We start from the raw sequence: 57,671 nt of genomic DNA on the forward strand, positions 1-57,671 counted from the left end.
AGGGCTTCGGGAAGCTTTCTTGTGCCGTTTGGAAGTTTACCGGACAGCAATATAAATGAAAGAACTCCGCAACCAGCTGGTTGCGGAGTCTTTTTTTAAAAATTGCTTGTCTCACGACAAACAATCTTCACTAACCTTAAATCTAATACCATGAAAAACGCTGCAAAATTACAGGTTCGGGACGAAGTTTGCAAACATATCCAATAAAAAAATTATTTTATTAAGTATGTTTTATTTTTTTGTGAGCTAATTAAAGGATTATTCATTCAAAAAAGCAACTTCAAATAGCAACTTTCACAAATAGAAAATAGTTGTTTATTTATTTTCTGCATAATCGCGTTTACTCATTCAACAATCCATGTATAAAAATTCACTAACCTTTTTGTACAAAATCCATTAGTGCTATGAAGAGCAAAACTATTAACTCCAATTCGGTTTAAGAAACGCTCTTTCATGAGTTTCTTAAACCGCACACTCATCCTTTCGGCCTTGATCTAAAACCGAAGTATAATTGTTTCACGCAAATTATAGGTTAGAATAACGTGAGCTGTTTTACATCCTGCTTTTCTTCCCTCTCAAACTCCATATTGATGGAAGGTTTGGTGTCGTAGAAAGCATACGCAGCAATGCCAGCTAAAAGGTTAACGATGAAATTAGAGATACTTCTATGGCGTGTGTGAACTATCTGTGCAACGTTCTTCAACATATCATTGATAGTCTCTATGATACTTCTCTTGCGAAGCATGATTTTATCATGCACATCCATTAATCTGTTCTTCATATTAGTCCGTATTCCTGTTACGATGTGCACACCTCTATCAAAGAGTGAAGCAAAAAGTGATTGAGAAATATAACCTTTATCAGCATATAATTTCCCAAATAAATCCTTCGTTAAATCGTTGAATATTTTTGGGCTACGGTCGTCTACATTGGCTCGGGTTAGAGCAAAATTGAGTAGTTCACCTCGTTCATTACACAAAAGATGAAGTTTGAATCCATAGTACCATCCCATAGTACTTTTTCCTTTTTGAGCGTACCCTTTGAATACGCGATTACGGGATTGTCTCTTATTTTCACACACTGGAATACGTGTGGAATCGATAAAGGTTATCCCTGTACATTCTCCCATTAATCCCAGTTTGAGAAAGAGCAATAAGGGTATTGCAACACGAGGTATACGCTCAACAAAGCGTGTATAAGAGAGCAGATCGGGAAACTCTTTTTTTAGTTCTCGGCAAACATAAAAGAGATAGAAATGTTTGAAATTCCGAAATGTATTGCTGTGAAACAAAATAAGAATTGTGATCATTTCAGCATCACTCATTCTCCCTTTTCTCTTGCGATGTTTTGGACTATCGGTAGAGGGATTTGAGAGAGAAAGAGAGGTTTTGTTCAATTCTGAATGATATTCTTTGCAGAAATCATCTGCAATACAATAGATTTCCGTAACTTTGCTGACAAGTTTCATGAGGATTGTTATTTTGTTATATGATTGAAAATCAACAGTAAATATACAAAAAACAATCCTCTTTTTAGGCTTTTATTGAAACTTTTTTGAGGAAAAAGAAGAACTGCTTATCCCGAATTGGGGTTAATAACTTTGAAGGATTTTTTTTGAAAGACTTTTTTAGAAAATTATCTCTTTTTGTGGAAATATATAGTGAAGAATATCGTAAATAGGGGGAATTTCTTAATTATACATCTTGGATGCACTGGTACATTAGTGTATGATTGTCAGTAAATATTTCCTCATTTTGAACTTATGTCTGTCTCCATGTCTCATAGTTGAAACGACTTATTATATCAGTGGGTTTTGTGCTTCGCATAGATTGTTTTAAATTTGCATACTAACAAAAGAACAAAAAGCTTATTGAGTCAATGTTTTATCGGATTTTTATCTCTATTTCTCTGTTCCTGATGCTATGCTTTTCGTCTTTGTCGGCACAGAAAGTACTGAAAGACTTGAAATTATTGCTAAAACAGAAGAACGCTTCTGAGTTGCTTAATCAGGTGCGTAAGTTGGAGAAAGATTCTGTGGCTTGCACTTATCCAAAATTGTATGATTATGGTATGCAAGCTAATATAAACTTGAATGAAGCCCTTAATGAAAAGGCTTATCTTAAGCAACCCTATGATACTGTGCAATTTTTTCGTACGGTTTATGGTATCTATGATTATGCACTCAAGTGCGATTCTGTCGAGCATCGTTTATTAGCGAAGGGGAAGGGGCGTATCATGTTCCAAAAATCTCATGGAGAACTTCTTCATCATTATTATCGTAATCTATCCGTGGGAGGCCGTTACTTTTATAGTAAAAAAAATTACAGAGAAGCAGTCAATCTACTAAAAATGGCTGTGGATATTCCAAATACTGCTTTATGGGGAAGTGATAAATCTATACTGAAAACTTATGAATATGTGCAGACGGCAGCAGTTCTTGTGCGTGCGGCCTATCTACGGAATGAATATAGAAAGGCTATAGACTATACGCCAATAGCATTGCAAGACACAAGTAAGATGAGAGCCAGTATTCTGAAGACAGCAGCTGAAGCTTATGCAGCTATCGGAGATTCGGCCGTATATCTTCAATATGTACGCGAAGGATTAAAGGCTTTCCCAAATGATGCTTTTTTCTTTACGGAGTTGTCCGATTATTACACCGGGCATGGTGATTATGAATCCTCACTGAACCTTTCCGATTCTTTGTTGCAGAATGTGAATCCGAAAAATGTTTATTTTTTGGCTGCGAAGGGTTTAGCTTTGATGAACCTAGGAAAGAATCGTGAAGCTATTGAATATTCTCAACAAATCCTTTTGCAAGATTCTACTATCATTGATGCTAATTATTACATAGGTGCAGCTTATTGTAATTTGGCTGCGCAAGTGGATTTTCCAACTACAATCACAAGTCATGCGTATAAGGAGGCACTGAAAAAACGTCGTAATTATTATCTTATGGCTCGGCCATATTTGGAATTGTACCGTGAGCAAGCACCAAACCGACTACACCTTTGGGGGCCATTGTTGTATCGCCTATATATGTCGTTGAATCAAGGTGATAAATTTGAAGAAATACAACGGTTGCTCAATCATAAATGAAGAAAAGAATGAATCCATTTTATACTTTATATGGCACTCCTCATGAAACTTTTCCTTTCAATCGCATTACGTTGAAGGATATTGAAGAGGCGATTTTTGAAGGAATGCGTCAAGAAAACGAAGAGATAAAAGTTATTGTAGAGAACCCTGAGCTCCCAACTTTTGAAAATACGATAGAGGCAATGGATAAGACAGGCCATTTGCTTGCTGATGCAATGACTGTAATGTTCAATCTTGCTAGTGCTGAGACCAACGAAGAATTGGATCAACTCACGCAGCGTATGGCTCCACTGTTGTCAGAGCACATAAATAATATAAACTTGAACGTAGAACTCTTTAGCCGCGTCAAAGCCGTTTATAATAATGCGCCGGACAGTTTAACATCAGAGCAGCGCATGTTGCTGGAAAAAACATACGAAGGCTTTGAGCGAAATGGTGCAAATTTGAATGATGCAGATAAAGCAAAGTTGCGCATTCTTACATCTGAACTTTCACAGCTAACAATCACTTTTTCTCAAAATCATCTCAAAGCAACAAATGCCTACGAATTGTTTGTTGATAGCGAAGAAAAGCTAAGCGGCCTGCCTGAAAGTCAGCTGGTACAAGCCGCCGAAGCAGCAAAAGAAAAAGGTAAAACAGGATGGCTCTTCACTTTGAAGTTTCCAAGTTATGGACCATTTATGAAATATGCGGACAATCGTGAACTTCGCCGTCAGTTGTATTTGGCCTATAATAGTCAGTGTACTCTGCAAGATAAAAATAACAATTTTGATGTGGTTCGCCAAATTGTGAATCTACGCCGCCAAATTGCACAGTTGTTAGGTTTTCCTACTTATGCTGCTTATGCTCTAAAGCGTCGTATGGCAGAAACTACAGAGAATGTATATGACTTACTAAATAAGCTTATAGATGCATATTTGGAGCCGGCAAAGCAAGAAGTGAAAATTGTTGAAGCGCGTGCAAAAGTAGATGGAATTGAAGATTTTCAGCCTTGGGATTTCAGCTATTATAGCCATAAGCTCTATGTAGAACAATACGAACTTGATCCAGAAGTGCTACGCCCTTATTTTGAATTGTCTGCTGTCAAACGTGGCGTTTTTGATTTAGCCAGCCGTCTATATGGAATTTCATTTAAGAAGAACGCAGAGATTCCCGTTTATCATCCAGATGTGGATGCCTATGAGGTCTTTGATAAAGATGGTAGTTTCCTGGCAGTTCTTTATATCGATTTCTTTCCTCGATCAGGTAAGCAAAGTGGTGCATGGATGACATCTTATAAAGAGCAGTGTGCTGATACGCATCCTCATGTAAGTATTGTGATGAATTTTAGTAAACCTACGGCCGATAAACCAGCTCTCTTGACACTCGGGGAAGTAGAGACTTTTCTTCACGAATTTGGTCATTCGCTCCATGGCATCTTTGCTCAGACTTGTTATCAGTCTTTGAGCGGTACAAATGTTTATTTAGATTTTGTAGAATTGCCTTCTCAGTTTATGGAGAACTATAGCACTGAAAAAGAATTTCTTCAAACCTTTGCCCAACATTATATTACAGGTGAGACAATTCCTGATTGTTATATAGAAAAGCTACAGAAAAGTCGTACGTTTCAGGCTGCTTATGCTTGTATTCGACAGGTAAGTTTTGGGCTCTTAGATATGGCTTACTATACAATGCGGGATTCTTTCGATGCAGATATTCGGGATTTTGAACGAAAGACTTGGGAGTGCGTTCAGTTGCTGCCAATAATTCCAGAAGCTTGTATGAGTGTACAATTTGGGCATATCATGTCGGGAGGATATGCTGCGGGATATTACAGTTATAAGTGGGCTGAAGTCTTGGATGCTGATGCATTTTCTCTTTTCAAAGAGAATGGAATCTTTGATTCTACAACAGCCCAAAGTTTCCGTGATAATATTTTGTCGAAGGGTGGAACAGAACCTCCCATGCAATTGTATCTTCGATTTAGGGGTCGCAAGCCAACAATTAATGCGTTAATGCAACGCGATGGTATCTTAAAGTGAAATTTTGTTTAATACGGGTAACAATATAATTATCAGTTATAAATGACTGCAGAAGAAAAACAAACTGACTTAGATAAACGCTATTTACGCATGGCGCGTATTTGGGCGGAAAATTCTTATTGTAAGCGTCGCCAGGTAGGTGCTCTTATTGTTAAAGATAAGATGATAATTAGCGATGGTTATAATGGTACGCCCTCAGGTTTTGAGAATGTATGTGAAGATGAGAATAATGTAACTAAATCCTATGTTCTTCATGCAGAAGCAAATGCTCTCACAAAAATTGCTCGATCTGGTAATAATTCAGATGGAGCTACAATGTATGTAACAGATGAACCTTGTATCGAATGTGCTAAACTTATCATTCAATCAGGTATATGCCGTGTCATTTATGCGCGCGATTATCGCTTGCATGACGGGGTAGAACTTTTAAAAAGGGCAGGTATTGTTGTAAAACATTTGTTTTTAGAAAGCAATGACTAAGAATCAGACACGTTTTGTCCCGCTGCTTGTTTCAGTGGGCGTTATAGTAGGAATACTTATTGGTAGTTTTTTTGCTTCACATTTCTCTGGTCGAAAATTGAGCATTATAAATACCTCTACAAATAAGATAAATGATTTGTTTCATCTTATTGATGATGAATATGTAGACTCGGTTAGTATTCCAGATTTGGTAGAGAAATCTATGCCTGAAATACTCAAGCAACTTGATCCACACTCTACATATATCAGTGCAAAAGATGTGGAAGCTAGTATGCAAGACCTTAAGGGTAGTTTTTCAGGAATTGGAGTACAATTCACGGTCTATAAAGATACAGTTCGTGTTATAAAGGTAGTCAAGGGAGGACCTTCAGAAGGCGTTGGGCTTAGAGCTGGTGATCGTATAGTAAATATTGATGGTAAAGCCTATGTAGGCGATACTATTACGGCAGATGCGACTCGAAATAGACTAAAAGGGCAAAAAGGTTCTCAGGTTCGCTTAGGTGTTCTTCGCCCAGGGCAAAAGCAAATGCTTAGCTATGTTGTGACGCGTGGTGATGTTCCTGTGAAAAGTATAACAGCTGCTTATAAGGTTAGTGAAAGTGTTGGCTACATTCGTATCAATAGTTTTGGCGATAATACATATTCAGAGTTTCTTTCTGCTTTAGCACAACTCAATACTCAAGGTTTCCGAGGTTTAATACTTGATTTGCGAGGAAATCTTGGCGGATATATGCAGCCTGCAGTACAGATTGCCAATGAATTCTTACCAAAGAATCGTCTTATTGTTTACACACAAGGACGCAAGAGTCCTCGTGAAGATTTTAGAAGTGATGGCCGCGGTAGTTATCAGAATCTGCCATTGGTGGTACTTGTCGATGAGACCAGTGCTTCTGCAAGTGAAATCCTAAGTGGTGCTTTGCAGGATAATGATCGTGCAATGATTGTTGGTCGCCGTACCTTCGGAAAAGGATTAGTACAAGTGCCTATAGAATTCCAAGATGGCAGTATGCTACGCCTCACTAAAGCTCGTTATTACACGCCTTCTGGACGTTGTGTGCAAAAACCGTATAAGCTTGGAGATGAGGAAGATTATGAGGCTGACTTATTGTTGCGCGAGAAGCATGGAGAATATTATAATCCAGATAGTATTAAGACTAGTGGACAGAAATATAAGACGGTACACGGTCGCTTTGTCTATGGTGGTGGTGGTATTATTCCTGATGTTTTCATCCCTGCCGATACGCTCAATATGACAAGTTATTTTCGTGAGGCCTATCTTAACGGTCTGATGTATCAGTTTGCCTATGTATTTACGGATAATAGACGTGAGCAACTCAGTAGTATTTCAGGGCTTGATAATATGATAACTTTCTTGAAGAGAAGTTCATTAGTGGAGGACTTTGCTACCTATGCCGAGAAAAATGGGGTACGACGTCGCCCGCGTATGTTGATACAATCGCGAACATTGTTTGAACGTTACCTCATATCGAATATCCTAGCAGATGCTATTGATGATGAAGCTGCCATTATGTATACAAATCGTAGCGATGCGGCTGTTCAAACAGCAGTGAAACTTATTCACGAAGGAAAAGCTTTTCCTGTTCCAGCAACGGCTTATGTCCAATTCTCTATGAATCGTACTTTCTTTCATATGAGAACTGATCGTAATGTGGCACTTGTGTCCTGTTTCTTGCGTACTACTTCTTTTTTTCCTTTAGCTCAATGGTACGAACCGAAAAAGATGCACAACGGGATCTTATACGTCGTCTAAAAAAGTCCTTTGATGCTACTCAGCTTGCATTTTATAGTGAACAGCTCGCACAAAGTCTTTTTGAGAATTCTCATTATCAGACCGCAAGAAATGTGGCTTTATTTGCTTCTTTGCCTGATGAGCCAGATACTACTGCGATATTAGCTCATGCACTTAATGATGATAAAAAAGTTTGGCTCCCTGCAGTTATTGATGAAGAGTACATGGAAATGCGCAGATATCTTGGAGTAGAATCTTTAGTAGAAGGAGCATTTCATATTTTAGAACCGATGGGTGAGTTGCTTGCAGACTATTCGGAGCTCGATTTGATACTTGTGCCGGGAATGGCTTTTGATTTATCTTGTCATCGCTTGGGGAGAGGACGAGGCTACTATGATTGCTTTTTACACAGGTGTTCTCACAAGACATGGCGTATAGGTTATTGTTTCCCCTTTCAAATGTTAGATAAGGTTTCTGTAGAGCCCCACGATGAACAAGTTAATGAATGTATTTCTTTATGAAAGTCGTATTTATACAAGTTGGTAGAACCATTGATAAACACCTTATTGCGCTTGCTGCTGACTATACTGAGCGTATCACTCATTATCTTCCCTTTGAAGTGCAAACTGTACCCGATTTGAAGAATAATAAAGCTTTGAGTTTTGAGCAGCAAAAGATAGCAGAAGGTATAGGACTCCAGCAATTATTGAAAGCAGGAGATCATGTTGTCTTGTTGGACGAAGGTGGAAAGGAGTTTTCCTCTATTGAATTTGCCAATCATATTCAGCGTCGTCTCAATGGCGGTGGGCGCCGCTTAGTTTTTATTATAGGAGGTCCTTATGGCTTTAGTCAAGATATTTATGGTTTGGCGCAAGAAAAAATTTCTCTTTCTCGGATGACATTTAGTCATCAAATGGTACGCCTTTTCTTTATCGAACAGCTTTATCGTGCGATGACCATTCTTAATGGTGAGCCTTATCATCATTCTTAATGAATCGTTTTATCTGTTTTCTTGTAAATAAGATATTTAAAGTGTCTGGAAGTGATAAACTTTTCATAATTGGGCATTCTTTTTGTGTATGCTAGAGGAAAATAAAATATAAAAATGGCATTTATTGATTATTACAAAATTATGGGGATTCCACGCGATACTCCTCAAAAGGATATTCGCTTGGCTTTTAAAAAACGCGCAAAGCAGTTTCATCCCGATTTACATCCAGACGATCCAAAGGCAAAAGCTAAATTTCAAGCCTTAAATGAGGCTTATGATGTACTAAATGACCCAGAGAAGCGTCGAAAGTACGATCAATATGGTGAGCACTGGAGAGATGCAGATACTTTTAATCAAGCAGGCGGTTTTCATGCAGGTACTAATGGCAGCGATGGCTTCGAAGGATTTGATTTTAGTCAGTTTTCTGGGGGAGGAGGCTTTTCGTCATTCTTTGAAAACTTGTTTGGAGGAGGTTCTAACTCTTTCCGACGTCCGCGCCATGAAGCTACAATGAACGTCACAGTTACAATTGATTTATATACAGCCTTACTGGGTGGCTCGATAATCTTGCGTACTGCTAACGGTTCTAGTTTAAAACTTAAAGTAAAACCTGAAACACAAAATGGTTCGAAAGTAAGGTTGCGTGGTAAGGGATATGATCGTGGAGATGGATCTTTTGGTGATATGATTGTTACCTATAACATTCAGCTACCTACAGGTCTGACTGAAAAACAGCGTGAACTACTACGTGAAATGCAGAAGGAAGGAGCATAGATTTTCTAATGATGTTTTTAGAAAGGTGGAGTTTGTTAAGCATTATGATTTCCAAACTTCACCTTATCTTTTATCCTTTTTTCTTGCTTTATTTGAAAGTGAATGAGCATGCGTGGAAACTTTTATGTTAGTTGGTACAGGAAAAATCTCTTTATAGTGTCTAAAAATATCCTTATAGTGTTTACGAATATTCTTATTGTGCCAGCCGATATCTTTATTCTATTCTAAAATATCCTTATTATATTTTAGAATAGATTATGAGCTTGATAGTTAGGCGTTTGTGTGGTCTAAGATTCTTGTATCTTATGCTTAAAAAACAAAAAGGAAAGGAAGAACTTCTTAAACTATATTTTGGTTTAAGAAATCCTTCCTCCCCATTTATTATTGCTGTACTAAAAATCTAGTAGACTAAGCGCACATTGTCAACCCAAAGAGTGTTGCCAACTGTACCTGTATAGGCTCCACCATTACTTGAGTCAAATTTTACAATAAGGTGTGTAGGAGTATCATCACTTGTTCCCCATTCAATTTCTTTGATAGGCACCATCTTACCTTTTGAGTTCTTCATGTAAAATTGAGAATTCAGCCCCATGTAACTTTTGTAAAATGGTTGTGTTGTAATATTTCCATAATGGATAGTAAACTCTTGGTTGTTCACCCAGTTGGTTGTTTGTGTGAAGTAGTGAACCATTGTGCCAATACGTTTTGCATAGACATTGCCTTTTGCATCTTCCCAACGCTTCTGCAAATAAACAACACAATCTGCCAGGTCTCGACCAGCAATAGTCTTGGCTCCCCCGAAGCCCGTTTGGCGAATGCGATCACCCGGCATTAATTTAGTGGCATAATCAAACATGATAGCCTTAGGTCTATGAGAGTATCTAATGCCACAGTTCAAATATTTCATAGGATTAGACGAACTGGTAATGGGTTCCATCATTTGTCCTAAGTAAATACTTCCTGCCGCCAAGACTTTAATGTTTACGATGCCGAGAACCTTTACTTGTTCGAGATGAGTATAAAGTTTTGCACAATAACCATGTCCTGGACGTACTTGCTTAAATACGCTTACATTAGTCTTGTAGATACCGCTGACATGTGCCATAACGTTTGAAGTTGCCCAAGGAGAGCCACCTGTGCCTAAGTATGGTGTGCGGCCATTAATCACAGATGTAGGACCAATGGCATAAACCTGTCTTGTTTGCCCTCCAATAATGCTACTTTCTTCAATATTGCGAGTGATCCATTGGTCAAAGTTTCCGAAATTGATGTACTGTACATTGTTTTTGCTGTCCTGTATTAGTTCATTTTTAGGTAAGAATTCTGTGCGTAGAGGCAGAGCTTGAGCTGTTATCCCTGTGAGAAGAGCCAAGGTTGCGAGTGAATTTCTGATAGTCATATCTAATATATATATAATGTTCTGCAAAGTTACGGGAAAAGCATGGGAGAGCAAAGTAATCGTATCCTAAAACCTTTCAAATGAGTGAATCATGTGTATATTGCAAGCTCTACTTTGTTTTTTCTTGTACGCAGCAGTCTGAGGCAATTCATGCAGAAATCTTTTAGCCCCATTGTTGTTAGATTGTAGCACTGAATGAGATTTGATAAAATTTGCATTATAAAAAGATGAAAGTTTGTTTATGTCTTCAAAAACATTCTTAATTTTGTAAGCGTAATGTGAACCAAATATGAAAATCATGAGTAAACTACTCTTGCCCACCTTTTGTGGTATGGCACTATTCGCTTCTGTAGCGAATGCTGCCGGAACAGATATCCCTGTATCCAATATGCCCATATCTGTTTTCGCAGATAGTATGTTGCATTCTAGTGCGGAGGGACATAGTCTCAGCGAAGTAAAAGAAACGCTCAAATTGGGTGCTAAAGCTTCTGCTTCTGAGAACAAATCAAAGTTTATGGCAGCATTCGATCCCAGTTTTAAGTTTGGAGGTTATGTTGTAGGCAAAGCCACAGTGACGGATCAATCCGACAAGACGCACACTGGTTTTGACTTGCGTCTCATTCGTCTCTATATGAACGGTTATGCTTTTAAGGATTTCTTCTATCGCATACAGTTGGAAGCAAGTGGACAGCCTAAACAGGATAATGGTCCGCGTGTACTCGATGCTTTCGTTGAGTGGCAGCATTGGAAGGAGCTCCGAGTAAAACTGGGCCAGTTCAAGCGCGGCTTTACATTTGAGAATCCAATGAGCCCTTGGGAGATAGGGTGGGGAGTATTCTCACAGTTGTCTAATAAATTGGCTGGAATCTCTATCGATCGTAATGGCGCACATAAGTCAGGTGGCCGTGATGTAGGTTTGCAGATACAAGGTGATTTGTTGGCAGCAAAAGATGGTCGTCATTGGTTTCATTATCAAGTGGGACTCTTTAATGGGCAAGGAATAAACCATTCTGATAAGGATAATTTCAAAGATATCATCGGAGGCCTTTGGGTAAATCCTTGCAAGAATCTGCGTATTGGTTGGTTTGGTTGGAGTGGTAAATATACCAACGAGAATTATAAGGCAACTGATCCTCTTAGTCTGAAAAGAGTGAAGCGAGTACGATGGTCTGCGGGTATAGACTATGAACATGACTGGGTTGTGCGTGGCGAATACGGCCATTCTGTTGGTGGTGTAGTAACTAATCGCCTGGCTTCTGAACGTGCCGATTCGTGGTATGCTACTGTTGGTGCCCCCGTTACGAAGAATCTTAAACTTTACTGTCGTTGGGATTGCTATAGGGAAGCAAAGCAATGGAATAATCTAGTTGCTAATTATGGCCTTGCAGCTAATTGGCGATTAGCAAAGAATTTTATGCTCCAGCTCAACTATTATCTGACAAATAATCGAACCATTCGAGATAAGTATTATAATACGGCCGAGCTACAAGTTTACGCTCGTTTCTAGAGATGTAATAAGACAGAGCAACCTTTTACTTCTGTGGAAGTATGGCTGCTCTGTTCTTTTATCAGTACTTTCAGTAGAAACAATAAGAGATTTATTTGTTCCTTTGGTTTTATTACTGTTGATTTTATTTTAGTGTGATAATGCGTTGTGTGGCTTCTCCTATGGCTTTATGAAGCTCATCAAGTTCTTTAATCTTTTTCATATATTCCAACACCTTTGGGAGATCGCCACTCTTGTATATTTCTGCCAATTCTTTATGTGCAGTTTCGAGTTCTGCCTCTATAAGAGCCATTTTATAGTCATTGAGAAGTTGTGGGATACGATCGGCTAGATGGTCAGTATCTTCCCCATATTGTATGCGATTATTGGTGCAGAGTTCATTCTTGTCTGTTGAGAGTTCTGCTGCAAGCATACTTATGGATTCTTCAGGATTGTTAAGAAAAAAAGGGAGCGAATGCCAATTTTTTTCAGAAACATGAAGTTCGGCTTCTGAAAGGATGTGCTGATAAAGTTGATTTTGCATTTTCAAACTATCATTCTTCAAATCTTCACAGATATAGCTTGTCACGCTATACTGAACACCTTCAGATTCAAAAAGAGGTTGTTCACCATGTCGGATAATATCCCTGATGAGCAGACGTTCCATTTGAGCCACTTTATTGCGCGATTGTATTTGTAGATCTTCTTTGCGCTGTTTCTCCTGTTCTTGAAGTTCCCGCTCGCGTTGACGTTCATCTTTTTCTTGAACCTGGGTTGTTGTTTCTCTGCGCATTTTGGCTACTTCAGACAGAATCATCTCTTCGCTAACGTGTATCATTTGCGCGCATTCTCGCGAATACATCTGGCGAATAATACCTTCAGGAATCAGACTGATACTGTGGATAATTTCAGAAATAAAGTTTGCGCGCTTTATTGGATCGTTTCCAACATCTTTCATCAGAAGATCTGTCTTAAAGCGGATAAAGTCTACTTGGTTTTCTTTTATGTATCCCTGAAATTTGGATGCACCATATTTTTGTGCGAAGCTATCAGGATCCTCTCCTTCTGGAAGCAAAAGTACTTTTATGTTCAATCCCTCAGAAAGGAGCATATCAATGCCTCGCAAACTTGCATGAATACCTGCATTGTCTCCATCATAGAGTACAGTGATGTTATTTGTGAAGCGATGGAGCAAACGGATTTGTCCTTCTGTGAGTGAAGTACCACTAGATGCAACTACGTTCTCTACACCGCTTTGGTGCATAGAGATAACATCCATATAGCCCTCTACAAGAAAACAACTGTTTTCTTGGACAATAGCTCTTTTAGCTTCATAAAGTCCATAAAGTTCGTGAGATTTACTATAGATCTCCGATTCAGGTGAGTTTACGTATTTCCCTACATTCTTGTTCTGTGTGAGAATACGTCCACCGAAGGCAACAACTTTTCCCGAAATGCTGTGGACAGGATAAATGACACGTCCATGATACCTGTCCAAGACTTTTCCATCATCTGTTTTGAAGCAAAGTCCCGTCTTGATGAGTAATTCAGAATTAAAACCTTTAGAGATAGCCGCTTGGTAAAGGGAGTCTTTGTCCACAAGTGAATACCCTAAATGGAACTTTCGGATGATATCATCACGAAGACCGCGTTGGCGGAAATAAGCCAATCCGATTGCAAGACCATCGGCCGATTCATGTAGATTATTTTCAAAATAGTTGCGTGCCCACTCATTGATGATAAAAAGACTTTCTCGCTCGGTCTGTGCTTGACGGTCCTTTTCGGTCATCTCTTTTTCGCGGATCTCTATACCGTATTTCTTTCCTAACCATTTGATAGCTTCGGGATAGGTGAGTTGTTCCATTTCCATCAAAAAATGGAGAGCATTTCCACCTTTGCCACAGCCATAACATTTACAGATTTGTTTTGCAGGAGAAACAACGAATGAAGGCGTTTTCTCGTTATGGAAGGGGCAAAGGCCTTTGTAGTTAACTCCAGCTTTATGGAGTGTTACAAATTCTTTAACAACATCAACAATATCTGTTGCGTCTAGAACTTTTTGTATCGTGCTTTGATCAATCATGATAAATGTCCTGTGTGGCTGGAGTTGGAGGAGAAATATAAAATACTGATTCTCTGCTGTGTAGTTCCTCTATGCAAAAGAGATCGTGGAACTAACGTTAGAAAGAATAGTCTATACCGACAGAAAGGAATTCATTAAATTGGAAATAACTTCCACTATCTTTTCTCCGAACGTTGTCATCGAAGCGTGGATAGAGAAAAAGCTTGGTGGAAAGGAATCGGTTGATTCTTAGATATATAGTGTTCTCCCATTCTATTTGCGCGTACTTATAATTAGTGTAGTAGAAGAGACGACTATCCCAGGTGACATTTTTCCAAGGAGTCCATTTTGCCGTTATCGTTATGTTCGAACCATAATCAAAGCGTGTGTGATGATTTGGCTTTACCCCAAAGGAAGGGGCTAGTCCCATTCGACTTACATACTTGAAGTCACAAGCAAAAGGAGATAGATTGGCGTTCACGTTAAAGCGATTATTTTTTGTATGAAGAGAATATTTCATACCCAACGTGAATAGACCTTCAAAAGGTGACATAAAGTCGGAACGCACTCTTTTTTCGTTTTTCTTATAGCTGCGATAGAATTGCGTCCAACTTTGAAGCATGGCTGAATAATACCAATGTTTTGACGCTTTAATACCCAATTCGTTGGTGAGGCGGAGAAGGTCAGTATTGGTCTTATATCGATGTTCAGTATCAGAATTTGAACTCTGAAGCCCAAACTTCATTTCTAGATAATTGTTGAATGTGATTTTCTGTTTATTATCGAAATTGGCTTGTACGTTCAACGTCGTTAAGAACGAATGATTACTTTCTCCGCCTTTATACCAATTGTCGGAGACGTAGTTCTGCATCAACTGGAATGAAACATTTGCACGAAAAGTCCAAAAGGAGGGACGATGTACTACGATGTCTAAATTCTGAAGATTAAATTCTTCGTTTGTTTTTTCCTCTACCTGTTTGGACAGTTGTACATTGGGCTTTATAATTTGCTCATAGGAACTTGGAGTTGAGCTTCTTATAGTATCGTTTAGATTCTGAATAAGCCATGGCCTTTGAGCATACACAGAGATTAAAGCCTTACTTTCCAGTATGGCTCGATAATCATCCTCTGGCGTAGATAGAGAAAAGAGTTCTTTGACAGCTTTCTCATAGAAAGTTGGGCTGGCAAATAAGCGGAAATAGTAGGGATTTGACAATGTATCAGCCTCTTCATATTTCCAGTCGTTGTAGAGCGTTTTCAGCTGTTGTAGAGAATCAGAATAGATTTTGCCAATACGTTCAATTTTTTGCTTCTCCGTGCGCACTGGAGCTTGAGCTGCACTATAAAAGGGGAACCAAGCAAAAAGGAGGACGCCGAGTATAAGTCTATTCATATTCATCAGTCTTGTATACATTATTTGCAAAGTTAGTGATAACTTTTGCAATGCGGCAAATTTGTTATATTTCTATTCTTATTTTCTATTCCTTTTGTGGAAAGTGAATCATTGAACAGTGAAATCCCTTGTTTCCTTTTCATCTGGGGCTTTTGTGTGTTTCTAATCTAGAGCTCTCAACCTGAAGATTGTGTAAAAATAGGAGATTTCTTTTTCTTGAATTTTTGAGGCTTTAGTTTTATATTGTTTGTTGATATATATGTTTCTCAATCTAGCGAAGTGTTTTGTGAATTTTGCTCGTAAGAGTTATTAATATTTTCTGCAAAGTGCTTTGTTTACTGAAAACTCACTTCTTTTCTGAAGAAAGAAGACAAGATATGTGTGATGATTGCGTAAAATAGGTACAGTTATAAGTTAGAATATAGTCTTTCCAAATATCTTTATTGTATTTTTTAGTTCTCCTTTGGAACCTCTAAATTTTCTTATTGTAGTGGTACTTTACATCTATACTCTTTTCATTCCTTGATGGTTGAGTTTAATTTGATACGATTCATGGAAGAATAAATTTTGAAATTTATTTATAATATTCTTTTATCTTCTCGTATGAAATATCTAAAGTTTTACACAAGTTCTTGCATGTCTTTTTTGCTCTTTCTAAAAGTGAGCTTTCTTTTTCTTAGAAACAATTTATCCGCAATATCTGGGATGTAGATATTACGGATAAAAAGTTTGGTTCTCATATTTTGAGGTAGGTGTTCAATTAGAATTCAATGCTGAACCGCACGGAAATTTGTCTGCCCGTGAGATAATTGGGTACGGCATATTGTGTGTTGGTAATATCTGTTACCCAATAGTAAGAATTTACGTTGTCGATACCTAAGAGGTTGAAACAATCTATACCTATCCAAATGTTTTTGAAGAGATGCCGTCGTGCCGTTTCTATTCCAGCTTCTTGTTGTCGTTGCCAGCGGAGAGGCATACGATAGGAGAGTCCAAGGTCTACACGTTTATATGCAGGTGAACGGAAGGTTTGAAAATTCCGACCTGTGTGAGGAGGACCAAAGGGAAGCCCCCCAGCAAAAGCCATCTTTAGTGTAGCACGCCAACGCGTACTTCCTGGGAAATAGTCAGTGAAGAAAGCTGAGAAATTGTAGCGTTGATCAGTAGGCCGAGGCAGCCATTGTCCGTCTACTTTCTCTTGTGTTTTCATGAGAGAAAAAGTCAGCCAACTATCAGTTCCAGGAACGAATTCTCCAAAAAGTTTAAAATCTAATCCTGCTGCATATCCAGATGCGATATTGCGACCATAGTAGACTACACGAACATTATTGATGCTGTAAGGATTGAGATTAGTGAGCGCCTTATAGTAAGTTTCAGCCGTAAATCGGAAAGGACGATCCATCATTCTGAACGCGTAGTCTGCTCCCAACACAAAATGGATGGATCGTTGAGCTTTGATGTTGCGATTCATTCTTACTGTAGCAATACCGTTTGTCAGAGTTGTATCGCGAAGTTCCTTGAAGAAAGGTGCTTGATAGTAGAGCCCCGTGGCAAAGCGCAAGGTCCAATGGTCGTTTGAAGCAGGGAGAAAGCCGATACTTGCGCGTGGCGATATGAGAGACTCTTTGTTCCAGTCCCAATAGTTGAAGCGCACTCCATAAGTGAAATTGAAAAGCCCGGCTTTTGTGTTGAATCGCCAAGAGTCTTGCGCGAAAGCTTCAAATCTATTTGTATGAATCTCGTTTACAGATTTCAGACTGTAGATGAGGCGCAGAGCCTTTTCGTCGTAGGGGAGGCTATAACCCATAGAGTCACGCATTTCCCATTCGCGACTATTTTCTTTAATACGTTCGTTCAGCCAGTTTAACCCCACTTGTAAGGTGTGACTATTCAATGTGTTGCCAGCCTTAGCTGTCTTTGTGCGGAAGCGAAGCCCAACATTGTAAACATTTGCTTTAAGTCGGTTTCGAGCATGTTCCATGTATGTTCCTACTCCCAACTGTTCTTGTGAAGTTGCTTCTTGTAACCAGTATTCTCCTTGAATATCGTAGTTCTCATGTTCCAAGGTTGAGAAAGTAGACATTTGAAGTGCAAGGAATGCCTCGGGGGAGAGGTGGCGCGTAATGGTGGCCGCACCAAAGAACGTACGGAAACGGTCCTTTTCTTTACCATCAAAATAGACAGTAAAGGTTTTAGGATCATTTAATGTACCAAAAGATGTCTCACGATTCTTGGGGTAGAAATTGTAACTGTTATCGGAGATATTTCCCAGTAAATCAATAGTCCACTTTCGCGAGGGACGCCAAGAAAAGGCACCTTGATAATCTAAGAAGTTTGGCTGATATTCACCTTGCGTGTCCATAGATCCCAAAAGGTGGCGAGTGGTTTTGTAGCGAACAGAAGTCATGAAGTCCATGTGTTTATTTCCCCAACCAAAATATGCTCCAGCTCCTAAAAGTGAAGTATTGATTTTTGCTTCAAACTTCTCGGGATGCTTGTAGGTGATGTCAAGAACAGATGACATCTTATCACCATAGCGTGCTTCAAAACCTCCGCTACTAAAAGCTATGCGCTCCACCATATCTGGATTAATAATCGATAATCCCTCCTGTTGTCCAGATCGTACGAGTAGGGGACGATAAATTTCTATGCCATTCAAATAAACGACATTCTCGTCAAAAGAACCGCCTCTCACATTGTATTGCGAAGAGAGTTCGCTGTGAGTAGAAACTCCTGCTTGCGACTGTATGAGTTCCTCTACACCATTTCCTGTTGTTGAAGGAGTATTCTTTAGAGCTTCTGTCGAAATACGCTGCTCGGTAGTAGCTTCACGTTTTTGTCCTAACACGGTTGCACCTCCGAGTTCGTAATCCACACTATTGTGAAGGACGATATCCAGACGTACAGAGTCTCCTGGATTACGCAAGAGACGACGGCGACTTCCGTAGCCTATTTGTGAATATATAACTTCTATGGAATCAGCACTTTCACAGTATATTGTGTAGAATCCCTTTAAGTCTGTCATGGTTAGAATTGGTAAATCTTTAATTCTAACATTGGCCATCTCAACAGGACTCCCACTCTCGTCCTTTACTGTACCAAAAATTTTTGTGCGACGGGCAAAGGAGGGGAGAGCTATTAGGCAAAGGAATAAAGCAATTATGAATCTTCTCATATGTCTAATAAACGCTCTCTTCTTTGTGTATATTGTTTTCTACTTGAAATTTTTATATTTTAGGATTAGTTATTTCAGTATTTGCGTGATTCCTTGTTCTCTGTGGCAGAGGTGTACTTCAACACCGAACCTCTTATGGAGATGTTCTGCAACGTGCTGTGCAGAGTAGACACTACGATGTTGTCCACCCGTGCAACCGAAGCAGATCATAAGATGAGTAAAATTACGCTCAATATATCGATTTACATGAAAGTCGATCAGTTCATATACGTGTTCTAAAAAAGCTAGGATTTCTCCGTCCTCTTCAAGGAACTGTATTACGGGGGCATCCAATCCTGTGAGTTGTTTGTAACGTTCATAGCGACCAGGATTGTGTGTAGATCTACAATCAAAATAATAGCCACCACCATTTCCACTATCATCAACTGGTAGACCTTTTTTATAGCTAAAGCTCCACACACTTACGACAAGTCTGCTTTGAGAAACTTTTGTCTCCTCATGAAGTTTGCTATATACTGGTAAATCTGTTAAGCGATACAAGGTTTTATTGAGGTGCTTATATTTTTTTGCTGTACCATTCTCGATTAACGTGCGCAGATTCTTGAGAGCTAGAGGAATACTTTGTAGGAAATGTTGCTTATGTTCAAAAAGTCCGCGCAGCCCATATGCTCCAAGCACCTGTAGTTGGCGGAAAAGAATGAATTGTGGGAGTTGTTCCGAGTAGCCTTTGGCGATTTCAGGAGCAATGTGTTGTAATTCTTCAAGATATGTTTTAATGATATTTTTGCGAAGTTCTGCTCCATATTTTGCCGAGGCTTGCCAAAGAAAAGACGAAATATCATATTGTAGTGGACCAGCCTTACCTCCTTGAAAATCGATAAAGTAAGGCTGACCTTCTTTGAGCATCACATTGCGCGCTTGGAAATCACGATATAGGAAAAAATGTGGAGAATCGCAGCAAAGGTCTCTAGCAAACTGTTCTAAGTCGTGTTGTAATAAGACTTCATCAAAATCGATGTCTGTGGTTTTTAGAAAGCAGTATTTGAAATAGTTTAAGTCAAACATTATTGTCTCTACATCAAAGTGAGTAGGAGCAATGAGTTGAGTATAATCTAAGCCTTCATTCCCTCTGATTTGGAAGTGAGGAAGTATTTTGATAGTTCTTTTAATTAGTTCTACTTCTTCTTGATTGTAGTTGCCATTGGCCTCTCGTCCTTGCTGTAAAGCTGAAAATAAGGAGGTGTTTCCCAAATCTTCTTGCAAGTATCTGCTTTCGTCTTCTGAGACAGCATAGACTTCGGGGACTGGAAGATTTTTCTCCTTGAAATGTCGTGCGAGGTATAAAAAACTATGATTCTCTCTTTTCGATGTACCAATAACTCCGATACAGGTTGTTCCATCATCGGCTGTTAAGCGAAAGTATTTGCGGTTACTACCAGCTTGTGCTAATGGCTCACATGAAACAGGAGTTTTCCCCGCGTATTGTTTATAGAGTTGAACGAGCTGTTGCATATAGTTGTTTAATCTTTACGATACCAAATTTTTAGAATCTTTCTTCTAATGGCTAATGAGTTGATAATACTTACTAAACAGAAAATGGAGAGCCCTGTGAGAACGGCTGGGAGTAATGTTTGAGAATGTACTTGAGGGAAGATGAGTTCTATCATTCCCATATAATAATTACGGCATACAAGGAGTAAAATGAAAGCAAAGATGAGGACTGCTGCATTCATGCCCAATGTGAGCATCTGATAAGGCTTGCTAACTTGTTGCGGACTATAGCCGATGAGTAATAAGTTTTCTACTTTTGTATTGTTCTTCTGAACAAGTAAATAAATACTAAGCATCAGAATATAGAAACTCAAGATACTCACGAGCAGTCCAACGAGCATGACAAGACTAATAATGACTTTTAAAAAATAAGTAGCTTTGCCTGCATCTAACTTATTATCTTCTACATCGTAACCTTTTTTTTGCATGTATTTAGCAATACCTTCGTCCGTTGGAGTGTGAACTTCCACGATAACGCGAGAAGGATCTTCCGTCTTTCCTGGTTCAAATTTTTCATTGCTCCAGTCTATGAACGCTTTAGGAACAAGGATGGTGTTGATTCTGTTAGAGAAACCAAGAATCTTGCCTTTGAATTGTGCGTGTTGCCCATTAGCGTTGATATATATCTGCATATTGATAAGTCCGACAAGTCCATCGCTCACTTTGGGTAAACCACGGCTCTGCGCAAAGCCAAAGTTGTATAATGCAATGTAAGTACGTGGCATGATAATTGGTACCTCTGTATCTCCAGGTTTATAAATCCATGCTTCTTTAGGAGTATCTACGAAATTATCGGGGACAGCCTCAAAGAACATATCAGTTTGGAATGGAGCAGTGCCATTCATGCTCATAGCTGCGCTTACTTTATATTGTGAGGTAGTAAAAGGAGCTGCACGTTTAGCAAAGGGTTGTTTTTCAATATCCCTTATTTCGTTTTCGCTGAAAGAATTTCCACGTCCGCTAAGTGTCCCAACTGTTGTGATATGTTTAGATAGGACAAGATAATTTGCATTAATAAAACTATCATCTTGATTGAATAGAGGAATTACATCTTTATAGAATTGAATACCAAGCATCACAATCCACATTCCAAAAAGATTCGCAAAAAAGAAGCCTGCCAACTGGCTAAGACTAATATGCTGGCGAAGAAGTTTCCATACTAAATCCATAGCTTACAATTTAAATGTCTTATCGTAATTTAGTTGCATGTGTTTACCTATACTGGTAATAATGGCTCCTGCCCCTTGTTCGCGTACTTCCTTCATTATAATCTCTCCCATAATAGTTGAGTTATGATCATCAAGATGGCTGATAGGCTCGTCTGCAAGGAGAAAATCAAAGGGCTGGACAAGAGCTCTGATTAAAGCTACTCGCTGTTGCTGTCCAAAACTCATACGTCCAATTTTTTCATTTATTTTATCGGGAATATCAAGTATTTCAAACCATTCTTTGATCTGTTTTTCGCTTTTAAAGTTTGTTAGCCTATTTTTTATCTGTACATTTTCCATGGCTGTTAATTCGGAGAATAACCGTAATTCTTGGAATAAATGACTGATATGTTTTTTGCGAAGGTCTACCCAATTAGATACGCTAAACTGCCGAGTGTCTTTGCCGTCAAAGGTAAGCTGTCCCGAAAAGTCATGCCGATAACCTAGGATATAAGAGCAAAGTGTCGATTTTCCTGTGCCCGACATCGCTTCTACAAGATAGAGCTGTCCTTTTTCAAAAGATAATTCATGTTTCCAAACTTCACTTTTGAGGTCTGTACGTTGAGAAAAAACATGAGGAAGGACATTGTTTAGTTTTATAGTCTTCATTTGTGAGAATATTATTTTATCTCTAATGTTACTCTCCGTTTTTCCAATGCTTTGTAGGTTAATGTTGTATGACCCTTAAAGAGCGTCGCAAAAAAGTCTTTTGTAGCTCCAGTTACGCAGGGCTGCTGCAATAGCTCCTTCAGATTGACACGAAAATACTGCCGACAGCCTATGGCTTCATTTGCTATGTCTTTTCCTTTATCTGAATCAATTGAGTGATTGGATTTGAAGAATAATAGATCTTTATTTTGTCCAAAGAAAAGTTCTTTTTCCTTTGACTTTAAACAATAGGTATTTCCAGTTTTTGTGAGCGTTACACCATTTTGTTGCTTAGCCTTTTCAATCCAAGAGGCGGCATTAGTCATCAAGTTCTTATTGTTGGTTTCCGCTTGCAAAGAGAAGGTCGGTGTCATGTCTTTGCTAAGATGCGTAATGAGTAAGGATGTATTGCCATTGATGTTCTGCAACAGAGAATTTGCTTCGATCGTTCGATTTAGTCCCTGTAATACTTGGTTGAATGTAGCATCTTGTCGCAAAAGCTCAAATAGGTGATTTCCTTTTGTCCAAGAGGCGAGGAAGAAAAGGCTGTTTTCTGAAATATAGCTAGGATGCACTTGAGAAATAGGCAAATTCTGGCGCTCAAAAGCTTCATAAGCTGCTAGTGTTTCTTTTTCATCACAAGTTATCTCTCCAATCATTTGTGTAGTCTTGCCTAAGTGTACGCCAGCAAAAAGGTTGAAGGCTGATGGATCTACATCCGAAGGTACATCAAGTCGGAATAGAAGGTTGAAAGGAGTGGGGAATGCATCAAGAGTAGAGAAGATTTTGATGTCTCCTTCCTGCTGATTCATTGTAGTGTACTTATCTGTATGAATAAAACTATCGCTGCTTCGAAAATCAAAGAGTTTCGAAATAGTCTGTGTGAGCATATCTTGCTCTTGGATAGTTCCGGGACCGAGTATTATTAAGGTCTGACTATTCCACGCCATTTGCCAGCCCTCGTTGAGCCAAGTCCAGTTTAAGTCATTATTTTTTCTTGGCGCCATGCACTTGTGTTCCTTAAATAAGCGCTGAATGTTTGCTGCAATCTCCTGCTCATTTGTCACTTGCGCAATAAAGCCAATGTATTCATTAGGTGTGATAAAAGCATACAAAGGCTTAGTGAGGTTTATCCCACTTGCTTGGATTCCCCAATACTTTGCAAGAGAAGATACAATCTCTTGCGCTTTTTGAGTTTCTATTTGTACAACGGCTTTGGCCTCATCGGGAATACAATCTTCATAGGATTTTGGAGCAAAGAAGCAGTAGTAGATTCCGACAACAACGATAGCTAACGCAACAAAAGGTAAGATAATGTGCGTGAAGAGTTCTTTAGATGGCTTTTTCATAATCTTTTTGCTAAATACATAAGGTGTACGGCAACAAGGGCGGCAGTTTCTGTTCGTAACCGACTTTCTCCCAGCGAAATAGATTGGAAACCTGCATTGATCGCCTTTCTTACTTCATCAATACTGAAGTCGCCTTCTGGGCCGACAAGGACTTGTGTGTCTTCCTCGCTATTAACAATTTCGCCCAGGAAAGGTTTTTCTGTAGATTTTCTTATATCTGATTCAAGATAACAGTGAGCAATAAAACGTTGTCCTTTGAACGGTTTTTTGATAAACTTATCAAAATTCATCATTTCTTCAATCACAGGCTTTGTTGCTTTATGGCTCTGTTTCATTGCAGCAATAACAATCTTTTCAATGCGTTCGGATTTGATAATATGTCGCTCCGAATTGTCGCAGTTTAGAAACGAAATTTTGTCTACGCCTATTTCTGTTGCCTTTTCTACCAGCCATTCTATGCGGTCAATACTCTTGGTTGGAGCAACAACTAAATGTATGCTTCCTTTCCAAAGTTTTTTTTCAGGATGAGCATTACTGATTTTGATTTTACAATGTTTTTGAGAAGCAAGCGAAAGCTCTGCATCGTAGAAAGTTCCTTTCCCGTCAGTGATGAGTAGCTCTTCTCCTTCTTTTAGTCGAAGTACTCGAATGGCATGTACAGCTTCCTCTGCAGGGAGTTCTTGTGTCTGTTCGATATCTGGAGCATAAAATAAGTGTACTTCTTTCATTGAAATGTTATCATTATTGCAAACACAAAAGTACGGTAAAGCCTAGAGATTGCAAAGGAAATTCAAGGTTTTTGTTTTGTCCGTTAGAGACTTTCCATTACATTTGCTACGAAATAGCGTAGCCAGATTGTATGAAAGTCTATATGTTTGAAACTATATGTATCGATTATTAGCAGTACTCTTTATAGCAATTATGTCCTTTTCAGGCATTTCTCCTGCTTTTGGTGATTCTATAGATCATGATACCGGTGAAGTTCTGAAAGAGGGAGATATGCTTCCTTCATTTTCTTTATCGATACAGAAAGATGATGTGATAAGTTCTTTCGGAGATGAGAAGAAGCCTTTTGTTTTCGTATTTTTTAATACGAATTGTTCTGACTGTAAGAAAGAATTGCCCGTTCTCCAAAAGTTTTACGCCAACCATTTGCATGATCTTCAGATCGTGTGTGTTAGTCGTGACTTAAAAGGGACGTTTCAGTCTGAAGAAGAGATAATTCACTACTGGAAACTCCATCATTTTACTATGCCGTTTGTGGTACAAACTGATAGGAATCTTTATAATCAGTTTGCTCGATTTGGCATTCCTCGTATATATATAGCAGATTCAGAGCACATCATACGAAAAACCTTTGTAACTAAGGTTTCGTATAGACAATTATGTAAAGCGTTGAAATCTATCAATAGAAAAAAATAACTAACACCATCATGAATAATAATTTTGCTTTGAAATCACGCTTTGTCGTGATGAATTTCTTGGAATTTGCCGTCTGGGGAGCCTATCTGACCTCCATGGGCAGTTATTTAGTTAATGTAGGTCTTGCGCGTGATATTGCATGGTTTTATGCGGTGCAAGGAGTTGTCTCTATATTTATGCCAGGTCTCATGGGAATCATTGCAGACCGTTGGATTCCAGCTCAGCGCCTCCTTGGTTTATGTCATTTGATAGCTGCTATTTTTATGGGAGCAACAGGTTTCTATGGTTTAGGATCAGCGGGGAATGTGCAAATGCCGATATTGTTTGGCCTTTATTCAATCAGCGTTGCTTTTTATATGCCAACATTGGCATTATCGAATAGTGTGGCTTTTACAGGTTTGACAAATGCTGGGATGGATACTATTCGCGATTTTCCGCCCATTCGTGTTTTTGGAACAATCGGTTTTATCTGTACGATGGTCAGCGTGGATTTATTGGGTTTTCAAAATACGAGTAATCAATTCTTAGTTAGTGCCGGATTGGGTTTAGTTCTAGCTCTCTACGCCCAGTCTCTTCCAGCTTGTCCTACTAGTAAGGGCGAAGAGAAAAAGTCGATTGTAGAGGCTTTAGGTTTGAATGCTTTCTATCTCTTCAAACAGAAGCGAATGGCTATATTTTTCATTTTCTCAATGCTTTTAGGTGTTTCTTTACAAATAACTAATGGTTTTGCGAATCCTTATATTCAGACTTATGGTCAATTGCCTGAATTTACAGATACATTTGGAGCACAGCACGCGAATATTCTTATTTCTATTTCTCAAATCAGTGAGACGTGTTGTATTTTGCTGATACCTTTTTTTATGAAGCGTTTTGGAATCAAAACCGTTATGCTAATAGCAATGGCTGCTTGGGTTTTCCGTTTTGGACTTTTTGGAATAGGAGATCCAGGGAGTGGCGTTTGGATGTTTATACTTTCTATGATTGTTTATGGTGTGGCCTTCGACTTCTTTAATATTAGTGGAGCTTTGTTTGTTGATAGAAACACTAGTTCTAGTATTCGGAGTTCTGCACAGGGGTTGTTTATGATTATGACCAACGGATTAGGTGCTACAATTGGCACTCTCGGTGCTCAGCAGATTATCAATCATTTTGTCTACGATCTTCCTAGTATAGCGAGTGGCCTTGAGAAGATTGCAGGCTGGAAGATGAGCTGGCTCATTTTTGCGGGGTATAGTCTGTGTGTGCTTCTCTTGTTTTGGCTTGCTTTTTCAGAGTATAAGCAAATGAAAGTTACGAAGAATTAAAGAGGAGGAATATCTTATATAGCGAAGCCACTTTGCAAAGCAAGGTGGCTTTTTACTTTTGTAACGGTATAAAAATAAGGAGAACAAATAAATTTGCTCTCCTTTGTACACCGCCAGGGATTCGAACCCTGGACCCACTGATTAAGAGTCAGTTGCTCTACCAACTGAGCTAGCGGTGCTTTTGCAATCGCTCTGTTTCTGAATTGCGAGTGCAAAGATATGGCTTTCTTCCGAAATGACAAAGATTTATATGAAAAAATAGAATTCTAGACATAGTATAAAAATAAGGAGAACAAATAAATTTGCTCTCCTTTGTACACCGCCAGGGATTCGAACCCTGGACCCACTGATTAAGAGTCAGTTGCTCTACCAACTGAGCTAGCGGTGCTTTTTGCAATCGCTCTGTTTTCTAAATTTCGAGTGCAAAGGTATAAGTTTTAGAGGAAACTACCAAGCATTTTCTTCTCTTTTTAAAAATATTTTTTGCCGTCCTTTTTCAAGTTATTGATATTCAGTGAGTAAATATCTTTATTTTTTATGTAAATCAGACTTGTTATTCTTACTTTAAGCGCAGGACACGAATGCCAATGCTAGACGGGTGTTCTTTTAGATATTGATAGAGTGTCTTAGGTTCTTCTACAACTTTATGGTGGATGCTAGAGGCATTGAGTAGATGGAGCCTACCATCTTTCCCCCAAACTGCAAAACCTAGATGAGAATAATCTATTCCTTTTTTTGTTGTAACGATAGCAATGATATCACCATCGTGGACAACGTGTAGTTCTTTTTTTGATAGATAAGTGTTTTTTTGAGGTAGGTATGTTCCATCAGATCCGTTTCCTGATTTTTCCATGGTGCGAATGCTGTCTACCCATTCTGGATGTGCTTTGAGGAACTTATATTTTGAAGGATTTTGACTCATATAGTAGTTCTGTATATTAATATTTACTGTGAAATACTTAGAGTCAGTAATATCTTTAATGAGATCTTTATTCATATTGTCATGCATCCACCATGAAAAGTAATGATTTCTAGAGAGATAACCATTCATTTTCCCATTTTTATATCGGATAAGTTCAAGATTTTTGCAATAATCTTCAAAAGTTTTTCCACCTTCCCTCTGAGTGATGGCCAGAGCTAGTACGGTTTCCACAAGAGTTGTGCAGTCAAGTTGAGTTAGGTTGACAACTAACTGTTCAGGATCTGCAATTTCTAGTGTAGAAGCTACGTACGGAATGTTGATGAATTTTCTTGCAAACCAAAGAATGTCATTTCCTTTTGCAGGACTAGAGAGATACTCTACAATCTTTGTGGAATCCTGTGACGAGAAGACGACCTTTGTTAGATTGTATGTGTTAATCGAGCAAGTGGTTTTCTTTGCATTTTTCTCTGTCTCTTTCTTTTCAGAGTTAGTGTTGTTTTGGGGTGTACCATTGCAGTTGATGGCTAAGAATGAGAGAAGCGTTAAAAGTATAAGTTTCATATCTGTGTTGAATCTAAATTTTCTAATTGCAAAGGTACATTATTGTTATCACAAGGGCTTCTTTTAGAATATTCTTATTCTATCTTTCTGTATCTTTATCCTATTTATTTTTTTCCTTATTGTATATAGAAATAGGAGTATTCTATTTGATATTATATGTAGCTGGCTCTTGCAAACAATATGGGGAAAAGAAAAAAAACAGGGAAGTTTTTAGTAGACTTCCCTGCTTTTTTGGATAAGTTGACTTGATTATTTTATCAGCTCAAGACTTCTTTTCAAGAATTTGCTCAAGGCTTCGCCTTTTAGTAGACCGTTCTGTAGGAGAGCTAGGTCAATGAGTTGAGAAATAACTGGATTCTTTTCTGCGTATGTCTTTAGAACGTTGACTTTCTTGCCATGTTGAACAGAAATCTCTTCGTTGCAAGTTTTCTTGTCGTTCTTCTGCTCTTCAGTTAGCTCCTCAGGTTTTATCTCCTTAGTTTGTTGTTCGAGAATCGCTTTACGAGCTTCTAAGCCTTTTAATTCATTTGAAATAGGTTCTAGTTCTGCTTTTGTCTGCTCAGTCATATTATTGAGAATATTTTTGATGAGCTTGTGATCCGTATTGAGCACTAAGCTGAGCATATTAGGCATATTCTCCGCGAAGCTCATACCTGGTTGGAATCGTGCAGATTCTTTCATTCGTCGCATGTATTCGCTTTGCGTGATAACAACAGGTGAAGCATCTTCGCCCATAGCCTCTGTTGCAATTTGAATCTCTGTTTTTTCAATTTTGGGGAGTAGAGCAGAGAATACCTCACAGATGTTCTCATTTTCATCCGCTGAGAGTTTTGTAGTTTCGGCATCGTCTTTTTGAATGAGCTTGTTGATGGTGTCTCCATCTACACGTAAAAAGCTACTCTTCTCAAATTTTTGTTCTAGCATCTGTACTAGCGGAGTATCTAACTGTCCGTCCATCAAGAGAATGCTGTATCCTTTATTGCGTGCTGCTTCAATGTAGCTGTATTGTTCTTCTAGGTTGGTAGCGTACAGATAAATGAGTTGACCGTTTTTATCGGTCTGATTCTCTGTTATGAGTTGCTTATATTCCTCATAGGTGAAATATTTTCCTTCTGTATCTTTTAGTAACGCAAAATCCTTAACTCGATCATAGAAATCGTTTTCTGCTAGCATTCCATAATGAATGAAAAGTTTTAGATCGTCCCATTTCTCTTCAAAATCTTTACGGTCGTGTTTGAATATCTGGTTTAACCGATCGGAAACCTTCTTCGTGATATAAGAAGAAATTTTCTTTACATTGGCATCACTCTGTAAGTAGCTACGACTAACGTTGAGAGGAATATCTGGTGAATCGATAACGCCATGTAGTAGTGTCAAGAAGTCAGGCACGATATTTTCAACCTGATCTGTAACATACACTTGGTTACAATAGAGCTGAATCTGATTGCGTCGAACATCAAGATTGCTCTTTATCTTTGGAAAATAGAGTACACCGGTGAGATGGAAAGGGAAGTCTACATTTAAGTGAATCCAAAACAAGGGATCATCATTAGTAGGGTAGAGGTCATGGTAGAATTTTTTATAGTCCTCCTCTTTTAATGAAGCGGGCTGTTTCATCCATAGAGGATCTATAACATTTACTATATTGTCCTCCTCTGTATCAACTTGTTTGCCGTCCTTCCATTCTGTTTTTTTCCCACAAGCTATAGGTATGGGCAAGAAACGACAATATTTGCCTAATAATCGTAGTATTTCTCCCTTCTCTAGAAATTGTTTACAGTCATCATCAATATGTAGAATGATGTCAGTACCTCTTTCTTCTTTTTCAGCCTCTGATATTTCATAGCTTGGTGTTCCATCGCAAATCCATCGCACTGCTTGCGCGTCTTCTTTATAGCTTCGTGTAACGATTTCTACCTGCTTACTTACCATAAAAGTAGAATAGAAGCCCAATCCGAAATGGCCGATGATGGCATTTGCGTCATCTTTATATTTATCTAAGAACTCTGTGGCACCAGAGAAAGCAATTTGATTGATATATTTGTCAATCTCTTCAGCATCCATACCGACACCTTTATCTGAAATTGTCAAAGTTCCTGCTTCTTTGTTTAAATTAATGCGTACAGTTAAGTCACCTAATTCTCCTTTGAAATCACCTTTTGCAGAAAGTGTTTTCAATTTTTGTGTGGCATCTACTGCATTTGCAACAACTTCACGAAGGAAGATTTCGTGATCTGAGTAAAGAAACTTTTTGATGACTGGGAATATGTTCTCAGTAGTAATTCCAATATTTCCTTTTTGCATAATAGTTATAATTTGTTTGTTTTCTTCTGTTGCAAACATTATGCCAAACGATGGATATCTTAGTTATGAGACCATATCTCCTGTTCTTATTCTCCTTTCGAGCTATGTTTGTTATGTATTATGAAATAGTGTCTGTACGATTTAAATTTAATCATAGTTGAATGTATAAATATCTTTGCCTTAATCGTTTTGTGATGCATATTTTTGCACGTGGAAAAATATTCTATTAAATAGAAAGAAACATTCAGTTCTGTCTATTTTACAGAACAAAAGAAGTCTCACAATAGAAGGACAATGTGACTCTTTCCTAGTTTTGAGTATTGTTGCTATTTATCCAATTATCAATGATTAAGTAAGAACTTAAAACTTAGACCGAAATCTTGAGTTGTTGTTGGGTAGGAACTTGACGTGAGTAATGGATTATTAGTTTGTCGATTATAGTAGGCCGTTATTGTGAGGAACTTCGAAAGAGTATAGTCAACCGTGAAACTTATTTGCAACGATTTGTTCCCGCTGGTTGCTTGTGTTAATCCCGTGAGAATATCACGATTAAGTGCGGCTTGGTTGCGAAATGAGAAATCAAAACGGATGTTAAGATCATTGCTAAATCCCCCGATATTCGCTGTAGTTTGCTGAGTATTTTCTTTGTTTCCTGCAGTTCCACGGCGATGCTTACTTTTTACAGTTCGCTTCGGCTGGAAGAGATTAAGATTATTAACCTTGTACCCGACACCTAAAACAATGTCGTTTGATCGTGACTCATTGATTTGTTGATTGGTCATAGAGAGCGCCACTACGCGAGTTTTACGCAGTTCTAGACGTGCCGAAAGGTTATTTAAGAAAGTCATATCAACACCGATGAGTGGAGAGAAGCTTTCATTGAGACTAACAACAGCAATATCGTATTGAGAACTTGGCGTTGGCAGTCCTGTTGTAACATCGTTAACGAAACCGAGTAGACCCATGTATTGCATCCATGATGTATAGGAATTATAAGCTCCCACACTAAAGATACTCTTATAAGAATGGTTTAGATTGAAGCTTCTAAAAACTTTCTTCATTGCATTGAGACGTGATAGACCACCATAGCTGATGCTCCAATTAGGAAGAATCTTACGCAGAGTAGGAAATAATTGTAATCTATCTGAAGAAGCTGTGTAGGCCTTGAGGAATGCAGGAATCATTACGTCTGCGGAGTAGGAATTTACTGTACCATTTGCAGAGTTGAAGGTTTGTCCGCTCAGTGAACTACCACTAGGGTATGTAGAACCTATATATTGTGATTCTACCTGTTCTCTAAATGCTGGTAATGAGGCTAGGAACTTGCGGAATGTTTTACTGTTATAGCCATTACGAGCATTTCCATAACTTTCAAAGGCAGAATTAATCGATATTGTGGTTTGAGTGAATGAGCCTGTTTGAATTATTGGCATTCCACTATACATGTATTGTATGCTGCGAGTTCGGTTTGTATTGCGAGTCGCAGTAAGATCTATTTTGAAATCACGAAAAGGCTCAAGTGTCGCACGGAATTGCCAATCTTCAGTGAGACTAGTAGTGGCAGGCGTAATAATAGAGTCAGACATAAGTAACCAATTTCGATCGGCTACTCGACGAATATAGTCATCATCTATTAAACCAAAAGCAAAATCAAGACCTGGACGCAATCCTTTATTAGATGCTTGACCGAAGAAGTCACCAATGTTTGGTAAGAATCCTGGTAAACTCATATTATATTTATTGCTATAGTTGGCGCTAACGTTTCTGACCATCATTAAACCTCGCGCTACATATTGGCCTACGTCGTAAAAAGCTTTATCTTGTGCTTTTTTCTTTGGTGTGACTGTTAACTTGATCTTCGCACTATCGCGTGTGAGGATTAAGATACGATCAGCATCAAGTATTTTATACTGGAGTTTTATACGCCTACCGTCCTCTGATAGTGCAGTTAGCGTGAATTTCTTTGTTTTCTGGTTATGCTGGACGGTTACCGTAGTATCTGTTTTCAGTTGGATTTCGCGTTCAAAACTTTTAGGTTTATTTTCATTATTCTTTTTAGATTGCTGGTTAGGGCGGGAGTTTCCTAATGCAGAGAATTTGCGATTAGCATTCTTTAGGAATGGGATATGATTATAAAGAGTTTCCATGTTGAGTCGTGCATTTGCACTAATGTCGCGACCCATATTGATGGTGTTACCTAACGAAGTTCCATCTTCTAATTCTGTACCACGAACCCAAGCATAGCTTGACTTGTAGGACGCGTCAATAGTAAGCCAATCAAAAAGAGGTATGAGATTGATTGGTAACCGCCAAGAGGCATCAAAACTTTGAGCATAGTTGAGTGGAGTACCGAATCCTCTAAGACTTTGCCATACAGAATCCTTCCAAGCACGGTATCGATCGGGGTACAGGTCCTTATTTACAGCTGTATAAGATTGTACGATTTCTGCATTAGTGCCTGAATTAAAATTTAGATGTAGGTTCTTTGTGAGATCCCAGCGAAGTTGGAAAGAACGATTCCACAGAAAATCTGAATTCCAGGTAAGTGGAAGAGATTGATTGTCGAGATTCTCTAAGTCGCGTTCTTGCAATTCATAATATGCTCGTGTAATATCCGAATTGAATCCTATGTTCTGTGGAAGATAGTTAAGCCCAAACCGTTTAAAGATTTGCCACCATTGACTGCGACTTTTGATGAACTTTTTGAAGGGTTCAAAAGTTCGATAATTGGGTGAATAGTTGTAATTGATATTCCATTTCCAATTTTGATCTTTTTCCCAAGCGGTAGTTTCTCCTGTTGTTTCTCTACTGGAATGTGCATAGGAAAAAGAGAAGTTTGCAGGATCGTACGGCATGGGATGATGGTGTGTTGTTATATTAAACCGGACTCCAGTTAGTGAGAAGTTTCTATTTTTTACTACCTTGTCTGCAATAGCTTCTAGTTCTTCTTTCTTTGTTTTAGTTGTTAAACCTCGCAGAGCTTCGTCCATAGGCATATCTGAATCCAAAGGATTGTAATGAGGCACAGTCTTTTCCTTTGAATACGAATAATACAAGGGAGCATTTAATTTTGCTTTCTCGGGAAGAAGTTTCCCGAGTTGGACATTGGTTGTCACATTGTATTCGTAGAGATTATTGTCACGACGTTGTGAAACACTTTCCTCTATACCGCCAAAGCCTTCTGTTTCTACGTGGCTACTGAGATCAACAGTTGCAAGGTCTGACAGTTTAATGTTAAGTGCAGCTTGTGCAGCCCATCCTCCCTTATTGTTAAAGTTTTGCAGACGTAATTCATTTGCCCAAACTTCTACATCTTGAACATCACGAGAATTATTGCGCACACCAATCATGACTGTGCGAATATCCCCTAATGTTGGGTTACCCATAATACTGATTTTATTGGCGGGCTTATTCGTATCATATTCAGAATAGAGCTGCCCATAAGATGCTAAACCCAAAGATTTCTGTTTGTTTCGATTACGTTTAACCATAGTAAGCGTTGTGAGGTCTATATCCAGCATGTTTTCTACGGGCCATACTTGAAGTGCACCGGCATTGGAGTTTGGATATAGTTTTGGTTGCGTAACGGTCAATGGTATTTCATATTCGTAGAAGTTAGATTTATAATCAGAACCTAAACGAATGAATATACTAATTTGCCCGTTGGAAACAGGGGGAGAACCAGCAAGAGAATTTGCATGGCTAAACATTTGAATATGCTTGTATTTGCGCAAATCCAAATTTGTATTCTTATATACAGCCTTGGCTGCTCCTGAAGAGAGCGAGCGAACCGTAAGTGCTAGACTTTGTTCATTATTTTGAAGCAGTTGATCATTTCCAGGATCTACAACACGACTTATACCAGGAGGGATAACATAGTTGACAGGTTGCTTCTCATTATTTTCTTCAAAGTTTACACTGCTTGGTTCGAGAGTGCCACTTCCGGTAGCCATCCCATTTGTGTAAAGAGGTTGCTCGTAGGCTCTCCAGTCGCCACGTATTAAGTTGAATGTGCCTAATCGAAGGACTACAGGTTTTTCGAATCCTGTAAGGAACATTCGGACAAATCGAATACTAGAAAAGTCACTGATACCTCCAACATTACGTTCGTAGCTCTCTATTGGGATTCGGAAAAGATACCACGTTATTTCAGGACTACTTCCATCTCTCAATTTTGAATTTGTTACACGAGAATCCACGATAAAGTTTTTACCTACAACCATATCATTGGGTGAGATGCTAACATGGTACTGGTAATACTTTTCGTATTCATTCATGGTATAGTCTGCATTGATATCCTCTGCATCTGGAGTTGTCTTATAAGCGGTCGAATATGATTCAGGTGAATTGTTGGCATCAGCAGAGTTACCATTAGGATTATTAATGTATTTGTATCTTTCCAGAATTGTTTTACGTTCTTTATCGTAGTCGGAACCGCGGAAATAATGATATTTGTCAGCAGAAGGTGCTGCTGCAATACTTTCATAGACGCTTGCAGATACACGTGTTTTAATTGCATCTAAAAAATGACGATATGCAGGAAATGTAGCTTCTTCTGCAGACGTAAGTCCATTGTATCCTACATCTTGTCTTTCGCGGGCACCACTTGCTGTATTGAATGCGTAGGTTACGCTCGTTTGTGAAGGAATACGTCCCCACGCAGTTTCGGTATAAAGTGAGCTATTGCCATCTATAGGCATACCACTCTCATAGAATTTTTTGCCATCTTTCAGAATATCTTCTGAAATCTCTCCCAAATTGAAATAAAGGTCCCCACTAAATGTCGTCCCTGATTGGCGGGCTTTGATAAAGGGGTCTTGTAGCCAAAATTCAATGTACTCAATATTAGATGTTTCAAAATCTGTCTGATCCAACGAGCGCATCAGTCCCCCCCAACGTTGTTTAGGATTGAGTAAGTGTCCATTAATATCCAGATTTGGATCTAAATTATAAGGCCCACGTTCAGAAGGATAATAGGCTATATTAAAAATATTCAAATAGTTACTTTCACGTGTGTCGACAGCTTTATTGGGGAAAAGATCAGATTTAGGGACCTCACGTACATCTGGATCAGAGAGCTGTGCAAGGTCTCCTTTGATATAGCTAGGAGTTAGTGAACTGTTTCGTCGAGTGAAAAGAGGATCTATGTAGTACCATGCAATTAACGCACGATTATAACCATAGCGAATATCGTTGTTTAGCTGAGATTCGCTAAACATAGAAGGTGTGCTGGAAATGACCCAATCTTTGGGATTAGAAATATCTATATTGCTACTGGTATTTTCAAAGTCATCAATATAGGATGCGTTACCTTGTGTTCCTTTGTTTTTACCCGCTATAAGCTGTGCAAATTCTGCAGAAAAATTGATAGAACTTGGCTCGGTCAGATGTATGAGAGGAAGTTTGTCAAAGAGGTTTGTCAGCCATTGGCTCTGATTCTTATACGCCATATTTAATCCCCATATGGTGTTATTGAGAGCTTCTGAGCCCATTGAGACCTTTGTAGTTAGCGGCTTTTCACTGAGGTGCATTACAGTTCCTCCTAACATGAAATTCCTTGAGAAATCATACTGCCAATTTAATCCCCATAACGTTTTACGTTGCAAACCATATTCTGTATCGCTTTCCAACGAAACATTGATAGGAGTTCCTGCGTCTAATAAAGATTTGTTTAAAATCTTTACTGTACCAGAATAATAATCTACGGTATAGTCAGAACCTTCAACAAGTCGAGCTCCGCCAGCTGTGACGATGACAGAACCTCTTGGAACATTGATAGCCCCAAGAGAAATTTCATCTTCGCGTGATGCTTTATATTGGCCTGTAATTAAGAATTTATCTTTTTCTGCGATCTGTTTTGCTATTGTCTTTGTCGAATCGTAAAGTTCTTGAAAGACAAATTTTTTAGCAATTGCAGTATTACCTATTACTTTTTCTAGATTGGAGCCAAAGGGTTCTACAGAAGTGAAAAACACTCGTCCATTTTCAGAATCTATTGTATATCCCTCAACAAAATCGAAATAAGCATTAGGATTCCGTTTATTGTTATTATCTAAACGATCTAAACCAATAAGCTGAATAATTTTTTTATCTTTTAGTCCGTTGATGGGAAGATAATTGAGATATACGCCCGTTGTATCAGAAAGGTATTTGATATCGAGTCTAAATTTATCTTTCTGTACATTATTAGCTCCTAAAGAATACACATTCTTCATCATTAAGTCCCAGTTTCCTTGCTCAGGAGTATTGGCTGTGTTTTTTAAAGACTTTACAAAGAGACAGCTAGAAGAGTTCTTCATGTCGGTTGAAAATTCACCCACTTGATAACTAGTGCCTCTGAAAGTGTATTCAAAGGCAATTGCGAGAACCTGGTCTGTTTGTAGAGTACTTTTTAATGAAATGTAGCCGAGCGTCTTATTTAGAATGTATTCTGAGGGACTAAGGAGGCGAGCTGATTCTAATTTTTCATAATCAGTCCCTCCTCTTAACCCATATCCATCTAGTATGGTTGTTGCTGTAGCAATATCTCGTGCTCCAGATAGACTACTAGTTAGTGTAGAATAGAGTGTATTAGAATTATTAGAAGGATTTACGATGCTTCCTCTGCTCCATAGAGAGTTCTTGGTATGTATGTTTTCACCTAAGTCTGTAAAAGCAATAATATTTCGTGTATTTGTCGTTTGTCCTGTTTTGTTGGTTACCCAAATTTCTACTCGATTGATAGTGACACCACTTAAAATATTAGGCAGTTGTGCCATATTTTTGTCATAGTTGTCTCGGAAGAAATGCGCTAAAAAGAAGTGACGGCGTTCGTCGTAATCGTCCGCACTAAATTCAAAGTTGCTAAGTTGTACACCTCCATTTGACTTTACGCTTTGTGTAGAACTCTTCTTTTGTGCAAGTATTGTTTGAAGCTTTAACTTTCCAAATTGTAAATCTGTGCGTACACCAAAAAGAGAAGTAGCACCACGTACTAGAGAATTATTTGTGGGCATTGAAACGTTTCCTGCTTCAATAAGCTTGACTATTTCGTCTTCTTTCCCTTCATATTGGAGCTTTAGTTTTTGAGCATCGAAGTTAAATGTGGCATCAGAGTTATAATTGAACTCCATACCCATTTTATCTCCTATATTCCCATTGACGCTAAGGTTTATCTTTTCATCAAAGTCGAAGCCGAAGACCTTTCTATTTCTTTCAGAAAGAGAAGGGTTATCAACGGCACGAGTGTTTGCGCCTAGTTTTAATTCAGCTGTTCCTTGCGTTTTTATTCTAACTCCTCCAGGGCCAAATATTTTGCTAGCGGGCCCTAAGTCAAATTTCATATCAGTGAAGTCAAATTTCTCCTTTCCTTTACTTTGTGCGTCTTCTGCATTCTTCTTACGGAAAAAATCTCGAAAGGATTGATGGATGAAAGATGAATTGACATCTTCCTCTGTCATCATAAGTGGAGTAGATATCCAATTCTCTCCCAGTTTTGTTCCAAACTGATAAGTTCCAGTATTTTCATCGTAGAAAATACCTGTAGTTAAGTTTTCTGGATCTTTTAGATCTGTGGAAGAGGAGGTTTTAGATTTTAAATTCTGTTGAACTGTTTGTTTTACAGGAAAATGGATAGTGTCTGCAGGTATATCATACAAGCTGTGCTCTACTTCGTTGTTTGCTTTTTGTACAATCGTTTTAGCATCAAAGTAAAGAGGTATAGCATTTCTTGCTGCAAAAGAAGTTGTTACTATAGCAAGTAAAGTAATGATTATTTTAGCGGTCTGATGTTTCAAAGTAAAACGTCCTTATGTTTAGAATTAAAGCATTTTTAGTGCTAGCTTAATAATGTCTTCAACTGTTATACTCGGGTTTTCTTTTGAAATCTCAATAACAGCCTTTTGAGCTGAGGCTGGTGAAAAACCTAAAGTTTGGAGTGCTCCTATCGCTTCTTCAATATCAGCAGTGATGTTTGTTCGTTTGGCGGTAGATGAGGACGAACTCTCAAATTTTATTACTTTATCTTTCAATTCTACGATAATTCGTTGTGCTGCCTTTGGTCCAATTCCTTTCACGCTTTTAAGACTTCGAACATCATCACTCTGAATAACTCCAATAAGATCTTTAGGAGTAAAAGCAGAGAGAATCATGCGTGCTGTTTGCCCTCCAACTCCACTAATTCCAATTAAGAGACGAAAAAAATCTCGTTCTAAGGTGGAGTAAAAGCCAAAAAAATTGTGAGTATCTTCGCGAATATCTTCGTGTACATACAACGTTCCTTCTTCTTTACCTTGAAGTGAGGAGTATGTGTTGAGAGATATAAAAAATAAATATCCTATGCCTGTAGTTTCTATGACAGCTTCTGCTGGAGTCAAATTTGTTATTTTCCCCGTTATGTATTCAATCATTTTTTTCGTTGTAGTGCTTAATTATACAAAAAACGGCTTAAGGGCCGTTTTATTGTTTATTCAATGCGAAGAATATAATCTATATTGTCTTTAGGAATAGTTATCTTAAATTTTAAGATTCCATTTCTCTGTCTAAAAGGTATATTTGAGTTCTCTTTTAATGCGGTGATTTTTTTGATTCTCTTGGAGATCGGAATGGACATCTCTTGCCTAGATCCTTTTTCGTTTAAAAAGTGAAGATAGAGAATGTTTTCTCTCTGAGTTGAAACGATGCTGTCTCCTTGTTTAAAATTACCTGCACTTGTTCCATAAATACTTTCCCCATATTCTTTGAGCCAAATTCCTATTTGGGTTAATCTAGCGAGTGCTGTATCAGGTAAACTTCCATCTGGTTGTGGTCCAATATTAAGGAGGAGATTTGCTCCCTTTCCACTTGTTTTGACAAGTAGTTGGATAAGTTCTTTCGGGCTTTTATAGTTTTGATCTTTTACTTTATATCCCCACATTCCATTCATCGTTTGGCATGTTTCGAGGGGTAATCTTCCAATCGTTTGTCCTGATAATCCTGCCTTGTTTTCCCCTGGCACATCTCTTTCAAAGATTTGAATATCCTCTCCTTCGAAAGGGTGCTGATGATGATTGTTTCCAATCAAGCATTGAGGTTGTAGGCGGTGTATGTTATCATAAATTTCATTAAACTGCCAATTAAAAGGAATAGAATCTTCGTCATGATCCCACCATCCGTCAAACCAAATAGCTCTGATATTACCATAATTACAAAGAAGCTCTGTCAGTTGATTATTCATAAATGCTAGATAACTGGGCCAGTTTCCTGTCTTTGATGCATGTATTCTCTTGGTGCCGAGTCCTGTTCTTCCTAACGGGTAATCTTCTCGTGTCCAGTCAAGAAGTGAATAGTAGAGATGTAAGGAAATACCTTGTTTGTGACACTCATCTGCTAATTCCTTTACGATATCTTTGCCGTACGGAGTATTCATAATGTTGTAGTCACTCTGCTTCGTGTCCCACAGAGAAAAGCCGTCGTGGTGTCGAGTTGTAAATGTTATGTATTTTGCTCCACTTGCTTTTATTGCCTCTACCCATTTCTCTGCGTTAAAGTTATGCGGGTAGAACGCTTGTGCCGATTTTGCATATTCATGACAATCTATATTTTCATTTGTCATATACCATTCGCCTTGTCCGAAAATAGAATATAATCCCCAATGAAGGAAAATGCCGAACTTATCGTTTGCAAAATCATTCCTGGATTGAATATTTTCTTGTGTTGGTTTATAACTCTGAGCAAAAGATGAAAGAAAAGAAAATAAGAAAATTACTACAATAATCTTTTTCATACGAATCTAACATTTTATCTTTTAAGTGTGTGAAATGGATCGCTTATTTTAACGGTGTTGAGAGAAAATACTTCTTTTAGTGTGATTTCTATCGTTTCTTCTGCAATATTCTTAAAAAATATTCATAATAGCAAATGTTTTTGAGAAATCCTTCTCTATTAGGATTCTTGACAATAGTGCTGCAACAGATTAAAATATTTGTGAAATTTGTGTCATAAGACAATAATTTGTACATTTGCCTGAATAATATAAATATTTAATTATGCTAACAATTTCACACCGTGCAGAGATGATGCCGATGTCACCTATACGTAAATTGGCACCTTTAGCAGAGCAAGCGAAAGCTCGTGGAATCAAAGTGTATCATCTAAATATTGGACAACCAGATTTACCGACTCCCGAAGAAGGCTTAGAGGCGTTAAAGCATGTCACCCGTACAACGTTAGAATACAGTCCAAGTGAAGGTTTTTTTTCCTATAGAGAGAAATTAACTCATTATTATAGCAAGTATAATATATCTCTTTCTCCAGACGATATAATAATAACTACCGGGGGCTCAGAGGCTGTCTTGTTTGCTTTTATGACTTGTTTGAATCCAGGAGATGAAATTATAATGCCAGAACCCGGCTATGCAAATTATAAATCATTTGCAATAGCTGCAGGAGCTAAAATTAAAACGATTGCGACCACGATAGAGGAAGGATTTGCTTTACCTAAAGTGGAAGAATTTGAAAAGCTAATCAATCAGCATACTAAGGCAATAATGATTTGCAATCCCAATAATCCAACGGGATATTTGTACACGCGTCGTGAAATGAATCAAATCAGGGATTTAGTTAGTAAGTATAATCTGTATTTATTTAGTGATGAGGTTTATAGAGAATTCATATATACAGGCTCTCCCTATATAAGTGCTTTTCATCTTGATGGCATCGAACAAAATGTTATTTTGATTGATTCCGTTTCTAAGCGTTATAGCGAATGTGGTATTCGTATTGGAGCATTAATTACAAAGAACGAAAAGGTACGTGAAGCCGTAATGAAATTTTGTCAGGCACGTTTGAGTCCTCCTCTTTTAGGACAGATTGTTGCCGAGGCTTCTATGGATGCAGGACCAGAATACAGTATGGCTTGTTATGAAGACTATGTAGATCGACGCAAGTGTTTGATAGATGGACTTAATAGGATTCCTGGTGTATATTCTCCTATACCGATGGGAGCTTTCTATACGGTTGCTAAGCTACCAGTAGATGATGCTGAGAAGTTTTGTGCTTGGTGTCTAACAGATTTTGAGTACGAGGGAGAAACTATAATGTTGGCGCCGGCTGCTGGATTCTATGTGACGCAAAATGCGGGGGGTGATGAGGTTCGAATAGCTTATGTTTTGAAGAATGCGGATCTGAGTCGAGCTCTATTGATACTTCGTAAAGCCTTGGAATGTTATAATCAAAAATAATAAAAGAAAAGAGTCTGTTTAAGTTATGAATCTTTTTTTAGCCAATCGTTTCTTTAGAAATAATTCGCAAAGAAAACGGAAGGCATCTGTTCCTGCCATTCATATTGCAACTTTGGGTGTTGCATTAGGCTTGGTTGTGATGATATTAAGTGTATGTGTTGTTCGTGGCTTTAAATTTGAAATAACAAATAAGCTCACGGGCTTTGCTTCGCATATAGAGATATTGGATATAAACTCTTTTAGTTCTCCTGAAAGCTATCCAATATCTGTTAATCCACAGCTGATTTCTAAAATTTCTCATCTTCCAAACGTAGAGAAAGTTCAGTATTTTTCTGAGAAAATGGGAATACTTAAAACTGACAATGATTTTCAAGCTGTGAGTATAAAAGGAATTGGGGAGAACTATGATACCTCTTTCATTGCTCAAAGTATAATTTCTGGTAAAATGCCACAACTGAGTAATAGTACTCCTTCGAATGATATTATTATCTCAAAAATGATGAGCGATGCCTTAAACCTGCGCGTGGGCGATAGAGTTTTTGCATACTTCTTTGAGAACACTGTGAAGATGCGCCGCTTTCGAGTTTCAGCAATATATCAAACGAACTTAAAACAGTTTGACAAAACATTTGTTTTAACAAATCTAGCCTCTGTTAATCAATTGAATGGATGGAATACAACTCAAACTAGTTGCTTGGAAGTTCGATTGAATAATATGAAAACTATGACTAGTGCCACCTCTCAAGTAAGAACTTTGCTAAAGAATCTTCCAGATAATCAGTCAAAATCTTATTATGTGCTACCTTTAACTGAAAACCCACGTACTGCTAGCGTGTTGAATTGGTTAGGACTTTTGGATATGAATATCTGGGTTATTCTGATTCTTGTGGCCCTTGTTGCAGCTTTCTCAATGATTAGTGGGCTGTTGATTTTGATTTTAGAGAGGACCAATACAATAGGGATATTGAAAGCTATGGGAGCAACAAACGCTCGAGTTCGACATATCTTTTTATTGTATGCTTTGATGATTGTGGGGCGTGGTCTTCTCATTGGCAATACTGTAGGATTAATCTTAGTTTGGTTTCAATATCAGTTTGGAATGATAAAGTTGGATCCTGCGACATACTATGTATCCGCAGTTCCTGTAGATGTAAATGTTGGAATAATCCTATTGCTTAATGTCGCAACTGTGTTGATAACATTACTAGCTATGCTGGGGCCAAGTTTTATGATAAGTAGAATCCAACCAGCCAAGGCTATCCGAACAGAATAAAAAACTTTTCCTAGTCTTCAAAGAAAAGGAATCTCCTTTTGTTCATTTGGTATGCCTTTTTCAGTACAGAGCAGTATTTAAGAATTTCCTTATCACGTTTAAGAATTTCCTTATTGTGCCAACTGATGCAATAGGGATATCAGTTGGCAGCCTTATTGTATCGTTTTCTTTGAGGCAAATAAAATTCTAGTGGAAGGTAAAGAGAAATAGGAGATATTTGGAAGTGAACTTAAGAAAGATGCATTTGTGGTTATAGAAACAATATAAAGAGAACTTAAACGATTGTAATAAAGCTGAGTGCTAAAAAATTTATAAAGTGCCCTCATAACTCTATAAATATCGATTATGGTGTTTCTATCGTAATACTATGCCGTTGTCTGAGTTCTTTTAAAATATGCTTTGGGAAATTATACGTCTGGTGTATTGCTCTGGTTTAAACTATCATTTAAACACATTTTTGGCTCATTTATATAAAAATTTTGCTTTATGAAATGAAATTCATAATTTTGGCATCGGTAAGTATTTCGAAATACATTGATCATGAATAGGTTTTTTTGTCTTTTTATTGTCTCTTTACTCTTGGCAATAACATCTTTGGCTAATATTCCCACTCGTCCTGCATTCATATATCAACAAGCAGATGGTAGTGAGATTTCTGTTATATCGATATCTAAAGAATCCTTGATATATTATCTTACACAGGATGGTAAAGTATTATTTTATAATTCGCAAAATAATAGCCTTTGCTATGCTATCTCTTCGGAAGATGGATTTAAATCATCTCTGGTTGTAGCTCATTCCGTAAATAATAGAAATAAGGAAGAACAGCATTTTGTCGCTAAATCTGCATTAAGTGAAGACGCTTTATCAAATCAAATTCTACCGAAGAGAATTGAGAAAAAAACATTTGCTACTGTAAATTCTAATGGCTTAGGAACTTATGGAGTCTCAGGAAAAGGCGCAGTTAAGAGTATTGGCTCTCCCAAAATTCCTATAATTATGGTGGAGTTTGCGGATACGAAATTCCAATCTACAACGACTAAGGAAAAGCTTACTCGCTTCTTTAATGAGCCTGGATATAAAGATGAAAAGTATTGTAAGGGTAGTGTTCGTGATTACTTTATTTCGCAAAGTAAAGGCCTTTTTACTCCGAATTATGTGATTGTTGCAAAAGTTGAAGTGGGAGCTGGCTATGCTCATTATGGAGCTGATGAAAACGGACATCGAGATACAAGATGCTTAGAGTTTGTTCAGGAGGTCTTGGAAAAGGCTAATGCCGCAGGTGTTGATTTTTCTCAGTTTCTTGTTGATGGGAAAATCCCACTAGTCGGAATTTTTTTTGCAGGAATGGGAGAACATAATACAGAACGCATAAGTGGTTCTCAGGATTATCTTTGGCCGCATTTTCGTTCCCTTGACGCCCAAGAAGTTAAGATCAATGGATATAAGGTAGGTTCATATTATGTGGGCAATGAAACAAATCCACAGTTTGTATCTAAGGTCTATTCTGGAAAACAGGTTTTTGCAGGAATGGGCATTATGGTTCATGAATTTGGCCATGCGCTTGGTTTACCTGACTTTTATAATACTCGGGGAAAAATTGTTGACGAGAAAGGTGATACCATTAAAAATATGGACTATTGGAGCGTGATGGATTATGGACAATATGCCTATAATGGCTATAGACCGATTGGTTATAATGCCTATGAGCGTTCTGTTTTGGGTTGGCAACGTGTAGTGGATCTTAAAGATTCTCTTCAATACAAGCTTTATAGTTTTGCAAATGAATCTGCTGATAGTGTTTCATGTTATCGCATTGTAAATCCTGTTAATGACAAGGAATATTTCTTATTGGAGAATCGTCAAGTGGACACCTGGTATCCTTCTTTTATGGGAACAGGGTTGCTGATTACACATGTTGATTATAATCAGTCTGCGTGGGTGGCTAATATTTTGAATAATATTACAGATCATCCGCGTTTTACTTATGTTCCAGCTGATGGTAATAAGGCAGGAGTTTATCTTGCATCTTGGGCAGGCTATCAAAATGATCTTTTCCCAGGGACTACAAACTCGTCTGAGTTCTTTGACGATAACTTGCTATATTCTCGCTGGGCATCTGCTTATATAGGGCGTTTCAAGACTCATTTATATAATATTGCAGTAAATAATGGACTTGTGAGTTTCGATTATGGAAAAGTTCAGACAGGAATTGCCTCTACTGAAGTATTCCAAACGAATCTAGAGGGAGTATATGATCTCCAAGGTCGCAAAGTTCAGCACCCAGCTCATGGCTTATATATTCAGAATGGACGGAAAGTGTTTATTAAGTAGACAGACGTGGAACATATAAGATAATCTACTGGGCAATTGGATTTTATCTTGAATCTGATTGCCTAGTTTGTATGTAGAATCTTTGTGTTATGGAGAGTATCGGAAAAACTTAGCTATTCGTTGATAAAAGCTTTTTGGGAAAAACAAATTCTAGGTAAAATACAGAAATATCTTGATTTATGGAAGCTAAATTTTGTACTTTTGTACAATTGACCTAATTTTGCAGAAATGAATAAAAATGCGTAATATGATTAAAATTACTTTTCCGGATGGTTCTGTTCGTGAATATGAAAGTGGCGTAACGGGACTTCAGATTGCAGAAAGCATTTCTCCAGCACTAGCACGCGATGTTGTTAGTTGCAGTGTGAATGGAGATACTGTAGAGTTGAATCGTCCAATCTTGGAGAATGCTACGATTGCGCTTTATAAGTTTAGCGACGAAGAGGGAAAACATACATTTTGGCATACATCAGCCCACTTGTTGGCAGAAGCTTTGCAGGAATTATATCCAGGTATTCAGTTTGGTTTTGGTCCAGCTGTAGAAAATGGCTTCTTCTATGATGTAATGCCAGCAGACGGGCAGACAATTTCTGAAAATGATTTTAGCAAGATTGAAGCTAAGATGTTGGAATTGGCAAAAAAGAACGAGCCTGTTGTGCGTAAAGAAGTTTCCAAGGAAAATGCACTTGCAGAGTTCAAGGCGGATGGCCAAGTTTATAAATGTGAACACATTGATCAAGACTTGGAGGATGGGACAATTACAACTTATACTCAAGGTAAGTTTACAGATCTTTGTCGTGGTCCACACCTTGTTTCAACAGGCTTAATTAAAGCTGTTAAGATAATGAGTGTTGCAGGTGCTTTTTGGCGTGGTGATGCGAAACGCGAGCAGATGACTCGTATTTATGGTATCACATTCCCCAAGAAAAAGATGCTTGAAGAGTATCTGACTCTTTTAGAGGAGGCAAAAAAGCGTGACCATAGAAAGATTGGTAAAGAGATGGAACTCTTTATGTTCTCTGAGCGTGTAGGAAAAGGACTACCTATTTGGTTGCCAAAGGGGACTCAATTGCGCTTGGGATTGCAAGAAATGTTGAGAAGTCTCTTGAGACCATACGACTATCAAGAGGTGATAACTCCTGGTATTGGAGGTAAGAATCTCTATGTTACTTCGGGACACTATGATCATTATGGGAAAGATGCATTCCAACCCATTCATACTCCCGAAGAAGATGAAGAATATATGCTTAAGCCTATGAACTGCCCTCATCATTGTGAAGTTTATGCTCGCAAGCCACGGTCCTATAAAGATTTACCCCTTCGTGTTGCAGAGTTTGGTACTGTGTTTCGTTATGAGAAGAGTGGCGAGCTCCATGGCTTGACGCGTGTGCGTACATTTACTCAAGATGATGCTCATATTTTTGTACGCCCAGACCAAGTAAAGGCAGAGTTTGAATCAGTCATTGATATTATCTTGAAGGTTTTCAAAACATTCAACTTTGAAACTTATGAGGCTCAGATTTCGCTGCGTGATCCCAAAGATACAGAGAAGTATATTGGTTCTGATGAGATTTGGGAAGAAAGTGAAAATGCTATTCGAGAGGCTTGTAAAGAAAAAGGACTTAATGTGCATGAAGAAATTGGTGAAGCTGCGTTCTATGGACCTAAACTTGATTTCATGGTGAAAGATGCCTTAGGGCGTCGTTGGCAGTTGGGTACAATTCAAGTAGACTATAACCTTCCTGAGCGTTTTGAACTCGAGTATACTGGCGAGGACAACAAGAAACATCGTCCTGTGATGATACATCGTGCTCCTTTTGGTTCTTTAGAGCGTTTCGTTGCTGTCCTTATCGAGCATACTGCAGGTAAGTTCCCTCTGTGGTTAACTCCTGAGCAATGTGTTATTCTACCTATTTCGGATAAGTTTAATGATTATGCGGAGAATATTCGTCATGAGTTACTAAATTTAGGAATTCGTTGTGAAACAGATTCCCGTAGCGAAAAAATTGGTAGAAAGATTCGTGATAATGAGATAAAACATACTCCGTACTTATTGATCGTTGGAGAGAAAGAAGCTGCTGAAGGAAAAGTTAGTGTTCGTCGGCAGGGAGAAGGTGACAAAGGAGTTATGTCAATTTCTGAATTTGGTCAATTTGTTCTTGCAGAGGTAGTCAAAGAAAAGGAAAATTTGTTATAAGTAACTTATCTGTAGAACAGAAATAGCTATATACGAGAAGGATAAGGTAAAAAAATAAAGAAATGCTTTGTCCTTCTCTTTTTCTTTTATAAATTTGCAACCGCTTTGGGAGAATAGTACCCATAGTTCAATATTAACATCAATATTAGTAAATTGAAGAACGACAAGAATAAGTTGCAGTATCGCATTAACAGGCAGATTAGAGTCCCTGAGGTACGCATTGTTGGTAATGAGATAGAGAGTCAGGTTCTTTCTACTCGTCAAGCGTTGCAACTTGCGGAGCAAAAAGGTCTAGATTTGGTTGAAATCTCGCCCAATGCTGCGCCTCCAGTATGCCGTATTATTGATTATAGCAAATTCCTCTATCAACAAAAGAAGCACCAAAAGGAATTAAAAGCTAAGCAAGTGCGGGTGGAAGTAAAAGAGATTCGTTTCGGGCCGCAAACAGATGACCACGATTATAATTTTAAGTTGAAGCATGCCAAAGGCTTTCTTGAAGAAGGTAATAAGGTGAAAGCTTATGTATTCTTTCGTGGACGCTCTATTTTGTTTAAAGAGCAAGGAGAAGTTCTTCTTCTTCGATTTGCCAATGATCTAGAAGAATTTGGTAAGGTCGAACAAATGCCAGTATTGGAAGGAAAAAGAATGATTATCTTTATTTCTCCCAAAAAGGTACTAGTGAAAAAGACTACTAAGTCTGAAGACTTATTTGATAAGGCTGAACGTAAGGCTCCACAACAAAAGGCTAAGAAGGAGTATACTGGTCCCAAAATAGAAGGTGAAGATTTTTAACTAAAGAAAGTGCGCGCTGTGTTTGGTATATCACTCAGCCGCCTATTAATTTTATATATTTAATATTAAAAGCAATGCCAAAAGTAAAAACTAATTCCAGCGCAAAGAAAAGATTTGCTCTTACTGGAACGGGTAAAGTGGTACGCCGTCACGCTTATCACAGTCACATTCTGACAAAGAAAACAAAGAAACAAAAGCGTAATCTTGTTCATGTCGCAATCGCTGACAAGACAAATCTGAAGCAAGTTCGCGAACTTCTTTGCCTCCGTTAAAATTAGTTCATTTTAAGTTTAACCGGTTGTTTAGCTCCAAAGACCGATAACTACTGTTATGCGGCGCTAAGCTCCAAAAAGAATTAAAAAAATGCCAAGATCAGTAAATCACGTTGCATCTAGAGCAAGACGTAAAAGAATTCTGAAACTCACTCGCGGTTACTATGGTGCTCGCAAAAATGTTTGGACTGTAGCTAAGAATACTTGGGAAAAAGGTCTTACATACGCCTTCCGTGACCGCCGTTCAAAGAAACGTAATTTCCGTGCTCTCTGGATTCAGCGAATTAATGCTGCTGCACGTCTTGAGGGACTTTCCTATTCTCAATTGATGGGTAATCTCCACAAAGCAGGTATTGAAATTAACCGCAAAGTTTTAGCAGATCTTGCTGTTAATAATCCTGCTGCATTCAAAGCAATTGTTGCTAAAGTAAAGTAAGAAGAATAGCGACAAAATTAAAAGGTACAGTCTTTTTTGAGATTGTACCTTTTTAAGTTTCTCTTTTGTCAGAAAATAATTTATTTGTTAGAGTCTGTCATTTCGTTTCTTACTTTCCTAAAAAGATCTGATGCAAAGACAAAGGAATTTAAGCGTTCGTTGTCTGAATTTATAATTTCATCCTTTGTCCCTTCCCATTCTTTATGTCCTTTATAAATATATAGAATGTGTTCGCCAATTCCCATTACGGAGTTCATGTCGTGAGTATTGATAATAGTTGTGATACTACTTTCTTGCGTAATGCTATGAATCAGTTCATCAATGACCAAAGATGTTTTTGGATCTAAGCCAGAATTAGGTTCATCACAAAACAGATATTTAGGGTTCATAGCAATTGCGCGTGCAATGGCTACACGTTTTTGCATTCCTCCAGAAATTTCATCTGGATATTTAGCTTTTGAATCTAATAGATTTACGCGATCTAGACAGTATTCAGCACGCTTTTTTCGCCGTGCATAATTTTCGCTTGAAAACATATCTAATGGGAACATTACATTATCCAAGACAGGCATTGAATCGAACAATGCTGCATTTTGGAAAATCATGCCCATTTCTCGGCGAAGTAACGCACGTTCTGTCTTTTTCATATTTACGAAAGAGCGTCCATCATAGATGATATCTCCCTTTGTTGGAGAAAAGAGGCCTACAGTGCACTTTATCAGGACAGTCTTTCCTGAGCCACTTTGACCAATTATTAAATTTGTCTTACCATTTTCAAAAGTCGTAGTAATATTTTTTAATACGTCTTTATCTTCAAAAGATTTGTATAAGTGTTGTAGTTCTATCATGAAAGAAGTCGTGTTAAGAAAAGGTCTGAGAAAAGAATTAACATGCTGCTGGAAACTACAGCATTAGTAGATGCTTTGCCTACATCAATAGATCCACCCTCTACAGTATATCCGAAGAAAGATGAAACACTTGAGATGATGAATGCAAAAAATAGCGACTTTATGACTCCCATCCAAAAGAACCAACTTTCAAAGTCGTGTTGTAAACCTGCCGTTAAGTCAGATGCTGTAATTATATGACCAATCCACGCAGTGCAGTAAGCGCCCAATATACCGCTCCCAGTACTGAATATTACCAAGAAAGGCATCATAGTTAAGAGACCAAAAATCTTAGGTAAGATTAAGTAATTAGCCGAATTAACTCCCATAATCTCAAGCGCATCTATCTGCTGTGTAGTTCTCATTGTGCCTAACTCAGAAGCAATATTGGAACCTACTTTTCCTGAGAGGATAAGACACATAATACTACTAGAGAATTCTAGCAACATAATTTCACGAGTTACGTAGCCAGATACCCATAATGGCATCCAAGCACTTTGAATATTCAGTTTGATTTGAATACAAATTACAGCACCTATAAAAAACGAGATTAGCAAGACAATGCCAATGGAATCAACTCCAAGTTGAGCCATCTCTTTTAGGTATTGTTTTCCGAACATTCTCCAATTGTCGGGGCGTCCAAAAGTTCGTCCCATCAATTCTATGTATCTTCCAAATCGAGTTAGAAATTTTTGTATAAACATAAAAAATAGATTGTTTGAGCAAATGTACGAATAAATATATTGTCTTTTATCAGAATATTTTTTTTAAAAGCTTGTGAAAGCTAAAGTTTCTAGGTGCTATTCTGAGACGATACTATTTGGTAGTGAGCGACAATTATATTGGCTCGCCATAATTTCCCCATAGGCACCTGCAGAACGAAAGGCAATCAGATCTCCGCGTTTGCCTTCAGGCATGTAGAAATCCTTTATAAATATATCACTACTTTCGCAAATGGGGCCTACGATATCATATTTCTCTATTTTTTTTGTAGTTGCTGTCAGGTTTTGCGCAAGATGAAAAGCATTATACATGGCTGGTCGTATGAGATCTGTAAAACCTGCGTCAAGGATGAGAAACTTTTTGTTGTGTCCTTCTTTTACATATAGAACTCTACTAATTAAAGTACCACATTGTGCAACTATGCTGCGGCCTAATTCGAAATGTACCTGTTGTCCAGGTCGCAATTTGAGAATATGACGAAATGTATCAATATATTTTTTGAAGTCTGGGATGAGATGCTCGTCAGGATATTCATAGTTAACTCCCAATCCTCCTCCAACATTTATAGTTGATGTTTTAATATTCTCTGCATCTAATTGATCCTGAAGTTTGTTAATACGTTCAGATAAAACAGCAAAGCGGGAATTGTCAAGAATTTGGCTTCCAATATGAAAATGTAGTCCTACATAATTGATATGAGGGAGAGATATGGCCTCTTTAACAGCAAAAACCATATCCTCCATCGCTATTCCAAATTTGTTTTCTCTGAGTCCCGTTGTAATTTTTGAGTTTGTATGTGCATCTATGTTCGGGGTAATTCTGAATGCAATATTTGCTTTTACTCCTTGCTCTGCAGCTAAGTCGTTTATGACGTATAGTTCAGGGATACTTTCTACATTGAAACAACTGATTTGTACTTCTAAAGCAAGTTTTATTTCCCAATCGGCTTTTCCAACTCCTGCGAAGACAATGCTAGAAGCTGGAAACCCTGCAGCTAGAGCTGCTTTTATTTCTCCTCCACTTACACAGTCAGCTCCAAGTCCAGCTTGGCTAATCTTTTTTAGAATTTGTGGATTAGAATTGGCCTTAACAGCATAATGTAGATGATAGTTATCGTTTTCCACTACAGCCTTTTTTGCTGCCTCCAATGTTTTTTGAAGAATTCTAAAATCGTAGTAGTAGAAAGGAGTTGTTTGCTGCTGAAACCAATCTATAGGAAATGGCATATTTTGCATATTGTTAATTAAAGAGTTTTGCGCTGAGAGCAATCAGTGCATTTTTCTTATCTTGTTCGCGCACAAGGAAGGATATGTTGTGGTTGGAACCACCATAACTAATCATGCGTACTGGTATATTGGCCATTGCTTCAGAGACGCGGGATTCAAAGCCAACGTTCCCCCAACGTAGATCGCCAACAACACAAATTATACACATCTCTTCATCTACTTCAACTGTACCGTATTTTTTGAGTTCTTCAACAATTTGAGTTAGTTGGCTCTTGTTGTCGATACTCAAAGATACACCAACTTCGGATGTTGTAATCATATCGATACTAGTCTTATATGTTTCAAAGATTTCAAAAACTTTTGAGAGAAATCCTGTTGCCAGTAACATACGTGAACTAACAATTTTGATAGCGGTAATATTATCTTTTGCTGCGACAGCTTTAATTTTATTAGGCATCATCTCATTGTTGATAACTGTTCCTGGAGCCTTGGGGTCCATTGTATTTAGTAATTTTACTGGGACGCCTGCATAGCGAGCTGGTTGAATACAAGTAGGATGAAGAATTTTTGCTCCAAAATAAGCTAATTCAGCAGCTTCTTCAAAGTTGAGTTGGCGAACTGCTTCTGTATTTTCTACAACCCGAGGATCATTATTGTGCATGCCGTCTATATCTGTCCAAATCTGAATTTCTTCAGCTTTCAATCCGGCTCCAATTAGACATGCAGTATAGTCAGACCCACCACGTAGTAAATTATCTATATCCCCCTTTGCATTGCGAGCAATAAATCCTTGAGTAATATAAAGATCCGCAGGATTAGCTTGTAAAAGCTCACTCAAATGTTCTTTAATATATGGAAGATCTGGCTCACCATTTTCACTAAGTCGCATATAAGATAGTGCAGGAAGAAGTTTTACTTTTATTCCTTGTTCAGTGAGGTAGTTAGTGACCATATTGGTACTAATAATTTCACCTTGTGCAACAATTGTTTTTTCTACAGTATCAGTAAAAGATACACATGCAAAAGAATGAAGAAGAGTAAATTCTTCATCAAGGAAGCTCAGTGTCCGTTGTTTCGATTCTTCAGAAGAGTAAAGATCTTCTATATGCTGTGCATATTTGGAGCGGAGCCTATTAATGACTCCACTAGCTGCTTCTGGATTTCCTTTTTTGAAATAGTCTGCAATTTCTACCAAGCTATTTGTCGTGCCAGACATAGCTGATAATACTACGATATTTCCCTTCTCTTGCGTAATGAGGTTGCATACTTCTTTCATTCGCTGCGGAGTACCTACTGAGGTACCACCAAATTTCTGTATCTTCATAATTCTGCTTTAATCTAATTCTATAGGAGTATTATATTCGTTACTTACATCTTTAATGGAAAAACCTTCTATTCGATATACAATACCAGGAAAGCGACTAAGGTAGTTAAGATTGTGAGTTACCATTAAAACTGTTGTTCCTTGTTCACATACGTTTCTCAGTATTTGTACAATTTTGTATCCTGTATTTTGGTCAAGATTTCCCGTGGGTTCATCGGCTAAAATGATACGCGGCTTATTTAAAAGTGCACGAGCAATACTAATGCGTTGTTGTTCACCACCAGAAAGCTCATGTGGAAATTTATCTTTTTTATCAGTCAGTTCTACTAAGTTAAGAACTTCTTCTATGCGTTGAGATCGTTCGTTTTTTTTCTTCCAGCCTGTGGCACGGAGTACAAAATCAAGATTGTCACCAATAGTTCTATCATGTAACAGCTGAAAATCTTGAAAGATAATTCCCAGTTGTCGGCGTAGCTCAGGCAAGTGTTTACTTTTTACAGTTAATAGATTAACATCTAAGATGTTGGATATAACTTCATCTGAGTTAGATTTGGTGATGGGAAGTTCACCATAAAGAGTTTTTAGCAAGGAACTTTTCCCTGAGCCAACGCTACCAATGATATAGACAAATTCGCCTTCTTCTACATAGAATTCTACATTACTTATGAGCGTTTTATCTCTATGAGCAATATCTATATTTTTTAATTCAATAAGCATAACATGATTGATTTCTGTTGTCGTTTATTCGGGAAAGTCATATAAGACTCTTCTTTAAGACGGTGTAGAGTTACTATTAATATATTTTTAATATGCTTGTGAGATCTTTATTGTTGTGATACTTTGTTTTTGATTTTTTAATTTTTATCAAAACAATCTCCAGGATAGAGAGAATTCCACCATTGCGGTTCATCTTTCAACCACATAGCGAACCATGCGTTGATAATTTCCTGCCAAGCCATTCTATTCTTGAACTTACTGATTACATGATTCTCTCCATCAAATGTTATATAGGCTGTTGGACGATTTAATATTCGTAGAGCAGTATATAATGCTTGACTTTGATTAGTAGGGACATTAGTATCGTCCGTTCCGTGTAATAATAATAATGGAGTATGAATCTTGTCTGCATTGTAGAGAGGGCTGTGCTTTACGAATAGGTCAGGATTAGACCATGGGAAATTTCCATATTCAGCTGTTTCTCCATAGGTATACCCCCAATATCCACCTCCCCAATATGCCGTTATATCGCTGATACCAGCATGACTAATGGCGGCTGCAAATAGATTTGTTTTAGTTTGTAAGTATTGCGTCATAAATCCTCCATAAGAAGCTCCCATACATCCGATTTTCTTTGGGTTAATGAATGAATGCTCAGAACAGAACCTTTTAACACCTTCAATAATATCATCACTACTCTCATCTCCCCAGGTATTTACGTGGCGAGCTGCAAATTCTTGACCAAATCCTGTGGCACCGCTTGGCTCAAGAATGAGTACGATATAACCTTGGCTTGTTAGAGCAGAAAGGGGCCAAAATCCTTCTAGATTCTTGCTAGTTGGAGAGCAACCTCCATAATAGTAAACAATCATTGGATACTTCTTTGAGGTATCAAAATTCGCAGGAAGATAGTAGAAATTATGAATAGTATCCCCACGCGAAGCTTTAAAGTTCCAATCGATGCACTTAGGCAGTGCTACATCGTTCATCTCTTTTTCAAAGTTGATCTCTCCAAATGTATTCATCTTTTGCCCTGCAACTCCAAGGAACATTTGGCGTGCAATCTCTCCACTTTGCCCTGTGACAAGTAGCAAAGGTTTACTACTATTCTCTGCTATAGAATATTGTTGAATGTTTGTAATGGGAAGATTCAGCCGTTCTACTTTTAGTGTTTTTGGATTAAGACTAAAAAGTGAAATATTGAATCCATCTTCAGCATTAAAATAGATTTTTCCGTCTCCCTTCAACCATTCGTAGTTCTTTACATTTGGTTTGAAATTTCTTAATAGGGGAGTAACTTTTTTACTTGCAATATCGTAAAGATAAAGACGATAGTCAAATGAATTTGGAATTTGATTAGGTTTGACTTCGCATCCTATTTTATTAAACGACCAAGGAGATGCTTTGACAAGCAGTTGCTGTCCATCAGGCGAATAACTTGCAGATGAAATAAAAGGTTGTTCACAGAGAAGGGTGTCTACCTTTAGTGTGTGAGCATCCATCTCCAAGATTGTTATTGCATCAAAAGGTGTCTTACTAGGCGTCATTTTATTCCATGCAAAGAGAATTTTTTTACCATCCGATGAAATATCGTACAGATGAATACTACGATCACCAAATGTAAGACGTTGCATTTGTTTTGTCTTTAGATTGTACATAAATAGATCTGATCGATCGCGCCAACCTGGTATGCGATCATCTGGATCTATTATGCGTTTTGTTCCTTCTAAATCAGTACTACCTTTTTGCTCCTTATCATAGATGAGATAGTCCATTGTTGGACTCAAGGTGAAGTCACCTTCTGGAATATTAGCGGCAATAAGTGTTTCTTCAGAAGTTTCTAAATTTATGCTAAACAGATTCGTATTCCCTTTTTCATCTTTTCTGGTAGTATAAAGTTTATCTGTGGTTGGAATCCACTGTGTTGCAACAAAATCATTGTATTGCCGAATAATTTTGTGCGTTTTAGCTTCTTTTATATAAGTCTTATAGGCTGCACTTCCATCTTTGCGTGTATTGTAGATAGAGTAGGAGATATAACGTCCATTAGGAGAAACAGAGACTCCCCAGTAGTGTGGCCCAAAGAGCATGTCTTCTTGACTCCACAGATGTTTCCCTGGAGCATTTATTTGTAATCCGGTGAGATCTCTGCCGTCAATTTGTACAAAGAAAGAGTCTTTATCCGTCTTATTGGTGAGACACAATAATTCAATAGTTGTATCTCCTGGCTTCAAGCGTAGAGAACTATTTGCTTCTTGGCCATTAACGTAAGTTGTATAGTATGCTAAACTTCTGATGTTTAGTCTTGCTGAAATAAATCGATCTGTTCTCAACTTAAAGCGCAGAACACGCATTGTTGGAGCTTCAGCAGTCAGTGCAGCACCTCTATCGATTGTGCTCATAGATTTCTCTTGCAAGAGAGAAATATTGTTGTTGAAGAATTCTTGTTGGTTGAATGTCTGACCTTTTTGGTTCTTTTCCGATATAATATAAGGAGAGGAAAATGTTACTGGTCCAACTATTTCAGCCTGCTTCACTGCAATGGTGTCTGCAAAGGATGAAAGGGGAGTAGCAAGTAAAAGAGTTGCAAAAAAGTGTTTCATATCTTTTGTTCTCGTTGTTCTTCCATCAGTTGGAAGTCTTTTTTTCGTAATTTGAATGAATTGGTAAGGTATTTATCGCGTACTGTTTGATTATCCGCTAATTCTTCTGGAGTGCCATGGAAGAGAATACGTCCCTCGAATAGCAAATAAGCTCTATCTGTGATGCAGAGAGTTTCTTCTACGTTATGATCTGTAATAAGAATTCCTATATGTTTATCTTTCAGTTTCCAAACTATATATTGAATATCTTCAACGGCAATTGGGTCGACGCCTGCAAAAGGTTCATCAAGCATGATAAATTTAGGGTCAATGGCTAGGCAGCGCGCAATCTCTGTTCTTCGTCGTTCACCTCCCGATAATTGATTGCCATTATTATTTCGAACCTTTTGGAGGCGAAATTCAGAAATAAGACTTTCCAATCTTTCTTTTCTGTATTCTAGAGGTTTACCAGTCATTTCTAAGACGGACATGATATTATCTTCAACACTCATGGTGCGAAATACGCTAGCTTCTTGAGCTAAATAACCAATACCATAACGTGCTCGTTTGTAGACTGGATATGTCGTGATATCATGATCATTTAGGTAAATGTGTCCAGCGTTTGGAACAACTAACCCTGTAGTCATGTAGAAAGATGTGGTTTTACCTGCTCCGTTTGGGCCAAGAAGACCAACAATTTCGCCTTGGTGTACTTCAAAAGAGACGCCATTAACGACCGTTCGTTTACCATACTTCTTCACCAAGTTCTCAGAGCGAAGAATCATGCTATCGTTTTGTGCTAGTTGATCAAGATCTTTTTGAATATCATTCATGAAACGAAATTTTGTTGCGAAGTTAAAGAAAAATCCCCGTCTTCAGAAAGAAAACAGGGATAATAACTTTATAAATTACAGGTATTTGTTTTTCGAAAGAGGTTTTTAAATCTCTGCATCAGCATAGAGGAAGCGTTTGATACTACGCTTGGGCGTTTTCTCAAATTCTTCTTGGAATATTTTGATGCCAGAAAGTTGTTCGTAATTATTTACTATAGAGTTTAGTTCTTTTCTATTTTGCTCCATTTGTGCTGCAAGCATCTCATCATCCAAACCATCTTTTTGTGCTTCTTCGAAATCTGGATAAACTAGACCATAGAGTTTTTCTCCTTTTTGAATTACGATGGATTCGCTCACATAAGGTAGTGTATTTAGTTTGTCCTCAATCTCTTCGGGATAGATATTCTGTCCGCTGGAGCCAAGTAGCATGTTTTTAGAGCGCCCACGGATGTATAGAAAGCCATCTGCGTCAAGTACACCTAAATCCCCTGTATGAAACCAGCCATCACTGTCAATGACTGCAGCTGTAGCTTCTGGATTCTTATAATATCCGAGCATTACGTTAGCACCACGTACCATGATTTCTCCAACAATATTTTCAGGATCAGGGCTGTCTATTTTTACTTCCATATGCGGGACAATACGGCCGCAAGAACCTAGCGGTAATTCTTTCCAATCTGCATATGAAATAATAGGAGCACATTCTGTTGCACCATATCCCACAGTGTAGTTAAAACCTATCTTGTGAAGTAATTGTTCTATTTCGCTGTTAAAGGCAGCTCCACCAATGATGATTTCATAGAAGTTTCCACCGAATGCATTATATAGTTTTTCGCGGATTCTTTGACAAATCTTATCGCTAATAACCGGCAAGCGGAGCAATAGTTTCATGCTGGGGGTTTGCAGTTGTGGAAGTACTGCTTTGCGAATAATCTTTTCGATAATCAGCGGAACACTTATGATTAAATCTGGCTTTAC

At 38.1% G+C, this 57,671-nt stretch carries 40 protein-coding genes and 2 tRNA genes (1 of these 42 running past the window's edge); 17 read left to right on the top strand and 25 right to left on the bottom strand.

Annotated elements, in window-relative coordinates; all coding sequences use genetic code 11:
* Window positions 1–532: 532 nt before the first annotated feature.
* Window positions 533–1,468: an IS982 family transposase gene (locus ABLA33_RS02310; RefSeq protein WP_347719082.1), complete on the bottom strand. Its 936-nt coding sequence runs from the start codon at window positions 1,466–1,468 to the stop codon at window positions 533–535.
* Window positions 1,469–1,878: 410 nt separating this feature from the next.
* On the opposite strand from ABLA33_RS02310, the gene ABLA33_RS02315 reads away from it, so the two are divergent.
* The 7 genes from ABLA33_RS02315 (at window position 1,879) to ABLA33_RS02345 (ending at window position 9,115) form a co-directional block, all read left to right on the top strand.
* Entirely contained in the window at window positions 1,879–3,099 is a 1,221-nt protein-coding gene (locus ABLA33_RS02315) for a hypothetical protein (protein WP_347719083.1), read from the top strand.
* A complete protein-coding gene (locus ABLA33_RS02320; RefSeq protein ID WP_347719084.1) occupies window positions 3,096–5,120 on the top strand; it encodes a M3 family metallopeptidase in 2,025 nt (674 codons plus the stop codon). The genes ABLA33_RS02315 and ABLA33_RS02320 overlap by 4 nt, the downstream gene beginning before the upstream one ends.
* Before the next feature lie 42 nt (window positions 5,121–5,162).
* Window positions 5,163–5,600 carry a dCMP deaminase family protein gene (locus ABLA33_RS02325; RefSeq protein ID WP_311490961.1) on the top strand — a complete coding sequence of 146 codons (438 nt, stop codon included), beginning with the start codon at window positions 5,163–5,165 and terminating at the stop codon, window positions 5,598–5,600.
* Window positions 5,593–7,371: a S41 family peptidase gene (locus ABLA33_RS02330; protein ID WP_347719085.1), complete on the top strand. Its 1,779-nt coding sequence runs from the start codon at window positions 5,593–5,595 to the stop codon at window positions 7,369–7,371. Before ABLA33_RS02325 ends, ABLA33_RS02330 begins: the two co-directional genes overlap by 8 nt.
* The gene (locus ABLA33_RS02335; RefSeq protein WP_347719086.1) at window positions 7,323–7,871 is read left to right on the top strand and encodes a 5-formyltetrahydrofolate cyclo-ligase; all 549 of its coding nucleotides are present in this window, start codon (window positions 7,323–7,325) and stop codon (window positions 7,869–7,871) included. Before ABLA33_RS02330 ends, ABLA33_RS02335 begins: the two co-directional genes overlap by 49 nt.
* Window positions 7,868–8,341: a 23S rRNA (pseudouridine(1915)-N(3))-methyltransferase RlmH gene (gene rlmH, locus ABLA33_RS02340; protein WP_347719087.1), complete on the top strand. Its 474-nt coding sequence runs from the start codon at window positions 7,868–7,870 to the stop codon at window positions 8,339–8,341. The genes ABLA33_RS02335 and rlmH overlap by 4 nt, the downstream gene beginning before the upstream one ends.
* Window positions 8,342–8,455: 114 nt before the next feature.
* The gene (locus ABLA33_RS02345; RefSeq protein WP_347719088.1) at window positions 8,456–9,115 is read left to right on the top strand and encodes a DnaJ domain-containing protein; all 660 of its coding nucleotides are present in this window, start codon (window positions 8,456–8,458) and stop codon (window positions 9,113–9,115) included.
* 400 nt (window positions 9,116–9,515) lie between these two features.
* On the opposite strand, the gene ABLA33_RS02350 is transcribed toward ABLA33_RS02345, so the two are convergent.
* The gene (locus ABLA33_RS02350; RefSeq protein WP_347719089.1) at window positions 9,516–10,514 is read right to left on the bottom strand and encodes a PCMD domain-containing protein; all 999 of its coding nucleotides are present in this window, start codon (window positions 10,512–10,514) and stop codon (window positions 9,516–9,518) included.
* A gap of 298 nt (window positions 10,515–10,812) precedes the next feature.
* Here ABLA33_RS02350 and ABLA33_RS02355 point away from each other — a divergent pair, with 298 nt between their 5' ends.
* Window positions 10,813–12,021, top strand: coding sequence for a porin (locus ABLA33_RS02355; RefSeq protein WP_347719090.1), 1,209 nt, complete (start codon window positions 10,813–10,815; stop codon window positions 12,019–12,021).
* A 124-nt stretch (window positions 12,022–12,145) separates the two neighbouring features.
* On the opposite strand, the gene dnaG is transcribed toward ABLA33_RS02355, so the two are convergent.
* The 8 genes from dnaG to ABLA33_RS02395 all read right to left on the bottom strand — a co-directional run bounded on the left by dnaG (window position 12,146) and on the right by ABLA33_RS02395 (window position 24,114).
* Window positions 12,146–14,083, bottom strand: coding sequence for a DNA primase (dnaG, locus tag ABLA33_RS02360; protein WP_347719091.1), 1,938 nt, complete (start codon window positions 14,081–14,083; stop codon window positions 12,146–12,148).
* Window positions 14,084–14,180: 97 nt separating this feature from the next.
* The gene (locus ABLA33_RS02365; RefSeq protein ID WP_347719092.1) at window positions 14,181–15,455 is read right to left on the bottom strand and encodes a DUF3078 domain-containing protein; all 1,275 of its coding nucleotides are present in this window, start codon (window positions 15,453–15,455) and stop codon (window positions 14,181–14,183) included.
* A 760-nt stretch (window positions 15,456–16,215) separates the two neighbouring features.
* Complete coding sequence (locus tag ABLA33_RS02370; RefSeq protein WP_347719093.1) at window positions 16,216–18,630, bottom strand: TonB-dependent receptor; 2,415 nt, start codon at window positions 18,628–18,630, stop codon at window positions 16,216–16,218.
* 69 nt (window positions 18,631–18,699) lie between these two features.
* On the bottom strand, window positions 18,700–20,142 hold the full coding sequence (locus tag ABLA33_RS02375) for an RNase adapter RapZ (protein ID WP_347719094.1): 1,443 nt from the start codon (window positions 20,140–20,142) through the stop codon (window positions 18,700–18,702).
* An 8-nt stretch (window positions 20,143–20,150) separates the two neighbouring features.
* The gene (locus tag ABLA33_RS02380) at window positions 20,151–21,350 is read right to left on the bottom strand and encodes an ABC transporter permease (protein ID WP_347719095.1); all 1,200 of its coding nucleotides are present in this window, start codon (window positions 21,348–21,350) and stop codon (window positions 20,151–20,153) included.
* 3 nt (window positions 21,351–21,353) lie between these two features.
* On the bottom strand, window positions 21,354–21,998 hold the full coding sequence (locus tag ABLA33_RS02385) for an ATP-binding cassette domain-containing protein (protein ID WP_311490456.1): 645 nt from the start codon (window positions 21,996–21,998) through the stop codon (window positions 21,354–21,356).
* A gap of 11 nt (window positions 21,999–22,009) precedes the next feature.
* Entirely contained in the window at window positions 22,010–23,386 is a 1,377-nt protein-coding gene (locus tag ABLA33_RS02390; RefSeq protein WP_347719096.1) for a DUF4836 family protein, read from the bottom strand.
* A complete protein-coding gene (locus ABLA33_RS02395; protein ID WP_347719097.1) occupies window positions 23,383–24,114 on the bottom strand; it encodes a 16S rRNA (uracil(1498)-N(3))-methyltransferase in 732 nt (243 codons plus the stop codon). Before ABLA33_RS02395 ends, ABLA33_RS02390 begins: the two co-directional genes overlap by 4 nt.
* Before the next feature lie 157 nt (window positions 24,115–24,271).
* On the opposite strand from ABLA33_RS02395, the gene ABLA33_RS02400 reads away from it, so the two are divergent.
* Together ABLA33_RS02400 and ABLA33_RS02405 are read left to right on the top strand one after the other, a co-directional pair.
* Complete coding sequence (locus ABLA33_RS02400) at window positions 24,272–24,808, top strand: TlpA disulfide reductase family protein (protein WP_347719098.1); 537 nt, start codon at window positions 24,272–24,274, stop codon at window positions 24,806–24,808.
* A gap of 11 nt (window positions 24,809–24,819) precedes the next feature.
* A complete protein-coding gene (locus ABLA33_RS02405; protein WP_347719099.1) occupies window positions 24,820–26,112 on the top strand; it encodes an MFS transporter in 1,293 nt (430 codons plus the stop codon).
* Between the two features lie 106 nt (window positions 26,113–26,218).
* Here ABLA33_RS02405 and ABLA33_RS02410 read toward each other — a convergent pair.
* The 7 genes from ABLA33_RS02410 to ABLA33_RS02440 form a co-directional block, all read right to left on the bottom strand.
* A tRNA-Lys gene (locus ABLA33_RS02410) sits at window positions 26,219–26,291 on the bottom strand.
* 136 nt (window positions 26,292–26,427) lie between these two features.
* A tRNA-Lys gene (locus ABLA33_RS02415) sits at window positions 26,428–26,500 on the bottom strand.
* Window positions 26,501–26,671: 171 nt separating this feature from the next.
* The gene (locus ABLA33_RS02420; RefSeq protein ID WP_347719100.1) at window positions 26,672–27,595 is read right to left on the bottom strand and encodes an N-acetylmuramoyl-L-alanine amidase-like domain-containing protein; all 924 of its coding nucleotides are present in this window, start codon (window positions 27,593–27,595) and stop codon (window positions 26,672–26,674) included.
* A gap of 249 nt (window positions 27,596–27,844) precedes the next feature.
* Window positions 27,845–29,899 (bottom strand): molecular chaperone HtpG, encoded by a 2,055-nt coding sequence (htpG, locus tag ABLA33_RS02425; protein ID WP_347719101.1) that lies wholly within the window; start codon window positions 29,897–29,899, stop codon window positions 27,845–27,847.
* Between the two features lie 341 nt (window positions 29,900–30,240).
* Window positions 30,241–37,674, bottom strand: coding sequence for a cell surface protein SprA (sprA, locus tag ABLA33_RS02430; RefSeq protein WP_347719102.1), 7,434 nt, complete (start codon window positions 37,672–37,674; stop codon window positions 30,241–30,243).
* 24 nt (window positions 37,675–37,698) lie between these two features.
* Entirely contained in the window at window positions 37,699–38,286 is a 588-nt protein-coding gene (gene ruvA / locus ABLA33_RS02435) for a Holliday junction branch migration protein RuvA (protein WP_311490467.1), read from the bottom strand.
* A gap of 56 nt (window positions 38,287–38,342) precedes the next feature.
* Complete coding sequence (locus ABLA33_RS02440) at window positions 38,343–39,641, bottom strand: alpha-L-fucosidase (protein WP_347719103.1); 1,299 nt, start codon at window positions 39,639–39,641, stop codon at window positions 38,343–38,345.
* Window positions 39,642–39,903: 262 nt separating this feature from the next.
* On the opposite strand from ABLA33_RS02440, the gene ABLA33_RS02445 reads away from it, so the two are divergent.
* From ABLA33_RS02445 to rplT, 7 genes are all read left to right on the top strand, one after another.
* Entirely contained in the window at window positions 39,904–41,097 is a 1,194-nt protein-coding gene (locus ABLA33_RS02445) for a pyridoxal phosphate-dependent aminotransferase (protein WP_347719104.1), read from the top strand.
* A 25-nt stretch (window positions 41,098–41,122) separates the two neighbouring features.
* Window positions 41,123–42,370 (top strand): FtsX-like permease family protein, encoded by a 1,248-nt coding sequence (locus ABLA33_RS02450; RefSeq protein ID WP_347719105.1) that lies wholly within the window; start codon window positions 41,123–41,125, stop codon window positions 42,368–42,370.
* A 540-nt stretch (window positions 42,371–42,910) separates the two neighbouring features.
* Entirely contained in the window at window positions 42,911–44,704 is a 1,794-nt protein-coding gene (locus ABLA33_RS02455; RefSeq protein WP_347719106.1) for a M6 family metalloprotease domain-containing protein, read from the top strand.
* A 247-nt stretch (window positions 44,705–44,951) separates the two neighbouring features.
* Window positions 44,952–46,901 (top strand): threonine--tRNA ligase, encoded by a 1,950-nt coding sequence (gene thrS, locus ABLA33_RS02460; RefSeq protein ID WP_347719107.1) that lies wholly within the window; start codon window positions 44,952–44,954, stop codon window positions 46,899–46,901.
* Window positions 46,902–47,054: 153 nt separating this feature from the next.
* Window positions 47,055–47,693 (top strand): translation initiation factor IF-3, encoded by a 639-nt coding sequence (gene infC, locus ABLA33_RS02465; protein WP_347719108.1) that lies wholly within the window; start codon window positions 47,055–47,057, stop codon window positions 47,691–47,693.
* A gap of 74 nt (window positions 47,694–47,767) precedes the next feature.
* A complete protein-coding gene (gene rpmI, locus ABLA33_RS02470) occupies window positions 47,768–47,965 on the top strand; it encodes a 50S ribosomal protein L35 (protein WP_311490476.1) in 198 nt (65 codons plus the stop codon).
* A 91-nt stretch (window positions 47,966–48,056) separates the two neighbouring features.
* Complete coding sequence (gene rplT / locus ABLA33_RS02475; RefSeq protein ID WP_311490477.1) at window positions 48,057–48,401, top strand: 50S ribosomal protein L20; 345 nt, start codon at window positions 48,057–48,059, stop codon at window positions 48,399–48,401.
* Between the two features lie 80 nt (window positions 48,402–48,481).
* Here rplT and ABLA33_RS02480 read toward each other — a convergent pair whose 3' ends face one another.
* From ABLA33_RS02480 to ABLA33_RS02515, 8 genes are all read right to left on the bottom strand, one after another.
* On the bottom strand, window positions 48,482–49,249 hold the full coding sequence (locus ABLA33_RS02480; protein ID WP_311490478.1) for an ATP-binding cassette domain-containing protein: 768 nt from the start codon (window positions 49,247–49,249) through the stop codon (window positions 48,482–48,484).
* Complete coding sequence (locus ABLA33_RS02485) at window positions 49,246–49,992, bottom strand: ABC transporter permease (RefSeq protein ID WP_315090744.1); 747 nt, start codon at window positions 49,990–49,992, stop codon at window positions 49,246–49,248. The genes ABLA33_RS02480 and ABLA33_RS02485 overlap by 4 nt, the downstream gene beginning before the upstream one ends.
* Before the next feature lie 96 nt (window positions 49,993–50,088).
* Window positions 50,089–51,246: a diaminopimelate decarboxylase gene (gene lysA / locus ABLA33_RS02490; RefSeq protein WP_347719109.1), complete on the bottom strand. Its 1,158-nt coding sequence runs from the start codon at window positions 51,244–51,246 to the stop codon at window positions 50,089–50,091.
* Between the two features lie 4 nt (window positions 51,247–51,250).
* Complete coding sequence (locus ABLA33_RS02495; RefSeq protein WP_347719110.1) at window positions 51,251–52,561, bottom strand: aspartate kinase; 1,311 nt, start codon at window positions 52,559–52,561, stop codon at window positions 51,251–51,253.
* Between the two features lie 9 nt (window positions 52,562–52,570).
* Window positions 52,571–53,278: an ATP-binding cassette domain-containing protein gene (locus tag ABLA33_RS02500; protein WP_311490484.1), complete on the bottom strand. Its 708-nt coding sequence runs from the start codon at window positions 53,276–53,278 to the stop codon at window positions 52,571–52,573.
* 137 nt (window positions 53,279–53,415) lie between these two features.
* The gene (locus ABLA33_RS02505) at window positions 53,416–55,881 is read right to left on the bottom strand and encodes a prolyl oligopeptidase family serine peptidase (protein WP_347719111.1); all 2,466 of its coding nucleotides are present in this window, start codon (window positions 55,879–55,881) and stop codon (window positions 53,416–53,418) included.
* Complete coding sequence (gene lptB, locus ABLA33_RS02510) at window positions 55,878–56,693, bottom strand: LPS export ABC transporter ATP-binding protein (RefSeq protein WP_311490487.1); 816 nt, start codon at window positions 56,691–56,693, stop codon at window positions 55,878–55,880. The genes ABLA33_RS02505 and lptB overlap by 4 nt, the downstream gene beginning before the upstream one ends.
* Before the next feature lie 105 nt (window positions 56,694–56,798).
* On the bottom strand, window positions 56,799–57,671 hold the 3' portion of the coding sequence (locus tag ABLA33_RS02515; protein WP_347719112.1) for an AMP-binding protein. 801 nt of this gene lie beyond the right edge of the window; only the last 873 of its 1,674 coding nucleotides appear in the window; the start codon falls outside the window, past its right edge; it ends in the stop codon at window positions 56,799–56,801.

This window comes from uncultured Alloprevotella sp. (assembly GCF_963536905.1).
In the GTDB taxonomy this organism is placed as follows: Bacteria; Bacteroidota; Bacteroidia; order Bacteroidales; family Bacteroidaceae; genus Alloprevotella.

What these genes read in the sequence shown, in the direction of transcription:
- ABLA33_RS02310 (WP_347719082.1), bottom strand. Translation starts at nt 1,468, where the DNA reads ATGAAACTTGTCAGCAAAGTTACGGAAATCTATTGTATTGCAGATGAT.
- ABLA33_RS02315 (WP_347719083.1), top strand. Translation starts at nt 1,879, where the DNA reads ATGTTTTATCGGATTTTTATCTCTATTTCTCTGTTCCTGATGCTATGC.
- ABLA33_RS02320 (WP_347719084.1), top strand. Translation starts at nt 3,096, where the DNA reads ATGAAGAAAAGAATGAATCCATTTTATACTTTATATGGCACTCCTCAT.
- ABLA33_RS02325 (WP_311490961.1), top strand. Translation starts at nt 5,163, where the DNA reads ATGACTGCAGAAGAAAAACAAACTGACTTAGATAAACGCTATTTACGC.
- ABLA33_RS02330 (WP_347719085.1), top strand. Translation starts at nt 5,593, where the DNA reads ATGACTAAGAATCAGACACGTTTTGTCCCGCTGCTTGTTTCAGTGGGC.
- ABLA33_RS02335 (WP_347719086.1), top strand. Translation starts at nt 7,323, where the DNA reads ATGGTACGAACCGAAAAAGATGCACAACGGGATCTTATACGTCGTCTA.
- rlmH (WP_347719087.1), top strand. Translation starts at nt 7,868, where the DNA reads ATGAAAGTCGTATTTATACAAGTTGGTAGAACCATTGATAAACACCTT.
- ABLA33_RS02345 (WP_347719088.1), top strand. Translation starts at nt 8,456, where the DNA reads ATGGCATTTATTGATTATTACAAAATTATGGGGATTCCACGCGATACT.
- ABLA33_RS02350 (WP_347719089.1), bottom strand. Translation starts at nt 10,514, where the DNA reads ATGACTATCAGAAATTCACTCGCAACCTTGGCTCTTCTCACAGGGATA.
- ABLA33_RS02355 (WP_347719090.1), top strand. Translation starts at nt 10,813, where the DNA reads ATGAGTAAACTACTCTTGCCCACCTTTTGTGGTATGGCACTATTCGCT.
- dnaG (WP_347719091.1), bottom strand. Translation starts at nt 14,083, where the DNA reads ATGATTGATCAAAGCACGATACAAAAAGTTCTAGACGCAACAGATATT.
- ABLA33_RS02365 (WP_347719092.1), bottom strand. Translation starts at nt 15,455, where the DNA reads ATGAATAGACTTATACTCGGCGTCCTCCTTTTTGCTTGGTTCCCCTTT.
- ABLA33_RS02370 (WP_347719093.1), bottom strand. Translation starts at nt 18,630, where the DNA reads ATGAGAAGATTCATAATTGCTTTATTCCTTTGCCTAATAGCTCTCCCC.
- ABLA33_RS02375 (WP_347719094.1), bottom strand. Translation starts at nt 20,142, where the DNA reads ATGCAACAGCTCGTTCAACTCTATAAACAATACGCGGGGAAAACTCCT.
- ABLA33_RS02380 (WP_347719095.1), bottom strand. Translation starts at nt 21,350, where the DNA reads ATGGATTTAGTATGGAAACTTCTTCGCCAGCATATTAGTCTTAGCCAG.
- ABLA33_RS02385 (WP_311490456.1), bottom strand. Translation starts at nt 21,998, where the DNA reads ATGAAGACTATAAAACTAAACAATGTCCTTCCTCATGTTTTTTCTCAA.
- ABLA33_RS02390 (WP_347719096.1), bottom strand. Translation starts at nt 23,386, where the DNA reads ATGAAAAAGCCATCTAAAGAACTCTTCACGCACATTATCTTACCTTTT.
- ABLA33_RS02395 (WP_347719097.1), bottom strand. Translation starts at nt 24,114, where the DNA reads ATGAAAGAAGTACACTTATTTTATGCTCCAGATATCGAACAGACACAA.
- ABLA33_RS02400 (WP_347719098.1), top strand. Translation starts at nt 24,272, where the DNA reads ATGTATCGATTATTAGCAGTACTCTTTATAGCAATTATGTCCTTTTCA.
- ABLA33_RS02405 (WP_347719099.1), top strand. Translation starts at nt 24,820, where the DNA reads ATGAATAATAATTTTGCTTTGAAATCACGCTTTGTCGTGATGAATTTC.
- ABLA33_RS02420 (WP_347719100.1), bottom strand. Translation starts at nt 27,595, where the DNA reads ATGAAACTTATACTTTTAACGCTTCTCTCATTCTTAGCCATCAACTGC.
- htpG (WP_347719101.1), bottom strand. Translation starts at nt 29,899, where the DNA reads ATGCAAAAAGGAAATATTGGAATTACTACTGAGAACATATTCCCAGTC.
- ruvA (WP_311490467.1), bottom strand. Translation starts at nt 38,286, where the DNA reads ATGATTGAATACATAACGGGGAAAATAACAAATTTGACTCCAGCAGAA.
- ABLA33_RS02440 (WP_347719103.1), bottom strand. Translation starts at nt 39,641, where the DNA reads ATGAAAAAGATTATTGTAGTAATTTTCTTATTTTCTTTTCTTTCATCT.
- ABLA33_RS02445 (WP_347719104.1), top strand. Translation starts at nt 39,904, where the DNA reads ATGCTAACAATTTCACACCGTGCAGAGATGATGCCGATGTCACCTATA.
- ABLA33_RS02450 (WP_347719105.1), top strand. Translation starts at nt 41,123, where the DNA reads ATGAATCTTTTTTTAGCCAATCGTTTCTTTAGAAATAATTCGCAAAGA.
- ABLA33_RS02455 (WP_347719106.1), top strand. Translation starts at nt 42,911, where the DNA reads ATGAATAGGTTTTTTTGTCTTTTTATTGTCTCTTTACTCTTGGCAATA.
- thrS (WP_347719107.1), top strand. Translation starts at nt 44,952, where the DNA reads ATGATTAAAATTACTTTTCCGGATGGTTCTGTTCGTGAATATGAAAGT.
- rpmI (WP_311490476.1), top strand. Translation starts at nt 47,768, where the DNA reads ATGCCAAAAGTAAAAACTAATTCCAGCGCAAAGAAAAGATTTGCTCTT.
- rplT (WP_311490477.1), top strand. Translation starts at nt 48,057, where the DNA reads ATGCCAAGATCAGTAAATCACGTTGCATCTAGAGCAAGACGTAAAAGA.
- ABLA33_RS02480 (WP_311490478.1), bottom strand. Translation starts at nt 49,249, where the DNA reads ATGATAGAACTACAACACTTATACAAATCTTTTGAAGATAAAGACGTA.
- ABLA33_RS02485 (WP_315090744.1), bottom strand. Translation starts at nt 49,992, where the DNA reads ATGTTTATACAAAAATTTCTAACTCGATTTGGAAGATACATAGAATTG.
- lysA (WP_347719109.1), bottom strand. Translation starts at nt 51,246, where the DNA reads ATGCAAAATATGCCATTTCCTATAGATTGGTTTCAGCAGCAAACAACT.
- ABLA33_RS02495 (WP_347719110.1), bottom strand. Translation starts at nt 52,561, where the DNA reads ATGAAGATACAGAAATTTGGTGGTACCTCAGTAGGTACTCCGCAGCGA.
- ABLA33_RS02500 (WP_311490484.1), bottom strand. Translation starts at nt 53,278, where the DNA reads ATGCTTATTGAATTAAAAAATATAGATATTGCTCATAGAGATAAAACG.
- ABLA33_RS02505 (WP_347719111.1), bottom strand. Translation starts at nt 55,881, where the DNA reads ATGAAACACTTTTTTGCAACTCTTTTACTTGCTACTCCCCTTTCATCC.
- lptB (WP_311490487.1), bottom strand. Translation starts at nt 56,693, where the DNA reads ATGAATGATATTCAAAAAGATCTTGATCAACTAGCACAAAACGATAGC.